Annotated in this window: 36 protein-coding genes (1 of these 36 running past the window's edge); 12 read left to right on the forward strand and 24 right to left on the reverse strand. The window is 51.5% G+C overall.

Annotated features, from left to right (window positions below; translation table 11 throughout):
* Positions 1–468: hypothetical protein (locus tag BM114_RS14285; protein WP_177207040.1), on the forward strand; the 468-nt coding region annotated here is incomplete at its 5' end.
* Positions 469–930: 462 nt separating this feature from the next.
* Here the strand turns inward: BM114_RS14285 and BM114_RS03965 are convergent.
* On the reverse strand, positions 931–1,671 hold the full coding sequence (locus BM114_RS03965; protein WP_255406417.1) for a hypothetical protein: 741 nt from the start codon (positions 1,669–1,671) through the stop codon (positions 931–933).
* 115 nt (positions 1,672–1,786) lie between these two features.
* On the opposite strand from BM114_RS03965, the gene BM114_RS03970 reads away from it, so the two are divergent.
* The 4 genes from BM114_RS03970 to BM114_RS03985 all read left to right on the forward strand — a co-directional run bounded on the left by BM114_RS03970 (position 1,787) and on the right by BM114_RS03985 (position 4,250).
* Positions 1,787–2,284, forward strand: coding sequence for a hypothetical protein (locus BM114_RS03970; RefSeq protein ID WP_092110642.1), 498 nt, complete (start codon positions 1,787–1,789; stop codon positions 2,282–2,284).
* Between the two features lie 89 nt (positions 2,285–2,373).
* Positions 2,374–2,913: a hypothetical protein gene (locus BM114_RS03975; RefSeq protein WP_143089244.1), complete on the forward strand. Its 540-nt coding sequence runs from the start codon at positions 2,374–2,376 to the stop codon at positions 2,911–2,913.
* 122 nt (positions 2,914–3,035) lie between these two features.
* Complete coding sequence (locus tag BM114_RS03980; RefSeq protein ID WP_092110645.1) at positions 3,036–3,488, forward strand: peroxiredoxin; 453 nt, start codon at positions 3,036–3,038, stop codon at positions 3,486–3,488.
* Complete coding sequence (locus tag BM114_RS03985) at positions 3,489–4,250, forward strand: YaaA family protein (RefSeq protein WP_092110647.1); 762 nt, start codon at positions 3,489–3,491, stop codon at positions 4,248–4,250.
* Positions 4,251–4,452: 202 nt separating this feature from the next.
* On the opposite strand, the gene BM114_RS03990 is transcribed toward BM114_RS03985, so the two are convergent.
* From BM114_RS03990 to BM114_RS04050, 12 genes are all read right to left on the reverse strand, one after another.
* Positions 4,453–5,220: a DUF1573 domain-containing protein gene (locus BM114_RS03990; RefSeq protein WP_092110649.1), complete on the reverse strand. Its 768-nt coding sequence runs from the start codon at positions 5,218–5,220 to the stop codon at positions 4,453–4,455.
* Positions 5,221–5,299: 79 nt separating this feature from the next.
* Complete coding sequence (locus tag BM114_RS03995) at positions 5,300–6,754, reverse strand: BT_3987 domain-containing protein (RefSeq protein ID WP_092110651.1); 1,455 nt, start codon at positions 6,752–6,754, stop codon at positions 5,300–5,302.
* Positions 6,755–6,787: 33 nt separating this feature from the next.
* Positions 6,788–8,023, reverse strand: a complete 1,236-nt coding sequence (locus BM114_RS04000) for a DUF1735 and LamG domain-containing protein (RefSeq protein WP_092110653.1) — start codon at positions 8,021–8,023, stop codon at positions 6,788–6,790.
* A 32-nt stretch (positions 8,024–8,055) separates the two neighbouring features.
* Positions 8,056–9,126 (reverse strand): glycoside hydrolase family 18, encoded by a 1,071-nt coding sequence (locus BM114_RS04005; protein ID WP_092110655.1) that lies wholly within the window; start codon positions 9,124–9,126, stop codon positions 8,056–8,058.
* Positions 9,127–9,148: 22 nt separating this feature from the next.
* Positions 9,149–10,741: a RagB/SusD family nutrient uptake outer membrane protein gene (locus BM114_RS04010; RefSeq protein WP_092110656.1), complete on the reverse strand. Its 1,593-nt coding sequence runs from the start codon at positions 10,739–10,741 to the stop codon at positions 9,149–9,151.
* A 14-nt stretch (positions 10,742–10,755) separates the two neighbouring features.
* Complete coding sequence (locus tag BM114_RS04015; RefSeq protein ID WP_092110657.1) at positions 10,756–13,866, reverse strand: SusC/RagA family TonB-linked outer membrane protein; 3,111 nt, start codon at positions 13,864–13,866, stop codon at positions 10,756–10,758.
* 566 nt (positions 13,867–14,432) lie between these two features.
* Complete coding sequence (locus BM114_RS04025) at positions 14,433–15,461, reverse strand: BT_3987 domain-containing protein (protein WP_092110661.1); 1,029 nt, start codon at positions 15,459–15,461, stop codon at positions 14,433–14,435.
* A gap of 34 nt (positions 15,462–15,495) precedes the next feature.
* A complete protein-coding gene (locus BM114_RS04030; protein WP_092110663.1) occupies positions 15,496–16,701 on the reverse strand; it encodes a DUF1735 and LamG domain-containing protein in 1,206 nt (401 codons plus the stop codon).
* Positions 16,702–16,722: 21 nt separating this feature from the next.
* Complete coding sequence (locus BM114_RS04035; protein WP_092110665.1) at positions 16,723–17,727, reverse strand: glycoside hydrolase family 18; 1,005 nt, start codon at positions 17,725–17,727, stop codon at positions 16,723–16,725.
* Between the two features lie 31 nt (positions 17,728–17,758).
* A complete protein-coding gene (locus tag BM114_RS04040; protein ID WP_092110667.1) occupies positions 17,759–19,351 on the reverse strand; it encodes a SusD/RagB family nutrient-binding outer membrane lipoprotein in 1,593 nt (530 codons plus the stop codon).
* Positions 19,352–19,364: 13 nt separating this feature from the next.
* Positions 19,365–22,667, reverse strand: coding sequence for a SusC/RagA family TonB-linked outer membrane protein (locus BM114_RS04045; protein WP_092110670.1), 3,303 nt, complete (start codon positions 22,665–22,667; stop codon positions 19,365–19,367).
* 112 nt (positions 22,668–22,779) lie between these two features.
* Positions 22,780–23,748: a FecR family protein gene (locus tag BM114_RS04050; protein WP_092110672.1), complete on the reverse strand. Its 969-nt coding sequence runs from the start codon at positions 23,746–23,748 to the stop codon at positions 22,780–22,782.
* A gap of 281 nt (positions 23,749–24,029) precedes the next feature.
* On the opposite strand from BM114_RS04050, the gene BM114_RS04055 reads away from it, so the two are divergent.
* The 3 genes from BM114_RS04055 (at position 24,030) to BM114_RS04065 (ending at position 26,766) form a co-directional block, all read left to right on the forward strand.
* On the forward strand, positions 24,030–25,154 hold the full coding sequence (locus BM114_RS04055; protein WP_092110674.1) for a PCMD domain-containing protein: 1,125 nt from the start codon (positions 24,030–24,032) through the stop codon (positions 25,152–25,154).
* Positions 25,155–25,194: 40 nt separating this feature from the next.
* Positions 25,195–25,947: a porin family protein gene (locus tag BM114_RS04060; RefSeq protein ID WP_255406429.1), complete on the forward strand. Its 753-nt coding sequence runs from the start codon at positions 25,195–25,197 to the stop codon at positions 25,945–25,947.
* Between the two features lie 201 nt (positions 25,948–26,148).
* Complete coding sequence (locus BM114_RS04065) at positions 26,149–26,766, forward strand: RNA polymerase sigma-70 factor (RefSeq protein WP_092110677.1); 618 nt, start codon at positions 26,149–26,151, stop codon at positions 26,764–26,766.
* Between the two features lie 551 nt (positions 26,767–27,317).
* Here the strand turns inward: BM114_RS04065 and BM114_RS04075 are convergent.
* From BM114_RS04075 to BM114_RS04130, 11 genes are all read right to left on the reverse strand, one after another.
* The gene (locus BM114_RS04075) at positions 27,318–28,079 is read right to left on the reverse strand and encodes a hypothetical protein (protein WP_092110681.1); all 762 of its coding nucleotides are present in this window, start codon (positions 28,077–28,079) and stop codon (positions 27,318–27,320) included.
* A gap of 29 nt (positions 28,080–28,108) precedes the next feature.
* On the reverse strand, positions 28,109–29,893 hold the full coding sequence (locus BM114_RS04080; RefSeq protein WP_092110683.1) for a RagB/SusD family nutrient uptake outer membrane protein: 1,785 nt from the start codon (positions 29,891–29,893) through the stop codon (positions 28,109–28,111).
* A 21-nt stretch (positions 29,894–29,914) separates the two neighbouring features.
* The gene (locus BM114_RS04085; protein ID WP_255406418.1) at positions 29,915–33,196 is read right to left on the reverse strand and encodes a SusC/RagA family TonB-linked outer membrane protein; all 3,282 of its coding nucleotides are present in this window, start codon (positions 33,194–33,196) and stop codon (positions 29,915–29,917) included.
* 767 nt (positions 33,197–33,963) lie between these two features.
* Entirely contained in the window at positions 33,964–35,685 is a 1,722-nt protein-coding gene (locus BM114_RS04095) for a SusD/RagB family nutrient-binding outer membrane lipoprotein (protein WP_092110690.1), read from the reverse strand.
* A 37-nt stretch (positions 35,686–35,722) separates the two neighbouring features.
* Complete coding sequence (locus BM114_RS04100) at positions 35,723–39,130, reverse strand: SusC/RagA family TonB-linked outer membrane protein (RefSeq protein WP_092110692.1); 3,408 nt, start codon at positions 39,128–39,130, stop codon at positions 35,723–35,725.
* Between the two features lie 599 nt (positions 39,131–39,729).
* Positions 39,730–41,028, reverse strand: coding sequence for an alpha-L-fucosidase (locus tag BM114_RS04105; RefSeq protein ID WP_092110694.1), 1,299 nt, complete (start codon positions 41,026–41,028; stop codon positions 39,730–39,732).
* Positions 41,029–41,213: 185 nt separating this feature from the next.
* Positions 41,214–42,188, reverse strand: a complete 975-nt coding sequence (locus BM114_RS04110) for a BT_3987 domain-containing protein (protein ID WP_092110695.1) — start codon at positions 42,186–42,188, stop codon at positions 41,214–41,216.
* Positions 42,189–42,205: 17 nt separating this feature from the next.
* Entirely contained in the window at positions 42,206–43,426 is a 1,221-nt protein-coding gene (locus tag BM114_RS04115; RefSeq protein ID WP_092110697.1) for a DUF1735 and LamG domain-containing protein, read from the reverse strand.
* Positions 43,427–43,444: 18 nt separating this feature from the next.
* A complete protein-coding gene (locus BM114_RS04120) occupies positions 43,445–44,401 on the reverse strand; it encodes a glycoside hydrolase family 18 (RefSeq protein ID WP_255406419.1) in 957 nt (318 codons plus the stop codon).
* 33 nt (positions 44,402–44,434) lie between these two features.
* Positions 44,435–46,033, reverse strand: a complete 1,599-nt coding sequence (locus tag BM114_RS04125; RefSeq protein WP_092110699.1) for a RagB/SusD family nutrient uptake outer membrane protein — start codon at positions 46,031–46,033, stop codon at positions 44,435–44,437.
* A gap of 14 nt (positions 46,034–46,047) precedes the next feature.
* A complete protein-coding gene (locus BM114_RS04130) occupies positions 46,048–49,158 on the reverse strand; it encodes a SusC/RagA family TonB-linked outer membrane protein (RefSeq protein WP_092110701.1) in 3,111 nt (1,036 codons plus the stop codon).
* A gap of 486 nt (positions 49,159–49,644) precedes the next feature.
* Between BM114_RS04130 and BM114_RS04135 the strand changes: the two genes are divergently transcribed.
* From BM114_RS04135 to BM114_RS04150, 4 genes are all read left to right on the forward strand, one after another.
* Positions 49,645–52,380, forward strand: a complete 2,736-nt coding sequence (locus BM114_RS04135) for a S9 family peptidase (protein WP_177207041.1) — start codon at positions 49,645–49,647, stop codon at positions 52,378–52,380.
* A gap of 278 nt (positions 52,381–52,658) precedes the next feature.
* Positions 52,659–54,890 carry a glycoside hydrolase family 3 C-terminal domain-containing protein gene (locus tag BM114_RS04140; RefSeq protein WP_092110706.1) on the forward strand — a complete coding sequence of 744 codons (2,232 nt, stop codon included), beginning with the start codon at positions 52,659–52,661 and terminating at the stop codon, positions 54,888–54,890.
* A gap of 14 nt (positions 54,891–54,904) precedes the next feature.
* Positions 54,905–55,636 carry a winged helix-turn-helix domain-containing protein gene (locus BM114_RS04145; protein ID WP_092110708.1) on the forward strand — a complete coding sequence of 244 codons (732 nt, stop codon included), beginning with the start codon at positions 54,905–54,907 and terminating at the stop codon, positions 55,634–55,636.
* 76 nt (positions 55,637–55,712) lie between these two features.
* Positions 55,713–57,671 carry the 5' portion of a TonB-dependent receptor gene (locus BM114_RS04150; RefSeq protein ID WP_092110710.1) on the forward strand. 84 nt of this gene lie beyond the right edge of the window, so the window shows 1,959 of its 2,043 coding nt (coding positions 1–1,959); its start codon is at positions 55,713–55,715; its stop codon lies off the right edge, out of view.

Raw genomic sequence — 57,671 nt, forward strand, 5'->3', positions numbered from 1 at the left:
TTTTACGAGGTTTTTGCCCTGCCGGCTGCAGGAGAGAGTTCTAATCTGCCCCTATCGAATATGAATGGGGACTCATCTAAAAGGACACAAACCAATTGGACACCTCAGAACTACAAAGAACTACTGGACAGAAAGAAGGAACTTCTTGAAAATGGGGACTTTATGGTAATGGACCTATGTAGTGAACTAAAAGGTATGGGAATGTCTTATGATCACATCCTTTTGAGAGGGACAAGCCCGTGGGATCGCAGAAATCACGGACGAATGTTTATTTCATATATTGTTTTTTATGAAACTTATCCCGCTTTGGTTTCCAAAAATGACACGATAAGAACCATGGAGGTCCGCATCAAAGAAAAGGTCGACTTAGTGGAGACTTACAAGAAATATCCTGATGGTATAGAGCCGGGAATACTTGAATTTACGGTTACAGACTATAAATTCGCGAATAGAGTAAAAGATTGGTGATATTGATATCTATAGCATTTAGTATTACAGAGGAAGAGCATTAGCGTTTGATTTGAGAAGTGGGATATATATAGAGTTTGACACCTATACACTCCATTGGGACAAGGGACTGTGCATGGTCAAGTGTATAAAGTGGATTTAGACGGGAAATGATCCGATTATCCAACAATGCACGATTCATGAGTTATAAAGAGATGAAGTCGTACGGCTCTATTATCAGGTAGTGTAAATTGAACTGGTTACCAAGGATTGCAATTATTTAACATCGATTTCTTTATCTTGTAAGCTGTTATTGATATCTATTCTGTACTCTTTTAATTTTCTTCTAAATTATCTTCATTTAGGGATGTAATGGAAATGTTTAGAAGTGGATACATTTTATCGTATTTATATAAATAGTTCATGATTATTTCACAGTGGAAAGGGAGTTGTTGAAAGCTCTAATGCTTCCTCGTAGATAAATCAATTTGAGCCTGGCAACACAACATCCTCTATGGGAGTTTGCTTATACCACATGTGTTTAATGTATGGATACTTCTTCAAAACATGTTCAATAATTCTTTCATTATTATTCCCTGTCTTCCAATAATCAAAACAAGAGTAATAGTTGCTATAATCAGAAATTATGTCAAGATATATTTGTCTGTTATAACTACTTGGGCAACTGACAGCTTCACTAATAAGGTTTCTGTCGTCAAGCAATAAATAATCATCAGAAAGATTGTTTCTGCAGCTTATCATCTCTTGATAGCAGTTTTTCCCTAATATGTCAAACAGTTTGTTCTTATCAATAACAACGAAGAACAAATATCCTTTCTCGCGCAGCTTATCACATAGGCTATTGGCGTTTTGTGTTGTAAATTGCTTGTTCTCTCCTCTTCTTAATTCATCAATATCTTTATAATTATCTCGGCAAATAATCCTTTTGATCATTAAAAAATGTTCGTAAGCTAATGTGTCTTCTTCCAAGAGGGATTTCAACTGCATGTTAAGTTCTGTCTTAGGAACACAAGTTTCCTGGGAATGTACACAAATTGAATATTGCAAAATCAGCAACAGTATCATAGCATTTCTCATATGCATGTTTTCATTATTGGCATCACGGATAGTCGTGGATGCTCTCGGCAAAGATAAATAAAAATTGCGAATTCCGCAACGGGTTTCGCTTTTTTGTTCGCGGATGCTGGTTGCCGTGCTGTCCATAGGTGGCAGGATGGGAAAATATCAATTATAAAAGTTTTTATACCAAACCGAGAGCCTTCTGAAATATTATTCGTAATATTGCACTTACAGACAAACTCTTTCATAATAAATAGATATGTTCCACAAGACAAGCAGGCTACTCATAACGCTCTCATGCCTTCTCCTGATCTCGCTACTGGCGGCATGCAACCGTAAGACGGAGTTTGAAGAGTTGAAGCGCATGACGACAACGAAAAACGGACGGTACTACTTCGATGTGCTGGTATCCAACCCTCCAGACAGTATGGAAGTGCTGAAACGCCAAATGGCGGACTATTATAACCAGCGGAACATGGAGGTGCGTAAGGGTGGCAAGGGGCGCTGTATATCTTCGATAAGATTCTATAAGAAGACGCGTTGCACCGCTTACTTCATCGACCACGATGAAGACCCCGGCGGATGGTCGTCGTATGAGCTGGACTTCTGCGACGCTGAAATCGGGTTTGTCTCCCCAAACCGCCCTGGCGACCCTGACCCCCAAGGCACTTGCCTGCTTATCTTGTACGACAAGAACGGCGACGAGGCCTTTCGGGGCAACTTAAGGATGGACGCCGAAAACAATATCGTACCATAGCGTTTCGGGTGCTCGGAAAGCGAATGCCGACTAATCCGGGCAAGGACTGCAGCCAACAAAAATATCAGACCAACTAAGATGTTTACAATATGAGAATATGGACCCTCTTGATAGCCGCGGGTCTGTTGGCCATGTGCGGGTGCTCAGGCGGCAGGGGTCTTACCATAGATCACCCTGTGCACGACAGTCTGCGCATAGCGACGCAGGAGACCGATACCGGTTGCAGAAGCCGGCTCATTCTGCCCCAAGGGGCGGAAAGATGCGTGTTGTTTGAGGTGGCTTGCGGGGACGGGAGCTCGCTTGACTTCCTGGAAGACTGCATTCTGGAGTCGGCAGGGAGGGTGGGTGTATATGGTTTTTACAACGCCGCAGCCGACGGATGCCAATACTTGTTCTTCCATTATGCCACCCGCCGCCTCTACCTTACCTATGCCTGCTTCGCCAACTGCCAGCCACAAACCGCGTCTTTGGATTTTGAGAAAGAGGAAGTGATTCTCAAAAACGGCGACGCTTCCCCAGCGTCGAAGCCTGACACATTGTCTATTAGCACCCGCCGGGGATATTTCATTTGCAGCAAAGAGCACCTGTATGTCAAGGCAAAGATATTCCCCCTAAACAAGCCGCGCTGAAAGAAATCCTGCACCGGGCGGCTAAGATCCTCCTTTTTTCAAATATTGAGGCCGCGCCATGGCGGTTTGAAAAAAATCCCTTATCTTTGTCGGGAGATAATAAATACCAAAACAGACAGAATATGAAACAAGTGGGAGACAGGCTGCCGGAAATCCTCGGCAGGGATCAGGACGGTAATGAGATTAGGTTGAGCGACTTTGCGGGCCGCAAGCTCGTGCTCTACATTTACCCCAAGGACTCGACTCCGGGATGCACGAACGAGGCCTGCAACCTGCGCGACAACTACGAGAGCTTCCTCGCCAAGGGCTATGCGGTCGTAGGGGCAAGCGTACAGGACGAGAAGTCGCACAAGAAATTCATCGAGAAATACCAGCTGCCGTTCCCGCTGATAGCCGACACGGAGAAGCGGCTCGTTACGGAGCTTGGAGTCTACGGCGAGAAGAAGATGTACGGGCGGACCACGATGGGCACCTTCCGCACCACTTTCATTGCCAACGAGCAAGGCGTCATCGAGCGCATTCTGGGGCCGAAGGACATCAAGGTGAAGGAACACGCTGAGCAGATTCTCGGATAGATGCAGATACTGCTGGCGTGTGCAAAGACGATGAACGATGCAGCCCGGGCGGCAGCTCCTTTCTCGTCAGTCCCTAAGTTTCAGGACGAGGCGCGGCACTTCGCCCTCGACATATGCGGGCTTAGTAAGGAAGAAATCTCACGGCTGCTGCATTGCAATGCCAGGATAGCCGCACAGAACAAGGCGCGCTACATGAATTTCTTCAATGAGGAAGAGCTGCTCCCGGCCGTCCTGGCCTACTATGGGCAGGCCTATAAGTATCTGAAGGCCGACAGCTTCACTCCCGACGACTTCCTCTTTGCACAGAATCACCTCTGGATAGCCTCTTTCCTGTACGGCCTTCTGCGCCCTCTCGACGCCATCCACCCTTACCGCATGGAGGGCAAGGTGCGGCTGCCGTGGGCGCAGGGCAAGGATCTGTTCGGATTCTGGAAACCGCGGCTGACCGACTTCCTCATCGATGCCGTGCAGGCCGACGACGGCATCCTGCTGCATCTGGCGACAGAGGAATTCCAGCATCTCTTCGACTGGAAGCGAGTGGAAGAGAGCGTGCGCGTGGTGCAGCCGCAGTTCATGGTTCGCAAGGCCGACGGCCTGAAGACGGTCGTGGTGTATGCCAAAACCTGCCGGGGAGCCATGGCACGCTATGCGATAACCCGCCGGCTGGAGAAGCCGGAGGCTCTCAGGGAGTTTCAGTTTGAGGGCTTTGAATATCGCGGAGAATACGGCGATGCCGACAAGCCCTACTTCGTGATAGAGTAGGGAGCCGTCTTCTGTCTGACAAAATCGGCGATTTCGTCGGATGATTTCGGCGATTTTGTGCGACAATCTCGCCGATTTTGTCAGCTAAAATAAGTTGTTTTACTTTTCCGTTTGCCGTGAATGGGCATGCGGATAAAAACAACCGATGGAGCAGCCCGGGCTTTTCCATCGGTTAGATTGTTGTTTCTGGGTGGTTCCGGCCTTAATTCAGGAGTCGGAACTTGTTGTCTCCCGCATTCCATTTCACCTTGAGCGGCTTGCCCTCCTTGCCGTTTACGACGGGGATGACCATGATGGATCGTGTAACCGTGTGCTTGCGAAAGTATCGGTAGCTGACGCGGATGGAAGTGCGCTCCCTGGCCTTCAGGGTGATTTTCTCCGGCATCTTGAGCACCGTGTTGTTGGGCCTGCGCCTAAACTCTATGGTCATCGGCTTGTCGGTATCGTTGGCCAGCTTGAGCTCATAGGCATGGCTTTGCCCCGGACTGAGGTCGGGAAACGGCAATATCTGCTGACTCATGTAGAGGCCCTGCCCATAGTAGTAAGGGTGGTCCTCTGTTACGGGATGGGGCATGGGCACTATATTGGCCTTGACCCATACGCGCTGATAGTTCTTTCCATTATTGAGAAGGACTACTACCTGCTTGACGAAGTTGCCCGACTTGTGGTCGGGGTCGAACTCCACTTTAATGTGGGCAGTCTCACCCGGCCGCACGCCTTTCTTCGTAAAGGCCGGCACGATGCAGCCGCACCAGGTGTTGACATCGCTGATAGCCACCACCTGCCTGCCCGTATTCGTGAAGGTGAAGACCGTGCTCACCTTGCCGTCCTTCTCGTAGATACGGCCGAAGTCGTGGGCATGCTCGTTCGGCTGGAACTCTTTCAGGAAAACGGGCTGCCCGGTGCCGTCCTGTGCGGATATGGTTGTAAGCTGTAGGACGGAAAAGAGAAAGAGCAAATATCGTTTCATCTTGTTGTCTCGTTAGTTTGAAGAAGAGCGCCCGCCCTTTGAGGACGGGCGCTCGGTTTATGATGAATAAGACGAATTCCTATTCATAGAAATTGATGGAGCTGATAGATGCATATCTTTTACCCCAGCTATAGCTCAAATAGTTCCAGTAGTAACTGTCCGTATTCAGTTTGGCTTTCACTCTCACATAGCGTGTGCTTATTGCACCATAAAATACGAATACATAATTTGAAGACCAACCGCTACCGATATTTACGGGAGTATGCTCACTGGTGTTTCCAATAGATGTCCAATTGGAGTTGTCTCCACTGAATTCAACAGTAAAGCCATCGCCAACCATACTGTCAAGGTTGAATCCTGTGATTTGGTGAACGGCACCGAGGTCGATGACAAACTCAGCAGCAGACTCCTTGACAGAGAACGGCCAGTAGCCTTGGCTCTTGAAGGTGTTGAATCCATCAACGGTAAGACCGGCTCCGGAAGCTGACAGAGCCATCCATGCCGAGTTAGAGATGGCAGAGCCTGATACGGCCGTTGCGTTGTCGTTGATCAGCGTCTCGTTAACCTTGACCACGATATACACATTGCTCATCGGTGAGGTCTGTCCACCGGAATAGGATGCTGTGAGCCTGACAGGAATCACATATTCTCCTACAGGAAGAGCGTGCGAAGCATTGTTAGGGTCAGACACCGTGAGTGGAGTGTCGGAGGAGGTCTGCCCGGCATCAATCTTTCCAGCAGAGATCTTTAACTGGCTGAGAATATTAGCAGGTACTTCAGCATAGGCTTTGCCGCTCTCTGTGTTGTAGGCTGTTATGAGACTGTTGTCGAATTCTCCACGGATGGAAACCTCAGAGTTGTCGTTGGCATACATGCTGAAGTCATAAGAAGCCGCAATGTTACCGAATACGCCTGCCGGTGTGTTGGCTATACTTACGGTCTGGGTCGGTTCGCTGGAAACCTTTATGAAGTCTTTGGCTGCATTGTTGAGGACAATATAGGCCACGCTATAGGTATCGTCAATACCGGCTTTATAGGAGGATGTTCCCTTGTCGTCGTTTAGGATTTTCAAGCGGACGGGCACCAGATAGGCTTCCTCCGTGAGATAGGTACAGGCTTCCTTGGGAAGAGTAACATTCAGAGTCGTGTCGGCAGCGTTGGTACCGGGTTTAATGACTACTTGAGAGATTTGAATGGCACTTAGCGCCTGTGCAGGTAACGACTTGAAAGAAGCCTTGTTTGCCACATTATAGGTGCCGACCAGCGTTGTGTCTACTTCCGCCCCGACCATGATGGTGGCATCCGTGTTATACTGAGCCTTAACATTGAAGGCTCCATCAACGGTGCCGAATATACCGATAGGAGTGTTGTAGATGGTTTTCGTATTTACCGTAGAGGTATTGGTGTCGAAGAATACGATGTTATAGTCGCTACCATATACATCGTATGTGTCATCGTCATCGCTACAGCCCGTGAGGGCTGCTGTCCCGAAGAACAGTGCCCCGCTAAGCAATAATATATTCTTTAGTTTCATTGTATTCAAAATTGATGATTATAGTTTTGAATTTTAGTATGGACACTTGTGGTTGGGAATCCATGAAGGAGCACCTGAGCGTGGCAGGGCATTGTAGCCATGCCCTGTCCAGTCGCGGACAAAGGTTTTGGTCTGACCGTCTATGTCAGTAGCCTGAATCATATCGTCCGGACCTTGGAAGCGCCAGTAGGCTATCAAGCCCTCTGACTTGGGATCTACATAGCAGATGTTATTGAGCAACTGTGCCGGGGTACGAGCCACATTCCATACGCGGAACTCGCTGACACGGCCGTTCAGATAACGCCCGCCGGCAGAGTAGCCGATGGCGAACGGGCCGTTGTTGTCGCCATAAGATGTGCCATAGTCATAACTCCAGACGAGTGAGATATCGCCCGTAGCCTCGACAGGACTTCCGTCCATCTCAACTCCGTCGAGATACATGTGGATATTAGAGCCGTTGTATACGCAGGCGAAGTGGCACCATTTGCCTGTTGGGAAGTGAGTCTGGAAAGTTGTAGCGTGGGCTTTACCCTTATCGGGCTGATCCCAGCGTGGTGCGCCTGTCTTACCACCTGCCAACTGTAATTGGTCAGGATCACAGGAAACATCACCGAAACGCAGCAGGAAGTTCTCCTCGCATCCCATCAGAGAAGAGATGTATGGGTTGCTGTGTTGGAAGTCGTTTACATACACCTTACACTCCATAGTCAACTGGGAGAGGTGCCCCAGCTTCTCGTTGTTACGGAAGCCTGGTACGAGGAAGGCCTTACCATTGATGTCGGCAACATCTACGGTAATGATGGGCACGAATACGATGTAAGCCACCGAACCGGCCTCGAGCAAGTTGCCGTCGCTCTTTACGCGGATGGGTAAGCAATAGCTCTTGCCCTCTTCAAACTTGGTAGGATCTGCAATCATTAACTTAGCCAGAGAAGAAACATGCTGGCCTGGCTGGATGGTTACATTAGGATTCGCAATGCTGTAAGCATCGGCAGGAGGTGCTACATAGTCAGAGTTGTTGGTTGCGTTATAAGCATCCAGCAGCTCGGGAGCCGCCTCGAAAGTTGCATTCACAGGGGCATTCACGATACCTGTGCATGAAAGGGTGAGGTCAACACTGTCGTTGCCCTCGAAACCCTTACGGATGGTATTCTTTTCCATTGTTCCTGAGATGTATACCACATCATCGTAGTCGGCATTGCCCTTCATTTCGCAGGATGCCATGGCCACGGCCATCAGGCCAAGAACGATATATTTCAGTTTATTCATTATCTTTTTCCTTTTAAAACTAAGATTGAATGTTATTTCTTCACATGCATAGCAGGATTCTGAATCTGAATGCCGTGGCGCATATTGGCGTAGTTGTTTACGCCATAACCAGAGTTGGTGTAGTCGCGGTGCATGAAGAATGCGCCGAATCCGCCTTTGCGTCCCTTAGAGGGTTGGTAACGGGCATAGTTCAGCAACTGGCCGCACTCGGCGGATTGCCAGTTGTCTCCCACATTCTCGGTATAGACCACTTTCTCTGTTGGACAGCCGCCAAATGGTGTACGACCAGCACTGCCACCGTAGGTCTGGTTTACATACCAGTTCGTGTATGGGAGGGTAGCAGCACTTGGGGCAGCACTGAAATAGTCGATACAGAGCAACTTGGTGGGATCTCCCTTGATGGTCTTAGTCTCCCAGTAAGACTCCTTCACGAGAGTGTCCTTGCCTTCAGTAGTCTTCTTGGTTACCCAGCGAGTGCGGGCGAGCTTTGCATCAAAGGTATTGGAATCGTTGGCCATAGGACCTACAAACTTACCGAGGAACTCTACGAAGTAGTCGAAGTTGCTACCGCTCAATGGGTCTCCCTCCGGCTCATAGTCGAGGTCGAGACCGTCGAGGTTGTTCTCGAACACCTGTGCAAGCAGATAGCCGCCAAACTCACGCATTGCTTCCTGAGGATCGTTCTTAGCCACCCAGATTGAATCATAGAAATCAGCGAAGCCACGGATGCGAACGATGGTTACGGCCACAAACTTCGTGCCTTTTTCCTTCTGGACGAATCGCATCTCAGGCTCTACCTCTGGAAGATAGTGAGCATCCACGAGAGTGGAGTCCAGAGTAGGAATGCCACCCCATAGTGAAACGATGTCCATACTATCTGGCAGACCTGTGAAGCGAGTAGCCGGAGAGAGTCTCTGGGTATAGTCGGAGAACCAACCCCAGGCAATGCTGTGGTCGCTCTTCTTATAGTCGCGCAGATTCTGGTAATACATCGGATCGTAAGTAGTGGGGTCCTGTATTACTACTGCTTCATCTTCTGTATCACAAGAAGCGATACAAGCACTGATGAATAATATTGGTAATATATATCTTAAAAATTTCATATCAGTCTTTCAATTTTAGGAATTAATGACTTTTCTTGTCCCACCAGAGCTGAGTCTTAGCGTTGTCTGCACCACCGAGCAGAGATATTGCCCCCGGCATGTTGTCAGCATTGTTCTGATACTCTGAGGTCGGGAAGCGCAGGCGACGAATCTGTAGGTTCTGAAGGCCCAGTCCGCTCTGGTCGCTCATCGTCGGGAAGAGCTTAGGATAACCCGTACGGCGGAACTCACTCCAGGCCTCCTGACCATCAGGATAGATGGCAATCCACTTCTGAGTGATGATACGCTCGAGCTTCTCCTCCGTACTTGCGCCATCGTTCCACTTAATAGTGATGGTACCGCGGGCAGAGCAGTCGTTAGAATTTCCACTTGCGTCAACGAAGTCGGCAGGCTTAGAGCTGGCATCGTTGATGTAAGCGTCTGCACCAGAAGCACTATGCTCAGCAAATGAGAGACGGATACCGTTCTCATAGAGACTCTGAGCACTCTCAGGGCCGAGGTTCCAACGCACCTTAGCCTCAGCACGGAGGAAGTAGCCCTCGGCAGCACTCATCCACAGTACTGGGTCCTGCTCGCCGAAGATAGCTGGAGAAGTGGTATTGATGTAAGGAGCTTGGTTGATGTTGGTCAAGCCAAGGCGTACACCATGGCAACCGCCATTACGGGCTGTGAAGTAAGTGGAGATGCGAGGATCCTTATAGCCGTTCATGTAACTGTCGATAGAAGCACCCATGTGCAGGTCTTGCCAGTCAGAAGTTACTTCGAAGAACGGGTTCTTACCAGTAGACACACCAATCTTGGCCGCGTCTTCTTTCTGAGTCATGAAGTTGTCGGCAGCATTGATAGACTTTTGAGCCTCCTCCTTGGCGAGGGTCTCATTAGCGTAGGAAATGCGGAGAGCCAAACGCAGGCGAAGTGTGTTGGCAAACTTCAGCCAACGAGCCACATCGCCACCGTATACATTATCAAAGTTGGCGAGCAACTTGGCAGATGCATCCTGATTGTGGAACTCCTGCAGTATGTTGATAGCCTCGTCCAACTCTGTGAAGAATGACTTATATACATCCTCCTGAGAATCGTAAGCCACATAAGTAGAGCCCGAACCGAACTGGGAGTAAGGGATTGGCCCATACATATCTGTCAGACGGCTCATGCCGAGCACCTTTACCAATGTAGCCAGTGCAAGGGCATTCCTGTCGCCACCTTCCTTTTCGCTTTCCTTCTTAATGGTATTCCAGTTCTGCATTACATCCTGGTAAGCAAAATTATATGCCTCATCCACCCATCCGTCAGGCAATATATAGTGAGAATAATGAGTAGCACCCACGCCGTAAGCAGGTTTCAGGTTGGCAAAGTAACCACCAAACTGGCCGCCAGGCAGGATGTCTACAATCTGGAACGAACCACCGCGATTGTTACCTACAGGCATCACACCATATTCCATGGTTGAGAATGGAGAGCCTACAGCCTGGTTGTCTACCTGGCGCTGAGCCTCTGTAGCGCCTGCTGGATCGAGGTTCCATTTGTCGAAATTGCCAGTACATGCCGTGAAGCCCATTGTGAGAGCCACGGCAGTGATACCGCTGAATATATTTCTTAATTTATATGATTTCATATCGCTTTATCTAATTAGAAGTCAACTTTTACTGAGAAACCGAGGTTGCGGAGACTTGGCTGCATGAAGTAGTCGATACCGGAATAGAAGGTGCCTGTACTTGCAGACAACTCGGGATCGAAAGGAGCCTTGTTGTAGAACATAATCAAGTTACGGCCTACGAGAGATACATTCAAGCCCTGAATCCAGTTTACATACTTGTGGATTGGAACATCGTAACCGAGTGAAAGCTCAGCCAAACGAACATTGGTTGCCTTGTATACATACCAAGAACCTACAGAAGGTCCTACGGTCTGATAGAAGTTCTGAGCCGGGATGCGGGCACCGTTCACGAGCGCACCGCCCAGATCACGGGCATCAGCAGTAGCCTTTGACACGCCGTAAGCATCCATGTACCCTTGGGTAAGGCTGACAACGCGGCCGCCGAAGCGACCTGTCAGCAATATGCCGACGTTCACCCCTTTATAGCTGAAGTTGTTGCGCCAGGAAAGGTTGTACTTGGCAGCTGTATTGCCTGCATACTCATAGTGGCCCGCGTCAATACCGGCAATCTGGCGCGAGGTGTAGTCCACCTTGATGAATCCGTGCTCATCCGTCTGCAAGGTAGTAACATAGAGGTCGCCGATGGAGCCGCCCTCTGTGAGGCGTACCTTGACAGATCCAAGGTTCAATACATCCAGAGCATCGAGTGATACAGTCTGTCCATTCAGAGTGGTAGGCCGCAGCAGCTGCTTGATCTTGTTGCGGTTCAGGGTATAGTTAATTGTGGAAGACCACTTTACTGGACCGAGCGGCTGATTCAATGTCAGGCTTGCCTCAATACCCTTGTTTTCCACGAGGCCGCCGTTGATAGCCACCGAGGTGTAACCAGAAGCAGCTGACAGAGAGGGAGTGAAGTACTGGTTGGTGGTGTTGGTCTTATACACACTTACATTCAGATTCAGTTTGTTACCCCAGAAGTGGGTCTCCAAACCAGCCTCCCATGACTTGGTACGCTCAGGCTCCAACTCTGGATTGGCCATCTGTGAAGAAGTAGCGATAGACCCGTTCTTGTATTCGTATGTTCCACCTGGGGCAAAAGCCACAGGAGCATGTCCCACCTCAGAGTAAGAACCCCGGAGCTTAATGAATGAGACAGCCGTGCTCTTCAATTGTGGGAACATATCTGTGAGGATGAAGCTCAGGCCTATTGAAGGATAGAAGAACCCTTTGTTTTTGAAACGGGTGTTACCCAGATAGGAGTCCCAGTCGTTACGGGCAGTAGCATCCAGATAAATCATGCTCTTCCAACCCACCTGGGCAGTAGCGAAGATGCTCTGTACCTGATGATGCTGGTTGGGAATCTGGTTGAACCAGTCATCGGTGATGCCCTTGCGGTTCACATTGTTCAGTACAAATCCGTGTGCATAATCCGTGTTGGCATTGGAAGCCATGGTGTTCAACTGTCCTCCTACATAGGTATAGTTGTAGTTCACATCTTTGATGGAAGTACCCAGGTTAGCGTTTACAGAGAAGTCGCCGAAGTATTTGTCCATATTCAGGATGGCGTCGGCATAGAGCTGCCGGGTGTCTTCTTGACCGATATAGTATGCGCCATACTGGCCAGCGAAGAATGTATCGCCACCTGCGCTGTATTTCTTCTCTGCCGTGGCGTTGGTCTTATCCATCATTGCACGGGCAGCAAGGCTGAAACCCTTGGCAAACTTGTAAGTCAGGCCTGCAGAGAGGATGAACCGATCCTTATGGTTGATGAAGTCGTCGCGATTGACGATCCAGTAGGGATTTTGCATGGCCAGTCCTTGGTTGCCGTAAGGCCAGTACATGGTCTTGAAACCACGGCTCTGGTTGAACTGCTCATAGGCATAGAACTTTCGGATATCCTCACCGGCCGGGAAGAGATATACAGGAACCACCGGGTTGAAGTACTGCCCGGAAGAGATCATGTTCTGCTCGCGCACATTACTATACATGGCACTCAAGTCCAAGTGCATCTTGTCGTTCAGGAAGTCTGTAGAGTTGCGGATAGCGAGGTTGTAGCGCTTCACGCCGTTGTGCTCCACGATGCCCTGTGCGTCGTTGTAAGCAGCAGACACGAAAGTCTGGTTTCTTTCAGATCCTACGGAGAAAGTCAGGGAGTTGGACTCATTCAGGCCTGTACGGAAGAAATCCATCGGGTCATAGCTGCTTGCTTCAGCAAGCTTGGCACCCCAGCTGAACATGCTTCCTGTGGTAGAAGTGCCATAGGTGTTCTGGAACTCAGGATACTGGAACGGTGTATAGAAAGAGGTGTTGTTAGAGTAGGTCAGGCGGGGCTTGCCCACAAGACCTTTCTTGGTGGTAATCATGATGACACCGTTGGCGGCGTCCATACCGTAGAGGGCAGATGCGGCAGCACCTGACAATACGGAGATGCTCTCTATGTCGTCGGCATTAATCATGGATGCGCCGTCGCCAGATTGCCCCATGCCAGAGAAGTAGTCAGTGGGCTGGGCTGCGGAAAGCGAGGGCAATGGAATTCCGTCGATTACATAGAGGGCGTTGTTGTCGTGGCTCAGAGACTTGGCACCGCGCATCACAACCTTGACGCCACCGCCGACACCGGCAGAACTTGAGTTGATTTCAACACCGGCAACCTTGCCTGCGAGTGAATTCATGAAGTTCGCGTCTTTCACGGTCGTAACATCCGAGCTGTTGAGTTGCTGTACATTGTAAGAAAGGGCTTTTGCTTCTTTCTTAATACCGAGGGCTGTAACCACCACTTCATTCAGGACTTCTTCGTCCTGGGAGAGTTGTACCTTGAGGCCTGTCCCTGTCGCAGCCACCTCTTTTGAAGAATAACCGACATAAGACACAACGAGTGTGCTTCCTGCCGGAACCCTGAAAGAGAAGTTACCGTCGATGTCGGTAACTGTTGCTAAACTAGTACCCTTGACAGTTACGGTCGCGCCAATTACAGGTTCGCCTGTCTCGTCAAGAACCGTACCGCTAACCTGCTTGTCGTTCGCTTGCTGCGTCGACTTGACGGTAGAAGCTGATGTCGTGTTATCAGCACCTACAGTCGAAGTAGCGACACACAATACCACGGAAAAGCACAGTTTTAGCAAACTGATTTGCTTTTTGTTCATAGAGTTTGTACTTTATTATAAGTTAGACATTGATAAAAATGATATTCACTTTTGTTCGAGTTAGCTTGGAGGCTATCAGTTTCCCGTTGGAAGGAGATAGATGGCCTGTTAATCCGCTTTATTTTTGCACTTTCAATATAATCGGCGACAAAATTACTAATAAATTTCAAGCTATGCAAAGATTTCTAAGAAATAGATGGAGTCAAACCGAGAATTTGCTGTGGAAATCCCTGACGGCTCCGTTTCCGTTTGGCATAACTAATATTCTTGCCTGTTGAGTGCCGGTTGTTTTGAAACTCCTTCATACCTATAATCGTCGGAGATGTAACGAGCTGGTTTCCAGTCAACAGCATCCTTGAAAGTAAAAGACGGCAAAAAGGCGTGCTTTTAACGGCTTCCGACCTTGCTTCTAACGGCCTTTTACCATGTAAAATGCCGCCTTTTGCAAAGTAGCTTCCCGTAAGGGATAACCAGGGTGTATTCATACATTCTGCAAGATGGGTAGACTTAAGTGAGAATCCGGAATAGGATACTATGTCTCAGGACTCTCACTTTCGTTTCATTTGTTATTGTATGGCGATGTTGAACCCGCTCAAAGAGCAGTAACTCTTTCCCCAGCTGTAGTTTAGGTACTGCCAGTAATAAGAATCCTGGTCGAGGTCGATGCTGATTCTTACATAGCGTGCCTGCATGGCAGCATAGAGCACATACCACTCGGAAGTGCTCCATCCTTCCTGGATGGAGAATGTCTTATGGTCGGCGGTATACCCCAGAGTTGTCCACGACGCGTTGTCGGTACTGATTTCAACATTGGCCCCCTTCATCAATTCGCTTGATGTGAGGAATCCCGTTATGTTCTGTGTCTTGCCGAGGTCGATGACGCACTGTGCGGTTTCGGCCTTCTCCTTGAATGCAAAGTAACGGCTCCAGCTGCTGGCTTCAAAGAGATTCGTGAATGTACTCTCGTCGAAGTTCTTGGACGAGACCAGTTTCCACTCATTCCGGGCCAACGACAGGTCATAGGCAGATCCCAGCAGAGCGGTTGCGTCGTCGTTGATGCTGCTCTCGGAATAGCGCAGGTGCACATATACGACCGCCGCGTCAGAGCTGGGCTGCATGCCGCCGCCAGCCGACTTGATGACTATCGGGGCCAGATAGCCATTGGCGTCATTCAGCCGGGCGGCCTCGGTCTTGCTGATCGTTACGCTGATGGTATCGGCAGATGCCATTTCCCCGCTCTTGATCGTTGCGGTAGTGGAACTCAATTCGAGGGCACCTTCCGGCATTGGCAGATAGGTTGTGCCATTAGACTTGTTGTAGCTGTCTACCAGACTATTGTCGAAGCCAAGCGTAATTTTGGTATCTGAAGTCGCTGCTGCCGTTGATTTGACGATAATTTGATGGGTCAGGCTCGTTACGATTCCTACGGGGGTGCTGACAACCATGCCGTCGGTAGTAGACCTTGCCTTTGCAAAATAGGCACGCGTATATGAGTAGCCGTCTACATCGTAATCGTCATCGCTGCTACAGCTGGCCAGGAAGGCTGTTCCGAAGAGCAGCGCTCCTCCAAGCAATAATATATTCTTTAGTTTCATCTTATTCAAAATTTATGGTTTTGCGGTTTTTGCATCAGAACGGGCATTTCTGATTGTCAAGCCAGTAAATATTGCCCTGTGGGTGGGCGTTATGGCCATGGCCGGTTTCGTCGAGTACACTGCCGTCGTCTTGGAGCTGCCCGTTGAAGCGCCAGTAGGCAAGCAATCCTTCCGTTGTGGGGTCTACATAGCACATGCCCTCCTCGAGTTGAGACTGCGAACGGGCTACATTCCAGAGGCGTACTTCGCTCAGGCAGCCCTTAAAGGTCCAGTGGTTGCCGTAGCTGCGCCCGATGGCGAAGGTGTCGTCCCATCCATGGCCGCCATATGACATTGCCAGGTTGATCTGACCTCCTGTTGTGCTTTTCTCTATCTCGAGATTTCCGTTCAGATAGAATCTCACGGTGGAACCGTCGTAGACAACGGCCACATGATACCAGTTGTCGTTCTCGAATGTCTCTTCGAATGTCGACTCATAATGTGGCTTGTTGTCGGGATGATAATTGGTGCCGATAGACACCTTGGCAAAGTTCAACTTGTTAGAGGGGATGTTAGAGCCGTCGCCGAATCTGAGCAAGAGGCTTTCGTGGCTGCCCATGATTGGATTGATGAGGCTTTCGGCGATTTGGGAAGAAAGGGCAGAAGGGCGCACCTTGCACTCCAGTGTCATCTGGTTCATGGCATATACCGGACTTTCAGTGGCGTTTGTACCCGCGAAGGTGGGGATTTCAAAAGAGGCTCCACCTTTCATTTGTACTACCTTGGAAGTGATTACCTTCGTGAACATGATGTAGGCTGTGCGTGAAGACTCGAGAATTCCAAGTCCGCCATTCACACCCTTGATGGTTACGGGCAGGCAATAGGCTACTCCGTCTTTGAGCTTGCTGCCGTCGGCAGTAATCTCTAACGCTGATGAGACTGATTTCTCCGGAGAGATGGTAACGGTAGAGCCATTGACGGAATAGGCATCTGGAGCGGGCAGCTGATAGTTGCGCCCCATGCTCTCGTTATAGGCACCGAGCAATTCTGGCGCCGGGGCTATTTCTATCTGCACGGGTTCTGTGGCCTTTGCGCTTGAAGAAACGGTGATGCCCACGCTGGAGGTGCCGTCAACGGCAAAGCGTACTGTATTTGCGCCCAGTGTCCCTGTAATGAAGACGGAGTCTCCGAAGTCAGGTGCTTCCTTGCAGCCTGAAAGGACAAGGACAAGAACCAATGATAAAAACAAGTATCTTTTCATTTTATGATTTCCTTTCTTTTGTTAATGAACTGCGGGGTTCTGGATTTGAATACACTCGCGGAAGCGTTTGTAGGGCTCAGGGTTGTATTCGTGGATGAAGTAGTCGCGTTGGCCATAGAAAGCACCGAAGCCTCCCTTGTGGCCGGTGGAAGGTTCCCACTTTGCCTGGTTATACAGCTGGGTGCCGTCCGTATTCCAGTTGTCTCCCCAGTTCACGCAGAACACTTGTTTCTCGACAGGACAGCTGGAACGGGCGTAGGGCGTGCCGCCGCCATAGTTCTGAATAAGCCAATAGTCACAGTATTCCTGCACGGCTTCTTCGAAGTTCCCGTCCACGCAGAGCAGCTTGTCAACATCATTGTGTTCTGTGCCAAACCGCGTCTGGATAAGTTTCAGGCGCTCTTCTTTGGTCTGATAGGGGTTCGGCCCCATATACTCACCCAATTTCTTGATGAAGCGTTGCATATTGGCTCCCGTCAGCATGTCGCCTTCTGGTTCATAGTCTGCATCGAAGCCGTCGAGATCGTTTTCGAAAATCTGGTCTACATAGTAGAGGGCATACATGTCGATGGCTTTATTTATCAGTGTATCACGCATGGGGTCGCCGGGCTCGTGTTCGTAAGCTTCGTTCAATACTTGTTTGAAGTCATGAATGTCATCCTCTGCGCCGAGACGGACAATGGCCACATAGAGCATCTTGGTGCCTTTTACCTTCTGGGTGAAGCGCAGGTCTTCCCAGAGCTGGGTATTTTCTTTAGGCGGAATACCCCCGCCCCAAATAGAACAGATATCCAGACTGTCAGGCAGTCCGTTGAACCGTACGGCCATCGAGTTCTGTGCACTCCACTGGGCGAACCACATGAAAGAAATGGCATGGTCGCTCTTCTTGAAGTCGCGCAGGTTTTGGTAATAGAGGTCGCTGAAAGTCTTCGGATTCTGGATGGAATCAGTTTCCTGGTCGGTATTGCAGGCGGTCATGAAGGCTCCTGACAGGACAAAAGCCAATAGATATTTAATTGCTTTCATTTTATGCTGTATATTTTTAGTTGTTGCGAATCTATCTCTTGACATCCCACCAGAGCCGGGCGCCAGCAGTATCGCCGCCTCTAAGCAGACTGGCTGCGGCGTTGGTGTTCTCGCTGTTGTTGGAGTATTCTGTAGTAGGGAATTTCAGTCGGCTAATCATCTCATTGCTTGAAACCTCCGACTGATAGTTATAAGACGCGATGCGAACCCATCCGGGATAACCGCTACGCCGCATTTCGCTCCAAGCCTCCTGCCCGTCAGGGTAGAGGGCTATCCATTTCTGAATCATGATACGCTCAAGATTTGTATCCATACTTGCATTGGTATCCCAGGCAACAGGCAGCATGGAAAGCATGCCGCTTACATCCGTAGAACGGTTGTTGGTCGGGTCTACATAATTGCTCTTGGGCAGGCTTTCTGTATTGTTAATATATGAATCTGCGCCAGAGACATTTGCAGAAGCAAAGGAAGTGCGGATGCCCGCCTCATAGTAGTTTTGTGCTGTTTCCGCACCGAGATCCCAGCGCAGTTTTGCCTCTGCCAAGAGGAAATAGGCTTCTGCGGCATGCATCCAGTTCATGTCTGAACTTTGGGAGAAGTTCGGTCGGGAGGTTACATCCTTGTAACTGTCCTTATTCGGCCGGGCCATACCGTTCCTTGCGCCGCGGTAGTCGCCGTTTTTGGCAGTAGGCTGAAAATAAGTGGAGATACGCGGGTCGTTATAGCCGTTCAGGTAGCAGTCCATGGTAGCGCTCATGTGCTCGTCGTCCCAGCTTGTGCCGATTTCCCAAAGAGGATGCCGGAAGGTGAGCGATGTGCTTTGGTGAAGGATGGCGTCGTCTGTAGCGGCTGCCATCAGGCCGTAGTCGTTGCCGATGGCAGCAGAGGCCTCGGTCTTAGCCTTGTTCTCGTCCACATTTGAAATGCGCATGGCAAGGCGCAACCGGAGTGTGTTGGCAAACTTAATCCACTTGGGAACATTACCGGAATACACATTGTCGAAGTCGGCGAGATAAGCGCTGGAGTTGGTATTGGCATATTCACTCAAGACATTGATGGCCTCGCCAAGTTCTTCGAAAAACTTATAGTAGACATCTTTCTGGTTGTCATAAGGAATCTTAACCGCAGTACCGAACTTGCTGTATGGAATAGGGCCATACATATCGGTGATGCGGTGCATGCCGAAAACCTTGACGATTGTTGCCATGGCACGGGCGGGAGATGTAGCATCTGTAGCATCATAGATGGATTTCCACGGTTGCATGATTTTCTCGTACGCATCGTTGAACGGTGCATTATACCATCCTTGGTAGAGGGCATAATGGTCATTGTTATAAGTAGTATAGCCCCAAGTGGTAATCGTAGCAAAATAACTGGCGAAGAGATCGCCTTCTAAAGCTTCTGTGATTTGGTATTCACCGCCCATGTCTTTGCCGACGATGAACACGCCTCTTTCCATCTGAGCGAAGTAGGCACCCGTGTTCAGGTTGTCTTGCTTCATTTCGTCTTCGGTTGCCTCATCTGGGTTTATGTTCCACTTCTCAAAGTTACTTGTACAAGAGCCTAACAGGCTTACCGTCAGCAGGCCGATTAAAATCATTATGTATTTTGAAATCTTTTCCATTTCTCTTCAGTCATTAGAAATTTACTCTTGCGGAAAAACCAATGTTGCGCATGCTTGGCAGCATGAAGTAGTCCATGCCAGCAAAACCAGTTGCCGTACTTGCCGTAAGTTCCGGATCGAAAGGAGCCTTGCAGTAGAACATCAGTAGATTGCGGCCGGTGAAGGCAACATGCAATCCTTTGACCCAAGGCACTACTTTTGTAATAGGTATATCATAGCCAAGGGAGAGTTCGGCGAGCCGCACATTAGTGGCACTATACACATACATAGAGCCGGCACCCGTACCTACCGTCTGATAATATTTCTGAACAGCCGGAACACGAGCACCATTTATCAAGACTCCACCGGCTTCGCGGTCATCGGCAGTACGACCGGAAACCCCGTAGGCATCCATCAGGCCCTGCGTGAGGGATACGACCTTTCCGCCTACACGGGCATTAATGAGAAAACCGAGGGTAAGTCCCTTCCAGTTAAAACTGTTGCGCCAGCCCATATTGTAGAGTGGCTGGGAGTTTCCGGCATAGATATAACCGTCGCCATAAAGTCCGGCATTCTTGTCTACCATGACTTCATTGGTCTGATAGTCAACATAGATAAAGCCTTTGGCATCGGTCTTGAGGGCCGTTACATAGAGATCACCCATGGAGCCGCCTTCCGTAATCATGGTCTTTACATTGCCCAGGCTTACGAGGTCAAGGTGGTCTTGCGAAATGGTCAGGCCGTTAGGCAATGTGGTCGGAGCAAGGAGCTTGGCCACTTTATTGCGGTTAAGCGAATAGGTGAATGTGCTATTCCAGTCTACTGGTCCGAGAGACTGGTTCAGATTCAGGCTGACTTCAATACCCTTGTTGTCTATCTGACCACCATTGATATAGATAGAGCTATAGCCTGATGAGCTTGGCAATGTAGGATTGAAGAGCTGGTTATAAGTAGAAGTCTTATAGAGAGATACATTCAAGTTCAGTTTGTTTCCCCAGAAATGGGATTCCAGACCAACTTCCCATGCCTTCGTGCGCTCTGGCTTTATATCGTTGTTGGGATATGTCGTAGAGGTTTGTGGCGTGCCAGATTCCAAGGGATAAGTCTGGTAGGGTACATAGCGACGGGGCGCATTACCGACCTCGCTGTAAGACCCGCGAAGCTTCAGGAACGAAAGTACATTGCTTTTTAGGGCAGGAAACAAATCTGTCATGATGGCGGTGAGTCCTACAGAGGGGTAGGCCACGGCCTCGGAATCTGTGCCAGCTAGTGCAGATGCCCAGTCGATGCGTCCTGTTACATCCAGATAAAGTTTACTCTGCCAGCCTATTTGGGCGGTGGCGAAGAGCGACTGGATCTGGTCGTGGTATCGATTCTCGTCTGGTTTCAGGCTCGGCACATTCAAGTTGTCGTAGGAGAACTTGTTGGCCACGGAGTTTAAGTTGCCTCCGAGGGAGAAGTATTTGTAATTGACATCCTGAATGCTTGCACCGGCAGCGGCAGTAAGGGAGAAGTCGCCGAAGTACTTGTCAATGTTCAGCATGACATCGCCGTAGAGCTGGCGGGTCGTTTCGTCGTTCTTTTCGTAGAATCCATACTTCTCTGCGAAGACACCGTCGGTAGAGGCACTATACATTTTCTCGTAGAGACCGGAGGTATAGTCCATCTTTGCACGGGCACCGATGTTGATGCCCTTGGCAATATCATATGTGAGGCCACCACTAATCATGAAGCGATTCTTGTGATTGGTCAGGTTGTCGCGGTTTGTAATCCAATAGGGATTCTGCATGCCGAGGGCCTGGTTCCCCCAGGGCCAGTACTGTGTCTTGAAGCCGCGGCTTTCGTCATACATCTCATAAAGCTGGTAGGTCTCGAGGCTGTAGCTTGGGGAAAGCAGGTAGACGGGAACTATCGGATTCATATACTGCCCTTCTGATACCATGTTGTTTTCCTTTATATTCATATACATTGCGCTCAGGTCCAGGTGCAGTTTGCCGTTGAACATGCTTGCATTGTTACGAATGGCGAAGTTATAACGGGCGAGAGTGTTGTTAAGGACGATTCCTTCTGCATTCGTAGAGCCCAGCGAGATGAAGGTCTGGTTTTTATCCGTACCGGTAGAAAGGGTTACGGAGTTGCCTACATTGTAGCCTGTCTTATAGAAGTCGAGTGGATCATAGCTGCTTTTCTTGGTCAGTTTGGATCCCCAACTCTGGAATTCTCCCAGGGCTGCCCCGTATGTATTCTGGAACTCTGGAGTGATGAATGGCTCAAAGAAGCTTGTGTTGTTGGCATAGGTAATATTGGTGCGACCTTCCTCGCCACGCCTCGTTTTGATCATGATGACGCCGTTTTGGGCCTCGCTGCCATAGAGGGCGGAGGCTGCGGCGCCGGAAAGTACCGACATGCTCTCGATATCCTCGGGATTAATCATGGATATGCCGTCGCCAGATTGTCCCTGCCCTGAAAAGTAGTCAGAAGGTTGTGTGGTCTGGAGTGAAGGCATCGGAATGCCGTCGATGACATAGAGGGCATTGTTATTATTGCTGATAGACTTGGCTCCTCGCATGACGACCTTGACACCTCCGCCGATACCAGAAGATGAAGAGTTTATTTGCACGCCGGCTACCTTGCCCGCCAGCGAGTTCATCAGGTTGGCGTCCTTTACGCCCGTGATTTCACCCCCGTCAATCTGTTGTACATTATACGATAGCGCCTTGGCCTCTTTCTGGATGCCGAGAGCGGTAACGACGACTTCGTTGAGCAGTTTTTCGTCCTGAGACATGCTGACTACGACACCATTCTGGGCACTTACCACCTTTGCCGTGTAGCCTATATAGGAAATCTCAAGCTTGCTGCCTTCCGGGGCGGGGATGGTGAAGTTACCATCAAGATTGGTAACCGTTGCCTCATTAGAGTCCTTTACCCTGACAGTAGCACCTATTACCGGCTCCCCTGCCTCGTCGAGAACCTGACCTTTTATGACCCTTTTAGCCCCGGCCGTATTCTGTTGTTGTAAAATGGGCTTCGTGCCGACCTTGTGTATGATAATCATCCTGTTGTCAATCTCATAGCTGAGATTGCTTCCCAAGACCTGATCCAATACTTCGCGGACAGGGGTTGAGCGGAAGGTCGCGGTAACTTTCCGATTCGCATTGACTTCATCCACTTTGTAGATGACAGACATCTTAGTTTGTCGTTCCACCTCTTTCAGGACATTCTTCAGACTCTCATTCTGAAACTGCTTGGTAACAGTCTGAGCGTTCACATCGAATGATCCGAAAGATAGCACCACGAAAAGAAAGACTCTTAGCAATTTGCTTTGCTTTGCTTTCATTGTGTTTTACTGTTTGTTAAAGTTAGACTTTTTATGATTAGTAGTTCTTTTTGTTATTGGGGCAGGTGCCTGGTTCTACTGTCCATACCAGTCATGGACGAGGGTTGGCAGGTTATTCTGCCATGTAGATGTCCTTGCCATTGCGCGTAACCTTCATGTCGGTGATGCGTTGGAGGGCGACGAGTACTTCGTCAATGGTTTCCTTATTGCGTAGGGATATGGAGAGCTTGGTAGTCTTCAAATCATTGGATAGAATATGGATTCTGACGGCATATTGTCTTGACAGAATCTTGGTGAATTCTTCGAGAGTGATTTCATCGAAGTCGGTCATGTTCCTGATCCATGCGTGTGAGTCATTGCTGAAGTTGGTCTTGATAAGAGCACCGGTAGAGGTATTAAGGGTAACCATCTCTCCCGGCTGCATCATGAGCCGGTCGTTGCCGGCGTCAATCAGCACGGAACCTTCCAACAGGGAAGTCCTGATGAACGGGTCGTCCTTGTAGGCCGAAACATCGAAGTGGGTGCCTTTTACCACTACATCATATCCACGGGTCTTCACCACGAATCGGGAACCACTTTCTTTCTTCGCAACTTCAAAATATCCTTCGCCTTCAAGTTTCACTTCGCGATTATTGTTGTCGAACTGCGAGGTGTATTTGAGGGTGGAGCCGGCGTTTAGCCATACTTTCGACCCGTCGGGCAGGGTAAGTTCGCTCTTGCTGCCCATTGGGGTCGTGAGGGCAAACTCATGGCCAGGCAAGTTGTCGATGAGCTGCCAGGTAGAAAAGGCGGTAATCATGACCAAGGCTACTACTGCCGCCGCAATGGCAATGCGGTGCCGCAAGGTCAAAACCACAACAGACTTGGCCTTTGCTTCAATGGTGTTTGAAGCAAAGTGTAGCCAAGCCCGTTCGGTTTCTGCATGAGCAGTTTGTTGCTCTTTCCACTCTGTTTCCCAACGATGGAAAAGAGCGCGCTGGTCATCACCTTGTTCTATAAATTCGAATAGGGCATTCTCTTCGTCTCGGGTTATCTTACCTTCAAAATAACGGGTGGCCAGCTGTTTCGCATTCTTAAGCATATATTATATCTCTATCAAACTATTGATAAACCAACTTAAACTATTGATAAAACAACTGAAAAAAGATATACCCACCTCTTCTTAGTGTGTTTTCTTCATTATTTGGTGAAAAAAACAAAGATGCTGAAAGCGGAAAAGCATGGTGAAAAGAGAAAAATTATGTGGAAAACAAAACGAATTTGCAGATTAATTCCTACCTTTGTAGAGATTTCTTTAGGGTAGGCGTGGAATCTTTTGCGAAAAGGCAGGAGCTGTCCGGAACCTCTTAAAAGTAGATATTTATGAAAGTAAAAGGAATAACCCAGATTGTTTTATGGCTCGCATGCTCTGCGTTGTTATTTTCATCATGCATCAAGAACGAGGCTGAAAATGCTGAGGCTGATATCTTGACATGTGTCGTAAGCGGAGACCTGCTCATCCGAGAGCCTGTTATCACAAACACAGAAGTAAAATTGTATGTCAATGGATGGGAAGACCTGACGAGCGTAGCGCCAACTTTCACGCTGACCGAGGGAGCTCGGATAGAGCCGGCCAATGGCACGCCGAGAGACTTTACTACACCGCAGACCTACACGGTTACCTCTCAGGACGGCCAGTGGAAGAAGACCTACACGGTCTCGTTCATCTCGGAAGACCTGGCCACGGAATATCATTTCGAGAACATCAAGTTCTATGAATACGCAGATGGAGACGATCCGTCAGTAGAGCCTCGGAGGTTCTTTCATATCTTTTACGACCAGACCTTGGAAGGAAAAGAGATGACTTGGGGAAGCGGAAATGCTGGATTCATGATTACTAACAGCACCGCGCCTGCCACTGATTATCCTACCAGTCAGGCAGAAGATGGATACGAGGGCAAGTGCGCCAAGCTCGTTACACGCTCCACGGGCAGTTTCGGAATCTTGATGAGGGCTCCCTTGGCCGCAGGAAATCTCTTTATCGGCGACTTTCAGATTAACCTAACCGACATGGCCAAGTCCACTCACTTTGGAGCACCATTCCGGAAGGTACCGCAGGCCATCGACGGCTATTATAAATATAAGGCTGGTGAGAAGTATATAAATAAGAATAACGCGGAGGTACCCGGCAAGAAGGATATCTTCGATATTTACGCCGTGATGTATGAGGTTACCGATGATGTGCCTTATCTTGACGGAACCAACATCAAGACTCACGAAAACATCATAATGATGGCTCAGGTGGAGGACCGTAGGGAGACGGATGACTGGACTCATTTCTTCGCGAAGTTTAAGTTGCAGGATGGCAAGGTGATTGATGAAGATAAACTGCGCAACGGCAAATACAACCTCGCCATCGTTATGTCGTCAAGTGCCGAGGGGGCTTATTTTAATGGGGCTGTAGGCAGCACGCTGTATGTTGATGAAGTAAATCTGTATTATGAATAGAATCATGTTGATGAAGATATGTTCCAAGAGCCTTGTGGCAATGGCTCTGAGTATGTTGCCGGCTATGGCTATGGCTCAGCAGGATAGAACCCAGACCCTGCGTGAGTCGGAAGAGAAAGGCTGGGAGTATGAGGTGAAGGCTGGCGTGAATCTGGGTGGAGCCTCGCCGCTGCCGCTGCCTGAAGAGATTCGTGAGATTACCAGCTACAGCCCGAGGCTGAACGGAGTGATAGAAGCTGCCGTTACCAAATGGCTCGGGCACGACAGGGTCTGGGGACTTTCCACGGGTCTGCGCATCGAGGAGAAGGGCATGATCACGGGGGCAAGGGTCAAGAACTATAGTACGGAGATACTGAACGACGGCAGCAGGGTAGCCGGTCGTTGGACGGGACATGTGAAGACGGATTATAACAGCACATTCCTTACCCTGCCCGTAATGGGGAATTATAAATTCAATGACTGCTGGAAGGTGCGGGCAGGCATGTATTTCTCCTATCGCATAGACGGCGAGTTCTCAGGAGTTGTAAGCGACGGCTACCTTCGCGAGGGAAATCCCACGGGCGAAAAGGCAGAGTTTGCCGACGGAAAGACGGCTACTTACGATTTCAGTTCCGATCTCTGTCGCCTGCAATACGGCGCACAGGTGGGGGCTACATGGAGAGCCTTCAGCCATTTCACGGTCAATGCCGACCTTACCTGGGCCTTCAGCGACATTTTCAAGAGCAGTTTCAAGACCGTTACCTTCAATATGTATTCCATTTATCTTAACCTGGGTTTCGGATACAAGTTTTAAATAGTTGAGGAAAATCGGGCGAGGGGCAGGCTGACGATCGGCAAGAGGCTCGTGTCTCGCTGCTTCCCAGCACCCGGAAGAGGTAACGGAAGCAAGGGATCATACGGCTCTTGCCGCCGGAAACGATTCTTTTTTCCCGTTTTTTCTTGCTTGGCTGTCAAAGTTTGTCTATCTTTGCAGCCATAAGAATCTCAGCTTCCAATGCGCTATTATACTGACTCTCAGATTCTGATGGACGACATTCGCGGTGGCAGGAGTGAGGCTTTTGAATATCTCTTCAAGACCTACTATCCGCGACTGCGCAACTATGCGTCGCATTTCATAGCGGATATTGATGATGCCGAAGACATTCTCCAGGACTGCTTTACCCGTCTGTGGGAGCGGAGAGAGACACTCACCTATATCTCCCTGTCGGCCCTTCTCTTTACCATGGTGCGCAATGGATGCCTGAATTACCTGAAACACAAGTCGCTGGTGAATAACTACGAAGTGGATTTCCTGGCTCATATGAGCGGTAGTGAGCAGCTGTACAATTACGATTTCCTTGACAAGACCGACGCCCCTCTGCTCTATGAGGAGCTGCGCAGGCAGATAGAGAAGGTGATGGAGACGCTCCCGCCCCGTTCCCGCCAGATTTTCGAGATGAGTCGTTTCGAGGGATTGAAGAACCGCGAGATAGCCGCCGAGCTCGGCATCTCTGTCAAAGTGGTGGAGAAACACATCTCGAAAGCCCTCTCCGCATTCAAGACCCATTTCAAGAAAGGTGTTGCCACCGAGTCGCAGTATCTGCTCCTTGCATGGCTCTATACCATGATGTAGCCGCCTCTCCGCATGTCCGGTTGGCGTGTAACTTGCTTTTATGAAAAGAGAGGCTGGCTTTTAAGAAAACAGAAAGCAGCAAACAGAATGACGAAATCGGCGAAATCGTCCCACAAAATCGGCGAGATTATCGCGCAAAATCGGCGATTTTGCCAAACCATACGGGGCTTCCCGCAGTATGGGAAGGGCTCACTTGATAAATCAAGGGAGAAAACAAGCGGGGTTATACAGGCAAATCCCATCGGGGTTACACCCTTGACAAGGGCACCAGACACACCTAAATGATGTTCTGGAATGCACAACCCCATCGGGGTTACGCCATTGCCTGCAATACATTCCCTTTCCGTTGGTTTTCTACTGGCCCGTGAGAAGCGGCGGGCAACTCCCTTTCAAGTAGCATCCGGAATAAAACAGGGCTGCCTCCCCCGCGGGAGGCAGCCCTATATTGTATCGCATGCAAGTTTCTATAAAATGCCCTTGCGAAGCCATCACGACCGGCAAGGGCTGTGGTTAATTTACATACGAGAGAGAAATCTCGGTTATGAGACCCTTTACTTCAGCGTCAGGGTCTCCGTTGCATTTCCGAAGCTGCCTGCCGAAACCGTGAACTTGAAGACAAAGGTGAAGGTCTTGGTGGCCTCGTCGTAGGTGCTGCCCTGATCGGAGACGCTCACCATGCCATAGCGCGGATGCATATAGCCGGTCTCCATGGTCGTGGGATAGACCGTTGCCTTCGAGCCGTCATGGCTGAAAGCGAGACCGTAGCCCTTCTTCCAGTTGTTGGCGATGCGATAGCGATTACCCACCTCGGAATACTCTACATCCACCTCCCATGAAGCCGGGTTGAAAAACCCTGAGTTTGAGGTATAGGTACCCTTGCCGTAAGGCTTGTAGTCCAGGCCGGCAAAGTCCACCGACTGCGAGGTGCGCGTGCCGCCATTGGCAGCCACCACCGTCACGACATAGAGTCCGTGCAGGTCGGTGATGTAGAAATCCTTATAGCTGGAAGCAGCTACATCGAGCTTTTTTCCGTTCTGTACCACATACTCGGCATACTGTGCATCCGTCATCTGCCGCGCCTCCTTGGCCGTCTTGAGCTCTGCCAGATAGTAGGTCTCCTTGGCAGCGGCATTGGTGGCCACGCGCAGGTAACAGTCGTTGTCAGGGTTATATCCGGCGCCCGCCGCATACTGGTATACCGTTGCCACCGGCGTGGAATCGCCGCCCGGGGTGGTTCCCTCTTCCTCTCTGCATGCCGTAACAAGGAACAGCACGAGGAACGACAATGCCAAACTTTCTATTATTTTCTTCATATTCGTTTCTTTAATTTATATTCTACATTCTACCATGCATACTCCTGGGAGTCCTCCGTCGGCTGTATGGGGTTCGGATTATGAGTCATGCCGCCGTTATAGTCGGCCTCCGTACCTACGAATGCCCATACCATCCAGTTAGGCACTTCCCTCGTATTCCAGCGTGCGTTCTCGAGATGGTTGGTGCCTTTATAGCTGCGGATAATGCCCTTGTTCAGGCGCTTGATGTCGAAGGTAGCAAAGCCTTCGCCCCAAAGCTCCACACGGCGCTGCCACCACACCTCGTTCTGAAAGGCCGAGGTGGAGTTGTTATAGTAGGCTTCGTTGTGCTTGCCGTACTCGAACTGCGGGTCGCGGGTCTTGGCAAAGGCCTCAAGCAACTGCTTGCCGCGCGCCTCGTCCTGCATGCCGGCAGCCTCGGCCTCGATGAGCTTCATCTCCTCCACGCGCATCAGCGGCACGGAAACGCACCAGGCCTCGTACTTCACATCGGCCTTGCCTGCGGCGTTACGGAACTTCATGGAGTAACCGCCCAGACCATAGCCGGCATTCGTCACGCCGCCGGCGTAGATGCGAGTTGCATACTTTCTGTCTGTTTTCAGCTTTGCAACCATTTCTTTCTCTTTAGTTGATAAAGTTTCCGGATCTTTCTTCTCAAGTTTAGAAGCCTCAACAATATCATAAGAACCATCGTAACTTACAGCATAAGGAATGAGAGAGTCAACAGCTTGTGGCTGTTCCATCTCGTCGAGCTTGAAGTCCACCCAGCACATCCTGCGGAAGTCGGTCTTGGGAATAGAGCTATAGAGATGATGGTCGATGACATTCACTCCACCATAGTTGGCGGCGTAGCCACAATCGAATCCGTTTTCCGGAATCATGACCGAGCCCCACGAGTCGTCGCCGTCGTTGGAGATGATGCTGGGGTCGTCGTTCTTGAAGCGGGTGGCGAACATCCACGAGCTGTTGGGCGTATTGAAGCCGTTGTCGTGGCTCAGATACTCGTCCCGGCTCATCATCTGATAGCCCTGTTGGGCTTTCTTGGCATACTCTTCGGCCTTGGCCCAGTCGCCTTTCTCCAGATAGGTGCGTGCCTTGAGACCGTAGACCACGCTCACATCGGGCGTGTACTTGTCGGCACGCTGATAGCCGGCCAGGTATTTCTCGGCGCAGTCCAGATCCTTGAGGATGAACTCGAAGGCCTCTTCCCAGGTCATGCGCTCCTGATTGCGCGCCTGGTCGATGGTGCGCACCTCGTCGGCCTTGATCGTGGTGAGGGCGTTATGGTCCTCGATATAGGGCTTCGCGGCATACATACGGGCCAGATCCAAATAGAACATGGCACGCATGGCATAGGCGATGCCGGCTCCCTGTGCCTTGGAGGCCTCCGGCTCCGCATAGTTGACGGCGCCCGCGTTCTTGAGCACCACATTGCAATCGTTGATCCAGCCGTAGTAATAGGTCCAGGGCAACTGCGTCCTGGCGTAGCCCTCGGCCAGATACTGCACGCTGCTATACCAGGTAGAGTAATGGTTGTTTGAGCCTGCCGCCACAATATCCTGCCCTTCCACATCGCGGGTGAGGAACAAGGAGGTATAACCGTAGTCCCACACATTGTTGCTGGTGGAGGAGTAAAGCCTTTTTCCCGAGAGATTCCCCGTGAGGTTGGCCACAAGGTTCTCAAACGAACCCGGCGCTCTCGACACCTGATCCAGCGAGGGAGTGCCGTTCTGCGGAACCACCTCTTCTATACAGCCCGTGAGCATCAGTGCACTCAGAGCCGTCATGATGATTGCTGAAAATATCTTCTTCATATTCTATTCTTTTTGGTATGGTTAGAATGACAATTGAATACCTCCCATGATGGTGCGCACGGGAGCATAGGAGTTGATGCCCGACGACTGCGTGCCCTGGAAGCTGTAGCGCGGGTCGAGACCCTTGCGGGCTGACCAGAAACAGAGGTTCTCGCCCTGCACATAGACGCGCACCTTGCTCAACATGATCTTGCGGACAATCGAGGCCGGCAGCGTATAGCCCACCACGAACGACTGGAAGTTGAGATACTTCGCGCTCGTGAGGAATCGGGTAGACTGCGAGGTCGTGTTCTGATCGGTGTACATGAAGCGCGGAATGTTGCTCGAGGTATTGTCGGGCGTCCATGCCTTCAGCACATCCGTGGAATAGTTAAATCCGTTGGCTTTATCCGACACGGGCTGCATCAGCTGTGCATAACCGAAGTCGTAGATCCTTCCGCCTATCTGATAGTCGAAGGTGGCACTGGCGTCGAAGTCGTAGATGCGCAGCGTGGTCGACAGACCTCCGCTGGCAGCGGGCAGCATGCTGTGGGTGTAATAGCTGGCCTCGCTCCAGTTGGTGGTGGTGAAGGAGTGCTTGGTGGCCGCCTTGCTGCTGTTGGAAAGCTGGCCGGCCTGGAATTCCTTATAGATATCCTCGTCCACCCAGTAGAGCGGCTCGCCATGCTCGTTCACGCCCGCATAGTCGGGCAGCATGCCACTGTAAAGGGAACCTCCCTCGGTATACCACATCGACACATTGAAGCCGGCATTGACATCGGCCTGCGAGAAGCCGCCGTACTGCGCGATTTTGTCCGGAGCAAGCTTGAGAATCTTGGTCGAGTTATGCGAGATATTGCCCGTAATGCTCCAGGTGATGTCCTTGGTGCGGATGATGTCGGCATTGAGCGTCAGCTCCACGCCCTGGTTGCGAATGTCGCCCAAGTTGCCGTAATATCCGCGTATGCCCATACTCTCGGGGATGCTTAGCCAGAAGAGCATGTCGGTGGTCTTCTTATTGTAGAAGTTCACCTCACCGCTCAGGCGGTTCTTCAGGAAGGCGAATTCCAGACCGAGGTTGAAGTTGGTGGTGGTCTCCCAAGTGATGTCAGGATTGCCAATCTGGGCAAACGAAGGCAGCATGGCAAGATTGCCCTTCGACAGCGTGTAGCGCTCCAGGTAATAGAAGTCGGGGATGCCGTCGTTACCCTGCTGGCCGACGGACACCTTCAGCTTCAGGTTGTCCACCCAGTCGGCATTGAGCTGCTTGAAGAAATTCTCCTTGCTGATAATCCAGGCACCGCCCAGGCTCCAGAAGTCGCCCCAGCGATGGTCCTTGGCAAAGCGGCTGGAGGCGTCGCGGCGATAGGAAGCCTGCGCGAAGTAGCGCTGTGCATAGTTGTAGAGCGCATTGCCGAAGTATCCCTCCACATTATAGGTGGTGTTGTAGGAGTAACTGTTGTAGCGGTCGGAGAATGCGTTGATTTCCTTTATCTCCGGAGAGAAGCCCCCACGGGCCAGGGCCTCCAGATAATTCACGCGCTGCTTGTACCACTCGTGGCCCAGCATCACCTGCACATCGTGGTCGCCGAACTGCTTGTGGAAGTTCAGGGTCTGCACATAGTTCTGACGGAACGAGGTGTTGTTATACTTGTCGATGGTTCCGTTCTCAGCGACGGCGCTGCCGATGTAGGGATTCTCATAGTGAGAATAGCGCGAGAGGCCGAGGTTGAAGGAGTTCGTGGAATTGAACTTCAGCCACGGGGTGAAGGTGAGGTCGAAGCTGAACTGCCCCTGTATCTGGTCGCCTCCGTTGGTTACCTCGTTGTAGCGGTTGGAGCCGATCGGGTTGCCCGTATTCATAAACGCGCGGCTGCCCTGGCCGGGGTATCCCGTCGCCGGAACGCCGAAGTCGTACTGCTCATGCCCGTACTGATCGGTGCGGATGACGGGTTTGCCATTAGCATCCAGCACGCGCACATAGAGCGGATAGATGGGAGCGATGTACTGGGTGAAGTATCCCATGTTGGCAGCATTGAGCGTCGTGTTGCTCAAGTTCGGGTTCGACTCCATCATCGAGCGCACATAGCCCACATTGGAATAGAGGTGGAGCCAGTCTGTGGCCTCGTAGTCGGCCTTCAGGCGGGCGGTGAAACGCTCGAATCCTGAGTTTTCCAGAACACCTTTCTCCTTCAGGTAGCCCACGCTGGCGTAGTAGCTTATCTTGGTGTTGCCGCCGCTGATGTTCAGGTTATACTCCTGACGGGTGCCGTGGCGATAGGCCGCGTCCTTCCAGTTGTCGGGCATGATGTAATAGGTTTCGCCCCCATAGGTGTAGGAACGGCCGAGGGTGGCCTTCGGATTGAGCTTTCCGTCCAGTCCGATCAGGTTCTCGCCGTCGGGCAGGGTGAAAGGATTATACTGCAGGCCGATGGTCTGATTGGTGATCATGCGCTGGTTCACCCATGCGTTGGCCTGTTCGCGGGTCATGCCCTGCTTATAGAAGGCGTAGTTGAAGAACTGCGAATAGTAGGCCTCCATGAACTGGCCGGGGTCGGAGAAGGTGTCATAGTCCTGCACGCTGCGGCTCGTGCCTCCCCACTTGGCCTCCAGATTGATGCGGGCCTTCTGGCCTCCGCCTTTCTTCGTGGTAATCAGGATGACGCCGGCGGCACCGCGCGCTCCGTAGAGGGCTGCGCTGGAAGCATCCTTCAAGACGGTAACGCTCTCGATGTCGTCCTGCGGGATGTTGCTCAGCGATGCCGTGTAAGGCGCCCCGTCGACGACGATGAGCGGCGTCGTAGACGCATAGAGGGAAGCGATACCGCGGATGTGGATGTCGCCTTGCGACGCTCCCGGCTGTCCGCTGCCGCCCGTAAGCTGCAGGCCGGGCACGGAACCCACGAGGGCATCGGCCACATTGGTGGCAATCTTCTTGCTGATCTCGGTGGAGTTCATCACGGCAGCCGAGCCGGCGAACGACTCCTTGGTCTGCCGTCCGAAAGCCACCACCATCACCTCGTCGAGGGTCTTGTTATCGGGCTGAAGCACGATGCGCATATTGCCGCTGACCGTTACGGTCTGGCTCTTCATGCCAATATACGAAATCTCCAGACGAGAATTGCTGTTAGGCACCGTGAGCGAGAACTTTCCATCAATGTCGGTTACCGTACCCGTGTTGGTACCAACGACCTTGATGGATGCTCCGACTACGGGCTCACCGTCCTCGGCGGAGGTTACAGTACCTTTCACCGAGGTCTGAGCCAATGCCATCCCTACGAAGAGGAATAGACTGGCAAGAATCATTGTTAATCTTTTTCCCATAAATTCTCTCTTTTTGAATTAAATATTATAATTTTTAAATCTCTCTTCTATTACCCTATCTCAACAAGGTATTCATGTGTGTTTACCGCCATGGGAAAATATTACGCGAAGTAATAAATCTATAATTAAAAAGGCTTTTTCTTACAAGTCGTCATTCGCAAATATAGTCTATTCCTAAAAGAAAAACAAATAAATTTATATAAAAAGCCCATTTTTAAACATTTATTAACTAACAATATTGAAAAAGAAAGGTTCTGTGCCGCAAATCAGGCATAAGATTTGATACATTTTCTGGATATCAGCGGCAATTCCCGGAGAAGCAAATGCGACATACTGATACCCGGATCGGGGAACTTGTTTGCAAATTGGAAGCCAACTGCAGGCAAGCGGCTGCGGACCGCACGGTATTTCGACGAATCCGGAAAGTTACGAACTGAATCCAAAAAATGTAAATTGCCGCCGGCGCGGAGGAAACAAGGACGGAGGCCGCAGCAGACGGGGAGGCGCACCGGAAGCGGCCTTCGCATCCCGGGAAGGGGACGACGGCGAAGGGGAAGGCGGCATTCCGGGGGAGCCCCAGCGGCTCGGGCAAAGATTTTCAGCGGCTGAGACAAAGATTTTCAGCGACTGAAACATGAAGTTTCAATGGCTGAAACACCCTGCTTCAGCCATTGAAATCCCCACTCCCGGCCGCAAGCCGCACTGCCGGAACGAAATTATCCCCGGCAGGATTGCTGCCGGGGATAATAATGACGGGTGCGCAATGATTACTTCACAAGGTGATAGTAAGTCTTCTTTGCCCAGAAGAGGTTGGTGTAGAAACCGGTAGACTCTTCATAGTTCTTGGCGATTGCATCCTGATAGTTAGTCGTATTGTAGTTGATTTCGTCGCTCGGATAAGGCAGCCGGTTGGGGGGCGTAGGATAGCTGGACACCTGGCTGTCGGTCGCGAAGTCGACCTGCGGGAACCCTGTTCGGCGGGTTACATTCCAAGCCTCCAGTTCGTTGGTCCACCCGAAGTTGAGCCAGAGCTGCGTGGCAACGCATTCCTGGGTGGGCTGCCAGATATGTTCTGCATAAGCAGCCACTGCCGCGTCGGTAGGCTTGGCATTGAGCTTGCGGTAGCCTCTGTAGCTGTCGTTGCCAGCCTTGTGGAGTGAACTGTTGAGCTTTGCCGTCCAATAATAGTCGGTAGACTGCTGCAGCCCCTTCACGAAATTGTTCTTGGCGGTAGCCTCGTTCTTGGAAACGCCATATCCCATCAGGTAAGCCTCGGCCTTGCTCAGCGAAACCTCAGCCGCGCTAATCCACACTCCGTTGAGGTTAGCATTGCCCTGATAGGTCTCATATCCGGCAATGGCTATTGTGTCGAGGTAGCAGAAGTAGTTGGCCTGCAGGATTCCGCGTGAGATATACTCCTTGTTCTTGGCGTCAGCGAGGTTAGTGAGCTCGGTATCGCTCATCTTCACATCGTAAGCCACATACTCGCCGTCAGGGTTGCAGTCGTAGATAACCTCCAGACGGGGGTCAGTGTTCGCGTCTGGAACGCCTGCCGCGGGCACATTCATTGCGGTGAGCATAGCCTGTGAACCAGAACCCTCGGGACGGCCGGCCAAAGCCTGTGCGATGCTCTTGCCATAGTTGAAGGTATCGGTGCTGGTATCGCCCGTAACACCCTGTGCCTCGTCGTTGCTGTCAACGAGCGGATACTTGGAGGGATTGTTCAGTATCTCGGCGATGGCGGCCGTGGCCTCAGAGGTAAGGTCGCCCTGAGAAGCCAGGTGGAGGGCGATGCGCAGGCGGAGAGAGTTCACCCACTTCTGCCAGATCCCGGGCTTACCCTTAGCCATTGTATAGTCCTGACGGGCGAGTGAAGCAAGTGCTATGGTGTTGAAGTTGCCCGCTGCGAAATAATCGCCCACTTCCTTGAGGTCCTTGAGGATGGTCTTGTAGAGTTCCACATCATCGTCGTAGACACAGAGAGTCTTGGCTCCGGCATAGTCGCTATTCTCCCAGAGGGTGCCGGCTCCGGTGTAGGGAACATCGCCGAAGAGCGACAGCATCTCGTGCAGCTGAGCCTCAACGAGCGAGCGGCCGAGGTAATAGAAGATCTCGTTAGACGGCTTCAGGTCTTCAGCAAGGTTGTTATAGTTATACTCCAGCAGCCGAAACTGCGTGAGCATGTTGTAGAAGTCCTGCCAACGGGCATTGAAGTATCCCTCGCCCGGACCGCGGAAGCGGCCTCGGCCATTGGAATTACCGATGACGCCGGAGAAGACTCCGGAAGTGGCAGACTGCACATAATAGCGATAATAGACAGGGCACATCCAGCTGTTTCCAGCCTGCAGGACCCCCGTAAACACCTGAGGCACGCCTACGCTTGCGGTCTTGGAAGGATCGGGATATCTCTCGTCAAACTGCCTGCTCGTGCAAGAGAAGAGCGACAGGAGGGCGATGCCTGTGAAGACCAATGAAATTATCTTTTTCATATTCCTATTCTTTAATTAATTGTTTTAAACCACGAACTTAGAAACTTGCACGGAGAGAGATACCAAAGGTACGGGCTGAGGCCGTAGAACCACCCACCTGTGCCTGGTAAACCCAATATGTACCATCCGAAGTCTCGGCGTCAAACAGCTTCAGGCTGCGGTAGAGATAGAACGGGTTACGGGCATAAGCCGATACCGTAAGCCGGTCGCAATGGAACTTCTTGGTGAGCGCAGTCGGCAGGGTATAGGCCAGGCTGATCTCACGGCACTTCACATAACTGTTTTTCTGAACGGCATCCCGATAACTTTGCGAGGCACCCGTTCCCCAACCATACTGGTTGTCGTTGACCTCAAACTGGGTAACGATGATGTCGTTGGGCGTTCCGTCTTCCTTCACGCCGCGCTGGATTAAACCGTTATCCCAGACTAAGTGGCCGTCGATCTTGGTTTCACCACGCTTGTAGTTGGGCACCTGAGAGGGATCCACGCGAACGATGGAGGACTTGTTAGACATATCGTTGGCCGTACTATAGTAGAACAAGCCACCGGTAGAGGCATCACGCACGCCGACGGCATCCTCTATGATACCTGTATCCATGTAGTACTGCCAAGGTTGGTTGAGCACATCACCTCCGATGCGGAAGTCAAAATTCAGGTCGAGCGTGAAGTTCTTCCAAGAGAGGGAGGTGCCGAATCCGCCTATCGCGTCAGGCATGGCGTTGCCCACCTTGTGGCGAGCCTCGGTATCCGTAATGTACAAGCCATTGGAACCTACGAGATAGTTACCCTTATCATCGGTCTTCCAAGTGTAGGCATAGATGTCTCCAATAGGCTCTCCCACATGCGATTCGAAGGTTGCGGCACCATTATCAAAAGTAGCATGGGTGAAGAGATCCAGACCATCGGCCAGCTTGTTTACCTTATTGTTGTTCTTTGCGATGTTAAAGCGCAAGTCCCAACGCCAGTCCTTATTCATAATCGGAGCACCGTAAACACTAAACTCAATACCATTGTTGCTTAGCTCACCCACATTCATCAGCATGCTTCTGCCACCCATGGATGCGGCTGCCGTAGCCGTAAGAATCTGATCCTTGACAGTATTGTTGTAGTAGCTTAGCTCGAAGCCCAGGCGGTTGTGGAAGAACTTATTCTCCAAACCCACCTCAAACTCATGCTTGCGCTCAGGACGGATGTTTTCGTTGCCAATGGTCGTCGGAACATAATTGTAAGTATAGTTCATGTCGCGGGTCAGTGAACCTTGGCTGAAACCATTGTAAGCGGAATAGATTCCGGGAGAGTTACCTACTACTCCATAGGCGATGCGAATCTTTCCGTAATCCCACCATGCCGGTCGCTTGTCTTTCATAAATTCCGTATAGAGGGCACTGAGGCTGATAGAAGGATAATAGAAAGTGTTGGTGCCATGATGCATGGTAGAAGTCTTCTCCTGTCGGATGGTTCCCTCGAGATAAGCCCAGTTGTCGAAACCATAGCTGGCTGTCAGGTAGAGCCCCGTCTTAAGCAGACGCTGCTGCGTCATGTTTGAATTTTTCTGCCCTACAGACGCATTGATATGGAACCAGTTCTCCTGAGTAAGACCTTGACTGGTGCTTACACTCGAGAGCCAATAATCTTCGCGGCGGGCATTGTAACCGGCATTCACCGTAATATTGTGGATGTCGGAAAAGGTCTTGTCCCACGACAACATGACATCGCCATAAATGATTTTATAATGGCTGTTGGTCAGGCCATAAGAGTCGCTGTACTGTCCGTTGGTTGAGAAAATGTGCGCATTCTCAGCACGGTTCTTGTTCTCAATCTTGTCCGTAGTGAGGTCGGTAGCTATGCGGCCGCTCAATGTGAGGCCCGGGATAATAGTCCACACGGGATTCACGGAACCGATGAAGCGATTGTGATTCTCAAGTTGCTCCTTACCCAAGACATTCCAAAAATACTCACTCATCAGGGAAGTAGAGCCCATGGGGGTGTAGAGGAACTGCTCATCGGGCGTCAGGGTTTCGGCCGTACCTCCGTTGCCGGCATAGACGCTGTTCATGTATCCCAGACTGGTCATGGTGTGCTCTCGAATATATTTGACATCCGTGAAGCTACCGAACATACCTGAATAGTTCTGCACAATACGACTGATGCGGTAAGGACGGTTCTTGATGTGCTGCACCTCGTAGGTTGCGCTGTAGTTAATCTTCAAGGCCGGGAACACCTCGAAGGTACCGTTCAGGTTGAAGTTGTGCTTGTTGTTGTTAGAGTTATACTGTGTCGGCAGGTTGTTGTTGTAAGTATAGGAGAAGCGCAGGGTGTTGCGCTCCGTAGCGTTGGAAACCGACACATTGTAGTTCTGGTTGACACCGGTGCGGAAGACCTCGTCCCACAGGTTGCCTCCTATCGGCGTAAACGGACGCACCGTACCGTCGAAGTAGGTTACGCTCTTGCTTGCGTCATACTTGGCACCATAAGAATAGTAAGTCTCGCGGACAGGAGTTACGATGCTGTTGCCATTGCGGTCTACGCGACTCTGCCGGAAACCGGACGCTGACTCGGGAGTATCTCCCAGAGCCCAGTTATCGTAACCTGGACCGTACTGCTTCTGGATCTCAGGCATATAGGCCACTACATCGAAGCTCAAGCCGGCACTCAGCTCCACATGGGTTCCCTTGCCCGTGCCTTTCTTGGTGGTAATCATCACGACGCCGTTGGCAGCCTCAGAGCCATAGAGGGCAGAAGCGGCGGCACCCTTCAGGATGGAGATGTTCTCGATGTCCTCCGGGTTGATGTCCACAAGTCCGTTAGAGTTGATGCGCTGGTTATCCCAATAACCGTCGTTGTTGGTATCGCCAAAACGGATAGGCACACCATCAAGAACGAGCAAAGGCTGAGAGGATCTCGTGATGGACGACAAACCGCGAATCTGGAAAGACACGGCACCGAGTCCGCCGCCAGGGGCAGAGTTGATGCGCACGCCCGCAGCCTTTCCGTACAAGCCCGACGCAAGGTTGGGCGCACCGGTCTTCACGATGTCGGCAGAACCGATCGAGCTGATGGAATAACCCACCTTCTTGGCATCTTTCTTGATACCCAAGGCCGTAACGACCACCTCGTCGACACTGGCACTACTCTCCTCCATCACCACATTAATGGATTGTTTTCCCCTGACATCGACCGCCTTCGAGGCGTATCCGATATAGGTAAACTCCAATGTGGCATTGGAAGGACAGCTGATGGTGTAATTACCGTCGACATCGGTAATCACACCCATCGCGGATCCGAGGACTTTTACGGTGGCGCCGACTATCGGCTCACCTACCTGATCCACAACAGAACCCTTGACCGTAATGTTCTGGGCCGAAAGACTGACGGCAAAAAACATCATCAAAACAGCCAAGGCTGCTCTCAAAGAGAGCTTGAAAGCGTTTTCTTTTTTCTCCATTGCTTTTTTTAATTTAAGGTACTTGTAACTATTTGAAACATTTTAATCAACTATAAGTTAGCAGGGCGACATCCTATGGCGTCGAATCGCAGGCACTCTTGGCCATACATGCGCAACGCTCTTACATTATTGCTGCAAATTTAGTAAATTAACTGAAACTTTAATGAAATTTTAGAGAAAAGATGCATAAAAATAGTTTAATTCTTGCAAAAAATGACGATTTCAGGGGCTTTTAGCGCACTTCAATCCCGGTTCCGGTACTCACTACGATAACCAGAATCAGTATATGGAGGGGATGCCTATGCGCATTCCCCGCAAGAAAAACAGCAAAGAGCCGTAAGAGAGGTAAGGCCCGGCCGGAAGGGAAACCGAAAGAAAAGCCTCTGCTGACGACAAAAAAGAATCCGCCGGACGGCATCCGAGGAGTGTTTCAACGGCAGAAACACGGTGTTTCAATAGCTGAAACAGATTGTTTCAATGACTGAAACACGAAGTTTCAACGGCAGAAACTCCTTCAGAAGACGGCAAAAGAAAAGGGGAATTGCCGCAACAAAGCCTGCGACAAGTCCCCGGATGCTTCTGCAAATGCAAAACCTGAATTACTTCAGGGTGAGTTCCACGATGGTGTCTACGCCCTTGGGCGCCGAGGGGAGACCGAGGAGCACGCCCCCCGCCACATGCTGCACCCGCACGGGAGCCTTGCCCGAGAACATGCGTGCCTTGGCAACTCTCTTCGTGGTGATGGGCAGGAAGAGCGACTTGTCCTGATAATTGAGGATGTGCACATAGAGCGTGCTGCCCTTCTGGGTGGTTACGCCCCAGTCGCGGGGAGCCACCAGGCCGCCGCGCGTGCCGTAGATGGTCTCCCCATTGGCCTTCAGCCATGTCCCGATGGCCTTCAGCCTTGCCAGGGCTTCGGCGGGAAGCATGCCGTCGGGGCGCGGTCCTATGTTGAGCAGATAGTTGGCATTGTGCCCGGCTGAGCTCACCAGCTTCCGGATGAGCGTCTCCGCACTCTTATACTGCTTGTCGGTGATGCTGTAGCCCCAGGTGCGGTTCATCGTCATGCAGGTTTCCAGCGGAAGCTGCCCGATGACGCTCCCGCCCGAGAAGCCCGCCGTGTTCTGTCCGGGCAGGTCTTGCTCGAACATCTGGATATCCTCGCCGGGCTTGGGTGCCTGGTGATGGTTGTTGCCTATCAGACAGCCGGGCTGCAGCCGGTGAATCAAGGCATATTGCTCGTCGAGACGCCAGTCGAAGTCCTTGTGCATCTTGTGGTCCCACCATCCGTCGAACCATATGGCGCCCACCTTTCCGTAGTTGGTAAGCAGTTCGGTGAGCTGCTCGTTCATGAACCGGAAGTAGCTGTCGTAGTCCTGTTTGTCGGTAGGACGACCCAGTTTGGATCCTGATCCACCCAAGGGATAGTCCAGCCGGTGCCAGTCGAGGTGGGAATAATAGAACTGCAGGCGGATGCCGTATTTCTCACAGGCGGCGGCGAGCTCTTTCAGCACATCGCGGCGGAACGGCGTGGCATCCACGATGTTATAGCCGGACGCGGCCGTTTTGAACATGGAGAACCCGTCGTGGTGGCGCGAGGTGATGGTGATGTATCGGGCACCGGCCTCCTTGAAGGCCTTCACCCACTCCTCGGCATCGAACTTAGAGGGATAGAAGCCGGCAGCGAGGTGGGTATACTCCTCATAGTTGAGCTTCTTGTTCTCCTGCACCCACTCGCCGTCGCCGAGCATGGAGTAGATGCCCCAATGGAGGAAAATACCAAACTTGTTATCCTGAAACTCCCTGCGAGCCTGCAGGTTATCGGCCGACGGCTGATACTGCGCGAACAGATGGGCACATACCAGCATAAAGACAATAGATAAAACGGTTTTTTTCATGACATTAAGAAATTTGCGGCAAAGGTAAGCAAAGTTCCCGAGAAATCCAAGAAAATCAGGCAGGAGAATCGCGGAAAACGGAAATCTGCCCGAAAAATCATCCTCAAAAGCGACATGGCGGCAGACCGAGGCAAAACAAAAACCGCCCTGCCTCTCGTGAAGGCAGGGCGGTTTCCAAGAAGAGTTTACTCCGCGAAAATGGCCAGATTGTCAATTGCGCAGTAGCCCCACTGTATGTAGCCCCATGCCCATGAATTCTGATCCAGACTCATCGTCATGCGAACATAGCGGGAGGGAACAGCCCCGTAGAAGACATAACCCGTATAAGTGTCCCAGCCGGAGCCAACGGACGGACCGCTGTGCTCGGAGGTCTTGCCAGCCTCTGTCCACTTCGACTTATCGGCACTGAGTTCTACCGTGGCACTCGTTACCAGACTTGAATTGATGCCGAAGCCCACGATGTTCTTGCTCTCCCCAAGGTCGAGAAGGAAGGAGGCCGTAGCCTGCTTCTTCGTAAATTTCCAACCGGAGAAGGTAAAGGCGTCCTTGTTCAGCCCGTCGGCCTCAAGGCAAGTGGCCTCGGTCAGGGCAGAGCCCGCCATGGCGGCAGCCTCGTCGTTGATAAGGCTTGTAGAGGTCTTGACAAGCACATACACCACGCCCCGGTCTTCGGAAGCCGTGCCCGCGCCGGAAACCTTCAGGCGCAGGGGAGCCAGATAGACCGGCTCCGTCAACTTGGCAAGGTCGGCATTGGCGACAAATGCCAGCCGAATGGAGTCGGAGGAGGCTACCGTGTCGGCCTGGATATGGGCAGCGGCACCCGCAAGGTCGAGATAACCTGCCGGGAGAGCCGCATACTCCGTCTTGTTCCGGGCATTGTATACCTCAACGAGCGACGGGTCAAGCTCCAGAGTGGCGCTCGTGCCCTGTGCGGCACGCTTAATCCGTATTGGGAAAGCGGCCTTGAAGGTGGTGAGGTCGCCGATGGGAGTGTGAACCACCTTGGCCTCGAGGGCATTGGCGGCATTGAGATTTACATACACCAGGTTGTTCGGGTTACCCACGATATCATAGTGATCATCGTCGCTGCACGAAGAGATTGCCAGCGAGGCAATGGCAATCACGCACAATGCAGGATACTTCAAAAAGTTCTTTTTCATCGTTAATTCCTCCTTTATTACTGTGCACACTTGTTGATATCATCTTTCACCCAGTTGATGGCGTTGGCAGCATTGGGAGTGGGCGTCATGTTGCCGCTCTCGTTGACATCGCGGCTCGTCTTGCTCCAGTCCATATCAAAGCCGTTACCCGTGGCATCCTTGAAGATGTGGCCGCTGCCCTCGTTGAATTTCCAGTATGCCTTCAGGCCGTCGCTCTGCGGATCTACGCCGCATATGCCCCCCGCGATTTCGCTTGCGGAAAGGGCACGGTCCCAGATTCGGATCTCACAGAAGCGATGAGCGAAGAACTGGCTGGTGGTATAGCCGCCCCATGACATGCCCATCTCATAGCGCTTGAAGTTGATTTTGTCAATCTTCGCTCCGATAGAGGTGTCGAGCACGCCGTTCACATAGAGCGAAACGGTGCTGCCGTCGTAGACAAATGAGAGCAGATACCAGTGGCCGTTCTCGAATTCCGTCTTGGAGATAAACTTGTTGTCGGCAAGAATCACCTGAAGTTTGTTGTCAGAATTGGCCTCGTTAAAGCGCAGCAGCAACGACTTTTTCTCGTTTTCCTCCTCAAGAGCCATGAATCGCTGCGGGTAGTTGGTGCGGTTCAAGCCCTGCGGATAAATCTTCACCTCATAGGTCAGGGTCGTCAACGGAATGGCCTTGTCGAAGATGAAGTTGCTCGACGCGCTGGAATTAGCCTGAATGGAGAAGAAATTCAACACGCGGGAAACGCGCAGGAAGATGGTCTTGGAAGTCTCGATCAGAGGTTCGTTGGTACCACTTACAGACTTTACCGTAACAGGAATCAGATAGGTACGGCCGTCTACGAAGTCTTCTGTGCTCACCACCTTCACAAGTGCGGGGGCAGAAATGGCAGCGTCCTTGGAAATGGTTACCTGGGTCTGCTCCAACTCAACAGCTCCTTCGGGAATCGAGAAGTAGTTGGTGGTATGCTCGGCATTGTACTCATCCACCTTGGAAGGGTCGATGGCCAAGGTCAATGTAACATCGCTTTCCACTTTCTTAGTAGACTGCACGGTTACTGCATAACTAGCAGGTGTATCTTCGACTACAAACTTGACTACAGGGTTATTCTCTGTACCAGATACAAAGAGCCCTGACTTATTGTAATCAAAATCATCGCCCTCGGAGCTGCAGGAAGTGAAAGACATGCCTCCTGCCAACAGAAGAAGAGCTGCTGAAATGATATTGAATCTGAATTTCATACTTGTATAAATTTATAGTTACTTATTTAAAGCAGGATTCTGAATCTGGATAGCCTCACGGAACTCTTTATAAGGAATACCGGACTGCGACTTGTAGTTGTAGTCGATATAGTAAGCTCCGAACCCACCCTTACGGCCACCTGCCGGCTTAAAGGCTGCATACTCACGAACCATGGCACCGTTAACGCCGCCATCCTGCGCCTCGGCACCCGTACTCTCACAGAGCACGGTCCGCTCTACCGGACGGCCGCTTGAGCCTGTCTGGAAACCTATCTGCCAAGAGTAAGCCTGGCGGACGAAGTAGTCGCAGTACTCATCACATGAAGAAGGAGAACCGCCGAAGAAGTCGATGATGAACAACTTGTCGGGCCACTGTCCCGCAGGACCGAAGTATTTGTTACACTCGTCAGCCACTATATGCATGTTGCTGTCGCTCCAGCCCTCATAATCGAAGTCTACCCCGTCGAGTTCACACTTCATAACCGTATCCACAGCCCAACGGGCATAGGCACGGAGTTCCTCCTCGTTACCACTATGAAGCGTGATGACTCGAGTGGTATCTACATTGAAATTCTCGTCTCTATACCAGAATTGCTGACCATAGTGGGAAGCGTCAGCGTGCATGACGAAACGTGTTCCCTTGATGTCCTGACAATATTTCATGTCTTGATAGGCGATAGGATATTTCTCTTTGGTAGGGATATCTATCCAAAGGTTTACGATATCCAGGCTATCCGGCAACCCCAGGAAACGCTCGCCCCAAGAGGTGGGGTTCTGGCTGTTTGCCCAAGAAGCATAGTATGCATACGAAATCTCGTGATCAGACTTCTTGAATTCGCGGAGATTTGCAAAGTACTGTGCATCGTATTTGTACAGATCTTGAACCTCAATAGTCTCTACATCGTTGTCGCAACTGGTGAGAGTGAGACCCATTACTGCAAGAACGAATGCACCGAAAAATATTTTCATTTTCATAATAATGTATTCTATTTTATAATTGTTCAACAATTAATGCTTAGGATTCTTGTCCCACCAAAGCTTAGTTGCACCATTATCAGCACCGCCCAAGAGAGCTACGCCAGCCTCTACTGCCGCACGATTGTTATCGTAGAGAGTTGTTGGATAAGGCATACGGCGAATCTGCAAATTGGTATCAATGTTTCCGGAACTGTTACGAGTGGTTGGGAACAACTTGGGATAACCCGTACGGCGGAACTCAGACCAGCCCTCTGGAGAGATGCGGAAGTTGGCAATCCACTTCTGCGTGATGATGCGCTCGAGGTTAGTCTCGAATTCAGCACCCTCATCATAAGCTACGGTGATGGTACTTGGCTGTGCGGCGTCGCCACCCTTACCTGTATTGTCTACAAAAGCGATAGGCTGTGCCGTAGCATTATTTATATAAGAGGTGGCATCAGACAGACCCCACTCAGCGAAAGACGCCTTAATGCCATCCTCATAGAACTGCTTTGCCGTGCCACCCATGGCCCAACCACGGAGCGCACCTTCTGCACGGAGGAAGAAGCTTTCCGATGCACTCATATAAGGGATGGTTGATTTGTCGGAGAGATTGAAGTTGGAAATCTTGTCCCCTGTATAGTCAGTATTGCCACCTGCCATGTTGATACCCAGGCGCACACCATGGAACTTGCCATCGCCGGCAGCCTTGAAGTATACGGCCAGACGAGGATCGTTGTAACCATTCATGTAAGAGTCCATAGAAGCTCCCATGCGCTCCTCGTTCCAACTATAAGCCTGCTCATAGAGAGGGTTCATCATGGTAATGCCTGAAACTGTAGCCTGTTCATCAGCAGCCTCGAGGAAACCCACCGCAGAGCTTGCCGACTTCTCAGCCTCCTGCTGTGCAAGAGCCTTGTCAGCGTAAACGATACGCATGGCCAGACGCAGACGAAGCGTGTTGGCAAACTTAGCCCACTTGTTGGCAGAACCCTGATAGATGTAATCGAACTTGGAGAGGATGTTCTGATTTGCTGCCGCGAAAGGAGCAAGAACATCGATTGCGCTGTCGAGCTCCTCGAAGAATTTTTTGTAAACGGCCTCCTGGCTATCGAAAGTATTGCCCGTACTACCTGCTACATAGTTTACATAAGGGATAGGACCATATTGGTCAGTTACGCGATGCATGGCATATACCTTGACAACCGTGGCAAGTGCAGCGACCTCGGGAGTGTTATTCTTCTTTGCATTCTTCACGATAGTAGCCCATGCCGGCATGATCTGGGTGTAGTTCTGATTATACATAGTGTTACCCCATGTACCAGAGAAGAAGTAGTTACCGTTGTGGTTACCGTTTGCCCATGTGCCGGTAGGACCGACATAACCAGAGTACCAGTCAGAGCAGAGCCCTTGGAAGTGCTGGTAAGAACCAGTAGATCCATAAGAGTCATCTTGCTGGCCACCTGCAGTGAAAGGAACCATGCGGAGCTCCATCTGAGAGAAGAACGAACCTACGGTTAGGTTGTCTGCCTCCAAATCCTTATCAGTAGCCTCATAAGGATTAGTGTTTATCTCCTCGAAATTGCTTGTGCATCCAGTAAACCCGAGCATCAGGACACCAAGGAATGTATATTTTATAATTGATTTCATAATTATTTCCAATTTTAGAATTTAACCTTTACAGAGAAACCCATTGTACGGGAGCTCGGCTGCATGAAGTTATCAATACCCTGACTATAGGTACCTGTGTTGGCAGTAAGCTCCGGATCGAATGGAGCCTTGCAGTAAAGCATCCACAGGTTGTGGGCAACGAATGAGAGATTCAGGCCCTTGATCCATGGCACAGCCTTCGTTACAGGAACATCATAGCCAAGTGAGAGCTCAGCCAGGCGGAGATTGGTTGCACTATAAACATACATAGAAGCAACGGTCTCCGTCGTACTTGAGATAGTCTGGTAATAAGCCTGAGGAGTGATGCCGTTGATACCATTGATGGTTACGCCCCCTGCATCGCGAGCTGCCTCCGTAGCCTTAGAGGCGCCGAAAGCATCCATCATTGACTCTGTGAGCGATACTACTATGCCACCTTGACGATAGTTAAACAGGAAACCGAGGTTGAATCCCTTCCAAGAGAAGCTGTTACCCCAAGAGAGGTTGTAGTTAGGAGTGGCATGGCCGGCAAGTATATAATCATTGGCATTCTTGCGAACAGAGTGATCCTGTGGGTCTACATAGATTTCTCCATGCTCACCTGTTGCAAGTGTGCGCACATAGATATCCGTGAGGTTTCCACCTACAACAACCTTATTCTGAGTACCATTGAAACCACCGAGCTTCAGGTCATCTTCACTGGCTTTATAGGTAATACCAGTCTGAGGGTCTGTATAGGAGGCATCCACTTCCTTCACCTTGTTACGGTTGAGAGTCCATGTTAAGTAAGTCTCCCACTGAACTGGGCCGAGAGGCTGATTGTAACGGGCAGCAAGCTCGACACCTTTATTGTCTACGCTGCCACCGTTCACCCAAACATTGGTGTAGCCAGTAGTTGGATCCAATGAGATATTAAAGAACTGGTTGTAAGTACGAGACTTATAGAATGTGGTATTCACCTTCAAACGATTCTGGAACAATACGAAGTCGATACCAGCCTCCCAGGAGTTGGTCTTTTCAGGCTTCAGATCAGCGTTCTTCATCGTAGTTGAAAGAGAAGGGCCGCTCGAACCATTGATAGCATAAGTAGTAGTTGTCAAGAAAGTCTGTGAAGGGTCGTTGCCTACTACAGAGTAAGACAAACGAGTCTTCAGGTAGTTCAGCCAGTTGTTGCTCTTGATAGCTGGGAAAATCTCTGTCCAGATACCAGACAGACCGGCTGACCAGTAGAAGTAAGAGTCATTGTTAGGAGCAAGAGCTGAAGACCAGTCGTTGCGGGCAGAGAGATCCAAGTAGGCCATGCTCTTATAGCCGAGCTGTGCACTTGCGAGGAGAGCCTCTTTTCTTCTGCGCTCATTGTACTCCTGGCCGAGTTTGAACTTAGGATCAGCAGGATTGATATTCTGGAGGGTAAACTTATTGGGAACGGAGCTTAGGTTTCCACTTGTTGACTCTTGGGATATATCGCGCTGGTCATAGTTCGTACCGATAACTGAGGTCAGGCTCCACTCGCCGTCGTTCCAATACTTGTTAATCTGGGCAAGGAACTCGGCATAGAGCTGGCGGGAATTCTGATTCCTCAGACCATAGAAACCCGCATCAGAAGCAAACAAGTTCTTGGTACCTGCAGCAAACTTCTGCTCATAACGGTTCTGACTGTTGTCATACTTCACACGCCCGGTCAATGAGAGCCAGTCTGTAACATCCCACTTCAAGGAAGCAATCACCATGTTACGAACCTTGTGATTGATGAAACGCTCGTTCTCGGCAATCCAGTATGGGTTTTCCATCAACTCGTTCTGGTCAAGCCATGGCCAGTACTGGGTCTCGAGATTGCGCTCAAGGTTATGCCGGCTGTAATACTGTATACCCTGCCAGTCGCCGCCTGCCGGAAAGAGGTAAAGAGTATACAATGGGTTGTGATACTGACCAGAAGAAATCATGTTCTGTTCCTTGATGTTAGAGAGCGTGTAACTCAAGTCGAGCGTCAGCTTGTCGTTAGCAAACTTGGATGTATTGCGCAGATTCAGGTTGTAACGAGTGAAGTCGTTGTTATGAATCAGGCCCTCTGCATTGGTGGCACCCAGTGAGAGATAAGTCTGGTTCTGGGCGTTACCAGTAGATATAGCCACATTGTTGGTGAAGTTGGTACCTGTCTGGAAGAAATCGTTGGGGTCATAAGCACTGGGAGTAGACATCTTACTGCCCCAGCTGTCGAATGCCCCAGCCGAGGAAGGTCCATAAGTATTCTGGAACTTGTGGGTTACGAAAGGACGAGAGAACTGGAAGCTGCCTGTATAGGTTACATCCAGACGACCCTGCTGACCCTTCTTGGTAGTAATCATGATGACACCATTTGACGCATCAGAACCATACAGGGCGGCAGCTGAAGGACCACTCAATACAGAGATGCTCTCTATATCCGACGGATTGATGTCCGACGAAGAGTCGCCGGTAGCACCTGCGCCTGAGAACATGTCGTTTGTCGTACCTGCCTGCAAGTTTGGCATTGGAATACCGTCGATCACATAGAGCGCGCTGTTGTTACCGTTTATAGATTTTATACCACGCATCACGACGCGAGTGGCCGAGCCCACGCCAGCAGCATTCTGAGAGAACTGGACACCGGCCACCTTTCCGTTCAGGGAGTTCACGAAGTTGGCATCCTGAACCTTGGTTACCGCATCACCGTCCAGCTGCTGTACATTGTAAGAAAGCGACTTGGCCTCTTTCTTGATACCGAGGGCGGTTACCACCACCTCATTCAGTATTTCCTCGTCCTGGGAGAGACTGATTGTCAAACCTGTTCCGCTGGCCGCAACCTCTTTAGACGAGTAGCCCACATAGCTGATAACGAGTGTACTTCCTGCTGGAACCTTGAAAGAAAAGTTACCGTCGATGTCGGTAACGGTTGCTAAATTAGTACCCTTTACGGTTACTGTTGCACCAATTACGGGCTCGCCGGTCTCGTCAAGGACCTTGCCGCTAACCTGCTTTTCGCTGGCTTGCTGCACCGACTTGACGGGAGAAGCTGATATTGCGTTATCAGCGTTTACGGTCAAAGTAGCAACACATAATGCCACGGAAAAGCCCAGTCTTAGCAAACTGTTTTGCTTTTTGTTCATAGAATTTATCCTTTAAAATAATTATTTAAGTTAGACATCTAATCATAAAATCGAAGTCCTACTATCCAGACTCGTGCATATATCATTCTCCCTTTGGAATCCTCATATCTGTTCGCCTTTGATCCCTGGAGGAAATAAGTTGGCAACAACTGCCTATTTAAGCATCTACATTCAGTTTATTATAATGCGGCAAAGGTAACAAAAGTTTTCAAACCATGCAAGAAAAAAAGTTAAAAACAAAAAACTCCATTGTACAAAAACCGACATTTTAATACAAAAAACGGCAATTCAGACTATAAAATCATACTTGATAATATGCTATCAGTTATCTTTTGTCCAGCGGAGAATCCGCTGCCCGGCAAACAGAGAGCGGCAAGAATATTCCCGCCTGGCATGTATCTTGGGTTCGGAAAGACATGAGGACAGATGATTGCCGATTCCGTTTTTTTTCGTATCTTTGCGGAATCAAATACAAAACCAACTCTCATGAAGCACTTATCCTTATTGGCATTTTTGGCATTTGCTCTTTCCGCACAGGCTCAGAAGAAGCCCCTCGACCACACGGTGTACGACGGCTGGCAACACATCGCGGCAGCAGCCCTGTCGGCCGACGGCAAAATCCTCACCTATCAGGTGGACCCACAGGAGGGCGACGGCACCCTCTTCATCCGGAACAACCGCACGAAGAAGGTCATCACGGTGCCACGAGGCTACCGGGCACAGGTCTTGGACGACGGCTCTCGTGTGGTCTGCCTCGTCAAGCCGTTGTTTCAGCAGACGCGCCAGGCCAAGATCAAGAAAAAGAAACCCGAAGACATGCCCAAGGACACGCTGGCCGTGGTCGACCTCCGAACGGGCAACATAAGGAAGTTCGGCCATGTGCTTTCCCACAGCATAGGGAAGCATGCCGTCAAGGCAGTGGCTTTCAGCGTCGCCGACACGGCGCTCATTCCGAAGAAGGAACGCAAGAGCAAGGATACGGGGAAGCCCCTGTTCGTCTATCATTTTGCCAGCGGGCGGGTAGACACCCTCAAGCATGTCGACCTGTTCGGCATGAACCGACAGGGAACCCTGCTCGCCTATACCCGCAAATACGAGAAGCACAAGTCGCAGCTGGAGCTCCTCGACCTCCTTTCGGGCAAGTCCGCCCTGCTCGGCGACACCTTGTCTTATTATTCCCTGCCGCAGTTCAGCCACGACGGAGCCAAGATGCTCTATCTGGCTTCCAGCGATACGGCCGCCACGGGCAACAAGCATTGTGCGCTATATGAATATAAGGTGGGCGCAACGGGCAGTCGCAAGCTTGTCGGGGCGGAGCAGCAAACCGGAGTTCCTAACGACTGGGGCATCACCGAGAACGGCACCCCCCACTACAGTCGCAACGGAGAGAGAATCTTCGTGGGCATCCAGCAGTATGTCGCTCCCGACGATACCACCCTCCATGCCTTTGAGACTCCCTCGCTCGACATATGGCGCCACGATGCTCCCGTCCTCCCCCCGGCCGAGAAGGCAAGGCTCAAGGAGCTCAAGAAGCAGACCTGCACGGCCTCCGTTGTTGGCGGGAGGCTCCAGCCTCTGACGACCTCTCCCTACGACAACATCCGCCTCGTGGGCCGTGGCAATGCTGACTATGCCCTGTCGGTAGACCGCACCCCGCACATGGTGGAGACCCAGTGGGACTATCAGGTGCCGCTCACGGTGAGCCTCGTGAACACCACGACGGGACAGCGCAAGGAAATCACGACGGGACGGATAAGCCATGTAACGGCATCGCCGTCGTGCAAATATGTTGCCTGGTACGACCTCCCGTCCGGTCAATGGATGGCTTACGAAGTGTCTACAGGCCTTACGCGCAGCCTTACGGACGGCCTCGGCGTGAATTTCTTCGACGAGGAAGACGACCATCCGATGCTGAAAGACGCCTACGGGGCTGTGGACTGGACGGAGGGCGACCGCGACTTGCTCGTCTACGATCGGTTCGACCTCTGGCGCATACCCCTCTCGGGCGGCAAGGCCGTAAACCTCACCCGGGGTGAAGGCCGCAGCGGCAACTGCGTCTATCGCTATATCAAGACCCGGGATGAGGACGATCCCGACTATATCACAGCTTCCGAGCGGCTCCTCTTGAGCGTCTTCGACCGCACGACCAAGAGAAACGGCATCGCCGCCACCAGCCTCTCCGCCGACCTGAAGAAGCTCCCGCTCGAGGAATACATGTTCTCGAAGATCGTCAAGGCCCGCAACGCGGATGCCTATGCCTATCTGAAAGGCAACTTCCAGCACTCTAACGATGTCTGGCTGGCCGGCAAGGACTTTGCCCGGCAGCAGAAAATCAGCAGCATCAACCCCCAGCAAAAGGACTACAACTGGGGCTCCGTGGAGCTTATTCACTGGACGGCCTTCGACGGGAAACCCATGGAAGGGCTGCTCTATAAGCCCGAGGACTTCGACGAGAGCAAGCGATATCCGGTCATGATCTACTTCTACGAGAAGTACTCCGAGAACCGCTACCGCTATGTGGAGCCGCAGCCGAGCGCGTCGACCGTGAACCTGGCCTTCTATACCAGCCGCGGCTATCTGGTCTTCGTGCCCGACATCGTCTATACGGCGGGCACTCCGGGCGAGAGTGCCTATAACTGCATCGTCAGCGGAGCCGAGTATCTCACGGGCTTCCCGTGGGTAGACAAGGCCAACATGGCCATCCAGGGGCAGAGCTGGGGCGGTTATCAGGTGGCCTATCTCATCACGCGCACCAACATGTTCAAGGCTGCCGAGGCCGGCGCACCCGTCTCCAACATGACGAGTGCCTTCGGAGGAATCCGATGGGAAAGCGGCTCGAGCCGACAGGGGCAGTATGAGCAGGGGCAGAGCCGCATAGGCCGCAACCTCTGGGAGGCGCCCGAGCTCTATGTCAGCAACTCCGCCCTGTTCAAGCTGCCGCAGGTGCAGACTCCGCTCCTCATCATGCACAACGATGCCGACGGGGCCGTGCCATGGTATCAGGGCATAGAGCTGTTCATGGGGCTGCGCCGCCTGGGCAAGCCCGTATGGATGCTCGAATACAACAACGAGGCACATAACCTCAAGGAAAGGCGCAACCGCAAGGACCTCACCATCCGCCTCCAGCAGTTCTTCGACTGCCAGCTGAAGGGTGCGCCGGAACCCGAATGGATGAAGAGCGGCATCCCCATCCTGCGCAAGGGACAGTATTTCGCCTATTGACAAGCGGCCTGCCGAAAAGGCGGAAATGGCTTCCCGGAAGAGTTTCAATGACCGAAACAAGATGTTTCAACGGCTGAAACAGAGTGTTTCAATGACTGAAACAAAGAGTCTCAACGGCTGAAACTCTCACGGGAAACTGCCGCCGGTCTTGCCGGACAATGCCTGGATTTAGGGTACAGGCCGTGAAAACATCGGCTGAACGCGATAATATTCCGTTCCCCCGGCATTGCCTTTCAGAAAAATATGCTATATTTGCAATCGTAAAAGTTATTATCATAATGAAAAACCTGCTAATATCATGCCTGCTTCTGGTAGCCGCAACGAGCACCAGAGCACAGTCTTTACCCGTGTATCTGGACAATTCCAAGTCGATGGACGAGCGCATTGAGGACGCGCTCTCACGCATGACGCTCGACGAGAAAATACGCGTGCTCCACGCCCAGAGCAAGTTTTCCTCACGCGGAGTGCCCCGGCTGGGCTTCCCCGACCTGTGGACCGACGACGGCCCTCACGGCATCCGTCCCGATGTCTTGTGGGATTCGTGGAGAGACGCAGGGCAGACCAACGACTCCGTAGTGGCCTTCCCCGCCCTCACCTGTCTGGCGGCATCCTGGAATCCCGGACTTGCCCGTGCCTACGGCAAGAGCCTCGGCGAGGAGGCCCGCTATCGGGGCAAGGACATGGTGCTGGGTCCCGGCGTGAACATCTACCGCACCCCGTTGGGCGGCCGTAACTTCGAGTATCTCGGCGAAGACCCCTTCCTCGCCTCCACCATGGTGGTGCCCTACATCCAGGGACTGCAGAGCAACGGCGTAGCGGCCTGCGTGAAGCACTTCGCCCTGAACAACGACGAGGCCAACCGGCACCATCTGAATGTCATCGTGAACGACCGTGCCCTGAACGAAATCTACCTGCCCGCCTACAAGGCAGCGGTGCAGAAGGGAAAGGTGTGGGCCGTGATGTGCGCCTACAACTATTACAACAACCAACCGATGTGTGCCAACGAGAAACTCGTGGTGAAGAAACTCAAGGGCGAATGGGGCTTCGACGGCGTCGCCATCACCGACTGGGGAGTAAAGACGACCACCGACGACGCCGTGAAATATGGTCTCGACATGGAGTTCGGCACGCATACCGACGGACTTCACAAGGAATCCAAGAACGCCTATAACAACTATTACCTTGCCTTCCCCTACATGAAAGGCATCATCAGCGGCAAATACGGCACGAAAGAACTCGACGAGAAGGTGCGCCGCGTGCTGCGCCTCTTCTACCGCACCACCATGAATCCTGACCGGAAGACGGGCTTCCTGTGCTCTGAAGACCACTATGCCACGGCCAGGAAGGTGGGCGAAGAAGGCATCGTGCTCCTGCAAAACCAGCGCAATGTGCTGCCCCTCAACCTCCGGAAGGCAAAGCGCATCCTCGTCGTAGGCGAGAATGCCGTCAAGATGATGACGGTGGGCGGAGGCTCTTCTTCCCTCAAGGTACAGCGCGAAATCACGCCTATCGAGGGACTGAAAGCCCGCCTGAAGGGCATGGGAATCGAAGTCGACTACGCCCGCGGGTATGTAGGCGACACCACGGGATACTACAACGGCGTGCGCACAGGTCAGGACCTGCGCGAATACCGCTCGGAGGACGAACTCATCAAGGAGGCCGTGGCCAAGGCCAAAGGTGCCGACTACATTATCTATATAGGGGGGCTCAACAAGAGCGAGCATCAGGACGACGAGGGCTACGACCGCCTCACCTACGGTCTGCCCTATAACCAAGACAGGCTCATAGAGGCACTCGCACGGGCCAACAAGAACCTGGTCTATGTCAACATATCGGGAAATGCCGTGGCCATGCCGTGGAAGAGCCGTGTGCCTGCCATCGTGCAGGGCTGGTTCCTCGGGTCGGAAGCGGGCGAGGCACTGGCTGCCGTGCTCACCGGCGACGCCAACCCCTCCGGCAAACTGCCGTTCACATGGCCTGCCAAGCTTGAGGATGTGGGGGCACATGCCCTCAATACCTATCCTGGGACATGGCGTCGGGACCATGAACTCATCGACGAGGAATATAAGGAGGGACTGTATGTGGGCTACCGATGGGTAGACCATGCCAAGACCACGCCACTCTTCGCCTTCGGCCACGGCCTCAGCTATACCTCATTCAAATTGTCTGACCTGCATGTCGACAAGAGCGCAATGACCCGAGACGGCCAGATGACTTTCACCGTGAAAGTAAAGAATACGGGCAAGGTGGCTGGCGCCGAGGTCGTACAGCTCTACATCCACGACAACGAGAGCTCGCTGGAGCGTCCCTACAAGGAGCTGAAAGGCTTCCAGAAAGTCTATCTCCAGCCCGGAGAAAGCAAGGAGGTGAGCATCACCATCGACAATGAAGCCCTGAGCTTCTACGACGACAAGGCCGGAGCATGGAAGTCGGAAGACGGCGACTTTGAGGCTCTCGTGGGCAACGCCTCCGACAACCTGCCCCTGAAACTGAAGTTCCAGTTAAAGTAAAAAAACGCAAGCCTATGAAACCCATCTATGCCATCGTGGTCTTTTTAGGCCTTTCCCTGTCGGCTGCACTAAGCAGTCTGCACAGCTACAAGTACACGGAAGAAAGCCTCGTGGCCGACATGAACCAGGCTCTGGCAAAGACCCTTGCGAAGAAAACAGAGGCATGGATAACCCCCGACACCATCCACGACTATCGGCAGAGCCTCAAAATCGACGCCTTGAGGAGGCATTCCATCGTGTACTATGCCCTCGACGACCGCACGAAGGGACTGCGCAGTAGCAAGATGAAATGGCAGTCGGAGGGCAAAAGCGTGGAGTTTCAGGGCTATGCCAACTGTTCCATGGCAACCATCTGGGGGTTAAGCGACCAGCGGCTGCCGCTGCTCTTTCTGCTTCTGGCCGCCAGCTGGATGTCTTTCTGCATCTTCCGCCAGCACAAAAGATACGATGAAATGGGTCATTTTTGCTCTTTGACCTACTCGGAAGCCGACAACCGCATTTATAATCTCCGCCATGAGCCCGTCAATTTCACGCCCATGCAGGAGCAGCTGGTCAGGATGTTTCTCGAATCCGACGGCCTCCAGCTCTCCAAACAGGAGATTTGCGATGCCCTGTGGCCGAAGAAACCCGATGCCAGCAGCACACTCTACACCCTGGTGAAACGGCTGAAGCCCATCCTGAAGAGGGAGGCCGGCCTCACCATCGTCTCCGACCGGGGAAGAGACTACCGGCTCGAGAAAGAGTAAATGTCAGACAGTTGTCAGACAATTAATTTGGGTCTGCAATACATCCGTCTTATCTTTGCGACAAAAACAAGCAACGATGAGACGGATTCTTTTATTTCTGGCTATGGCCACAAGCATGTGTCCTGCCAGCGCACAGGAAGAAAAAACGGTGAATTTAGACGAGGTGAAAGTAGAGGCAGCACGCATCGTGAACCGCCCCGACGGGCAGCTCATCATCCCGTCAAAGGCTCAGATGGAAGGCTCCACCAACGGATTCAGCCTCCTGAACAAGCTGGGACTGCCTGCCATCAGGGTCGACGAGGCGATGCACAGCATCACCGCACTGGGCAATCAGGGAACCGTACAAGTGCGGATAAACGGTGTTATTGCCACTAAGGACGACCTCCTGAGCTTGGATCCAAAATCTTTAAAAAACATCGAATTCATCGATAATCCCGGGGTGAGATACGGTGAGGAAATCGCCTATGTGCTCAACCTCAGGACCCGGCACGCCGACGAGGGTTATGTAATCGGCACGGACATGGTAAACTCACTAACCACATGGCGAGGCAACAACGCCGTCTTCGCTAAGGCAAACCACAGGAATTCCGAGGTCGGAGTGTCCTACGACTTTGCATACAACGACTTCAGGGGGACGAGAGCCAGCGAGCGGTCGCACTACCTGCTCACCGACAACACCCTGAAGACCATCACCCGCGACGACATCAGTAACCGAGACCGAACCTTCGGCAACACGCTGGAACTGAAATATACCCTCGCCGACTCTGCCTCCTACCTCTTTCAGGCCACCCTTTCGGGTAGCTCGACGCTCAGTCCGGGCGACTTCAAGGAGCAGGAAATGAACGATGAAACGGGGCGTTTCTGCACTTTCCAGCAATCAAACGACAAGAGTCTGATGCCCAGCCTGGACCTCTATTTCTTCCGTCAGCTAACTCCCCGCCAGTCCATTACCGCCAACCTTACGGGCACACACATAGCCACCTCCCAGTATAACCACCGCAACGAGGGAGGCGACTATCAATATCATGTGGACGGAAAGACATGGTCGGTCATGGCCGAGGCCATTTACGAATATCGGTTCAACCCCTTCACGGCCTCCCTCGGACTGAACTACATGCAGAAATATACAAGGAACGGGTATACGGGAGATGTCGACTCAAAGAACTCCATGCACAACAACAACCTCTATCTCTTCACCGAAATCAAGGGCAGATGGCGTAAACTAAGCTATGTGGGCGGGTTCGGCACAACGGAACTCTCCTACAATCAAGGAGTACACCGATACACTTTCCACCTCTTCCGACCGAAACTTACCCTGGCCTATGCCTTCTCGAATGTGTGGAAACTGCGCTTTACGACCGAGATAAGCGGACGGGTTTCGCAGATAGCGATGGTGAGCGACACCCGTATCCGCAAGAACAGCATGGAATGGACGGTAGGAAACCCGGACATCAGGCCCACCCGCAGGACGGACACCAGCCTGCGTCTCTCGTTCGACAAGCCGCGAATCAACAGCAGCACAGAGTTCTTTTTCCGCCACAATGCCCATCCTAACATGGCGTGCTACGAGCGCACGGAGGACAACCAGTTCCTCTACTACCAGAAGAACCAAGGCTCCATCGACATGTTTTACCTGCAGAACAACACCCGCTGGGACCTGATACCCGAGAAATTGATTGTATCAGGGTATGCCGGCATCTATCGATACTTCAACCGCGGGGATGCCTATCGCCACTATCTCACGGCCTACAACATGGGCGGCAGCATGGAGGCCTATCTCGGACGATGGACGCTGACGGCAAACATAGACAACGGCTGGAAATTCATGGAGGGCGAGACCTGGAACAAGCAGGGGGCAGCCGTCTGGCTCACGGCCACCTGTCACCTCGGCAACTGCGACCTCTCGCTCTACTGGCAGAACCCGTTGCGGGCACATCCGAAGATCAATGAGGCAGGTCTCGTGAGTCGACACCTGCAACGGGAAGTCATCGTCCGGGGCAGCGACTACGGCAACATGGTGTCGCTCAACCTGTCG

This window comes from Prevotella sp. KH2C16 (genome assembly GCF_900113305.1).
Lineage (GTDB): Bacteria > Bacteroidota > Bacteroidia > Bacteroidales > Bacteroidaceae > Prevotella.

Excerpts from the sequence above, each read along its gene's own strand:
- BM114_RS03965 (WP_255406417.1), bottom strand. The coding sequence starts at position 1,671 with ATGGACAGCACGGCAACCAGCATCCGCGAACAAAAAAGCGAAACCCGT.
- BM114_RS03970 (WP_092110642.1), top strand. The coding sequence starts at position 1,787 with ATGTTCCACAAGACAAGCAGGCTACTCATAACGCTCTCATGCCTTCTC.
- BM114_RS03975 (WP_143089244.1), top strand. The coding sequence starts at position 2,374 with ATGAGAATATGGACCCTCTTGATAGCCGCGGGTCTGTTGGCCATGTGC.
- BM114_RS03980 (WP_092110645.1), top strand. The coding sequence starts at position 3,036 with ATGAAACAAGTGGGAGACAGGCTGCCGGAAATCCTCGGCAGGGATCAG.
- BM114_RS03985 (WP_092110647.1), top strand. The coding sequence starts at position 3,489 with ATGCAGATACTGCTGGCGTGTGCAAAGACGATGAACGATGCAGCCCGG.
- BM114_RS03990 (WP_092110649.1), bottom strand. The coding sequence starts at position 5,220 with ATGAAACGATATTTGCTCTTTCTCTTTTCCGTCCTACAGCTTACAACC.
- BM114_RS03995 (WP_092110651.1), bottom strand. The coding sequence starts at position 6,754 with ATGAAACTAAAGAATATATTATTGCTTAGCGGGGCACTGTTCTTCGGG.
- BM114_RS04000 (WP_092110653.1), bottom strand. The coding sequence starts at position 8,023 with ATGAATAAACTGAAATATATCGTTCTTGGCCTGATGGCCGTGGCCATG.
- BM114_RS04005 (WP_092110655.1), bottom strand. The coding sequence starts at position 9,126 with ATGAAATTTTTAAGATATATATTACCAATATTATTCATCAGTGCTTGT.
- BM114_RS04010 (WP_092110656.1), bottom strand. The coding sequence starts at position 10,741 with ATGAAATCATATAAATTAAGAAATATATTCAGCGGTATCACTGCCGTG.
- BM114_RS04015 (WP_092110657.1), bottom strand. The coding sequence starts at position 13,866 with ATGAACAAAAAGCAAATCAGTTTGCTAAAACTGTGCTTTTCCGTGGTA.
- BM114_RS04025 (WP_092110661.1), bottom strand. The coding sequence starts at position 15,461 with ATGAAACTAAAGAATATATTATTGCTTGGAGGAGCGCTGCTCTTCGGA.
- BM114_RS04030 (WP_092110663.1), bottom strand. The coding sequence starts at position 16,701 with ATGAAAAGATACTTGTTTTTATCATTGGTTCTTGTCCTTGTCCTTTCA.
- BM114_RS04035 (WP_092110665.1), bottom strand. The coding sequence starts at position 17,727 with ATGAAAGCAATTAAATATCTATTGGCTTTTGTCCTGTCAGGAGCCTTC.
- BM114_RS04040 (WP_092110667.1), bottom strand. The coding sequence starts at position 19,351 with ATGGAAAAGATTTCAAAATACATAATGATTTTAATCGGCCTGCTGACG.
- BM114_RS04045 (WP_092110670.1), bottom strand. The coding sequence starts at position 22,667 with ATGAAAGCAAAGCAAAGCAAATTGCTAAGAGTCTTTCTTTTCGTGGTG.
- BM114_RS04050 (WP_092110672.1), bottom strand. The coding sequence starts at position 23,748 with ATGCTTAAGAATGCGAAACAGCTGGCCACCCGTTATTTTGAAGGTAAG.
- BM114_RS04055 (WP_092110674.1), top strand. The coding sequence starts at position 24,030 with ATGAAAGTAAAAGGAATAACCCAGATTGTTTTATGGCTCGCATGCTCT.
- BM114_RS04060 (WP_255406429.1), top strand. The coding sequence starts at position 25,195 with ATGGCTCTGAGTATGTTGCCGGCTATGGCTATGGCTCAGCAGGATAGA.
- BM114_RS04065 (WP_092110677.1), top strand. The coding sequence starts at position 26,149 with ATGCGCTATTATACTGACTCTCAGATTCTGATGGACGACATTCGCGGT.
- BM114_RS04075 (WP_092110681.1), bottom strand. The coding sequence starts at position 28,079 with ATGAAGAAAATAATAGAAAGTTTGGCATTGTCGTTCCTCGTGCTGTTC.
- BM114_RS04080 (WP_092110683.1), bottom strand. The coding sequence starts at position 29,893 with ATGAAGAAGATATTTTCAGCAATCATCATGACGGCTCTGAGTGCACTG.
- BM114_RS04085 (WP_255406418.1), bottom strand. The coding sequence starts at position 33,196 with ATGGGAAAAAGATTAACAATGATTCTTGCCAGTCTATTCCTCTTCGTA.
- BM114_RS04095 (WP_092110690.1), bottom strand. The coding sequence starts at position 35,685 with ATGAAAAAGATAATTTCATTGGTCTTCACAGGCATCGCCCTCCTGTCG.
- BM114_RS04100 (WP_092110692.1), bottom strand. The coding sequence starts at position 39,130 with ATGGAGAAAAAAGAAAACGCTTTCAAGCTCTCTTTGAGAGCAGCCTTG.
- BM114_RS04105 (WP_092110694.1), bottom strand. The coding sequence starts at position 41,028 with ATGAAAAAAACCGTTTTATCTATTGTCTTTATGCTGGTATGTGCCCAT.
- BM114_RS04110 (WP_092110695.1), bottom strand. The coding sequence starts at position 42,188 with ATGAAAAAGAACTTTTTGAAGTATCCTGCATTGTGCGTGATTGCCATT.
- BM114_RS04115 (WP_092110697.1), bottom strand. The coding sequence starts at position 43,426 with ATGAAATTCAGATTCAATATCATTTCAGCAGCTCTTCTTCTGTTGGCA.
- BM114_RS04120 (WP_255406419.1), bottom strand. The coding sequence starts at position 44,401 with ATGAAAATGAAAATATTTTTCGGTGCATTCGTTCTTGCAGTAATGGGT.
- BM114_RS04125 (WP_092110699.1), bottom strand. The coding sequence starts at position 46,033 with ATGAAATCAATTATAAAATATACATTCCTTGGTGTCCTGATGCTCGGG.
- BM114_RS04130 (WP_092110701.1), bottom strand. The coding sequence starts at position 49,158 with ATGAACAAAAAGCAAAACAGTTTGCTAAGACTGGGCTTTTCCGTGGCA.
- BM114_RS04135 (WP_177207041.1), top strand. The coding sequence starts at position 49,645 with ATGAAGCACTTATCCTTATTGGCATTTTTGGCATTTGCTCTTTCCGCA.
- BM114_RS04140 (WP_092110706.1), top strand. The coding sequence starts at position 52,659 with ATGAAAAACCTGCTAATATCATGCCTGCTTCTGGTAGCCGCAACGAGC.
- BM114_RS04145 (WP_092110708.1), top strand. The coding sequence starts at position 54,905 with ATGAAACCCATCTATGCCATCGTGGTCTTTTTAGGCCTTTCCCTGTCG.